Here is a 56,302-nt window from a genome sequence, read left to right as displayed (position 1 = left end):
CTAAAGAAAAGATAGTCAGGGATTTCGTGTATACCGATATGAATGTTATTGCATATCATATAAAAAAGGCGATTAAGGGTGAGGGGAGAATGAAGAAACGAAAAGAGCCTAGATTCAGAGTTGGGGAAACGGTAGTCGTCACAATCTATGGCACCGTCGGGAAAATCACCGACATAAAAAAGATTGACGGAGAGTTTTTATACGAGGTTAACGAAAGTGAAGGGTTATTCAAGGAAAAAGCATTAGAACTGCTTGATTCTTATGATGGATATATTTTTGAACAGGAACAGATCGATATTGAATACAAATTTTTGTTTGGAGACCTTGTCATCGTGAAGGGATACGAAGAGGATCTCTTTAAAGTGGTGGGTTTCAGAACAGAAATATGGCGATATAAAGATGATGCCTGGGAAGACGTGATCTATGAATTAATGAGGATCACAGACGGTGAATGGCTGGAGGCAGACGAAGATGAAATTACCCTGGTTGCCGATGAAGAGCAGGCAGAAGCTTTTATAAAGAAATATGGATTCGTCTTCCCGCAAAAAAAAGAAGGTAAATCAAAATCGCTCCATTCACCTGCTTACCCTAAGCCAACCTGGATTGATCAGCTCCTTGATCATTACAATGACTATAAAACACTGTACCTATTATTCAATGATAGTAAATACAAGAATAAAATGGATTATGTGTTAGAGCAGTTGAAGAATCATACAAACACACAGTCTATCGTTAAAGAGAAGGAATAAGCCACATAATATATAGAAAAACCGGAACGCTTATGACCAGGAATGATAATAGGATGACACGAAGGATCCATTGCATGCCTGAAACAATGATCCCTTCTCCATTCTCCAGGTCTCTTACCATTGATTTCGTTTTTTGGGTAAATATATGTAACATATTATCGCTCCTCTACCTTTGATGATAAAGTCTATGCTTGTCTTTAAAATGTTATGAAAACTTTTTTCTCCTGGAATAACCGGGATAGTATTGTCATAAATTGAGAATCAAAGGGGGCGATCACATGCGGGAGATAGAAGTCTTTATCGACACCGAGGAAATTGCTGAGTTCTTTATGAAAGAACTGATCCAAAGAGGGTATGCACCATCAGAAGATGAGCTTGAAGAAATAGCGGATATCACATTCGAGTATCTGATTGCCAAATGTATCATTGATGAGGAATGGGAAGATGAGGTTTAAACTCTTTTCACCCATCAATATGGATTTCGCTTAGTATGCCAACGACCATTCATATAACGGGGATTGACTCTGATGTGTCCCTCAAACCTTCTTTTATGAAGGAATGGGGGGCACATTATTTTGAGTCAATCCCTCTTTAGTTTCAGAAGAATAGTCGTCCTTGCTTTCCATTTCCGGGTCATAGAGAAATGAGGAGGGACCGTCATCGTCAAAAGCGGGGACATCACCTCGATCAGTTGTCCTCTAAACCAATCCGTCGACGATGGATCGTCATAACTGATATCTTCCCAGACAGCTCCTAGTTCGGGGCTGAATAAATGCTTTCTTTTCTTTCCCCTCGAGTATATATGCGGCCAATAATCTTCCCTGGATCCCGTATGTGGATGATTAAGGGAGAAAGCCAGTGCAGTGGGAAAAACAATCGGATGGAATAACACTCTATAAAGTTTCTTACCTAATTGAATTCTGCGATCCACTTTCTCAAAGTGAGAAACAGAAAGTCCGGCCAGGGTGTATGGGGGGTGCTTGCCATAAGGAAAGAGTATGGAAGTGAATTCCAGCCGGTCCTGTAGGAAAAACTTCCACTTTTCAATCCCCATATTAAGGTTGGGACTGGATAGAATCTTGTTTTGAATCAGGTGCTGCTCATTCATAATGAGTGCGGTAGTCAACACGGGATGATTCCGCGTTTTGAGATAATCTGCCCATATCTTCCACATGAATACCGAAACGTTGAACTTTTTCAGGAGGTGAAAGGGGTGACGGCCGGTTAATTTCCATTTTTCATAAAGTAATAGTTGAGGATAAGCATCGTTAAAGATCGCTGCATTACATCGTTCCAGAAACTCGAATAGAGATTGTTGTTCGTGGTCACTCATTACTTGTGAGAGTAGCTCGTTCTGGATATCTGTCATATGATAACCGGCATTTCTGGATACCATGTGGGCGAGAAAAGACCAGTGAAGTTCAGGGTGTTTTTTGAATAAATCAAGATAGCAAGAAGTTCTTGTCAGGTTATTGACGTTCCCTTTTTTCACTTTGAAGAAAATTTCCTTGAACAAAGCCTGATCTTCAGGAAAATAGACATCAGGGACCGGTTCCTGCTTCATTTCGTCGTAAAGCCTGAAAACCGCCGGCACATCAAGAAGGGGGGACATATCCTCACGTTTACCCGGTTTAAATAGGTTTGAAATGATTTGAAACGGTGAATAACCCAAGTAATCACACCTCTCAAAAAATGAAAAAATATTTCTTTGTGTGAAACTAATCCTTTTGAAAGGAATTTGCCCTTACAAGAAGTTATTTTCTAACCATGTCCAATATGTCCGGAATGAAAGGGATGCACTGGAAACTTTATCTCACCCACTCTTCCCTGAATTCATTATGGTTAACGAATAGAAGGGGCTGCCCCATCTTGTCATGAAAAAAATGAGTGGCCTAACCTTTGAGGAATTGATTTTTCAAGAAGGAAAAAAGTATACAGAGGAAGAATCCTTAAAGGTAAGTGTGCAGGTACTGACATTAGTGGACTTCATTCATCAAAAAGGGTATGTAAAACGGGATTTGAAATAAACGAGGAGGAATTCTTATATGTCATTTTTTAACAAAGTATTTGCTTCAATCGGTATTGGAGCAGCCACAGTGGATACCAAATTAGAGAAATCGAGCTACGTTGCAGGAGAGACCGTAAACGGGGTGGTGGAAATTACGGGAGGAAGTACGGAGCAGAGTATCGATGCCATCTATTTAACACTTTTCACTACATATATTCGTGAATCGGATGACAAGAAATATACAGATTACGCCCCGATTCAAAAGGTGCAAATATCCAATCCATTCACCGTTTTGGAAAATGAAAAAAAAGAATTTCCATTTACCTTCACACTGCCCTTCGAAACCCCGATTACATATGGGAACACCAGGGTGTGGGTAGCCACGGGGGTGGATATCAAAAATTCAGTAGATCCAAAAGACAAAGATTATATTGAAATCGTGCCGAATCACTTGACCAATGCCATCCTGACTTCTGTACAGGAGCTCGGCTTCAGAATTCGCACAGTGGAATGTGAAGAGGCGCCAAGACGCTACAGAGGAAGATATCCTTTCATTCAGGAGTTCGAGTTTGTACCGGTGAATGGACCATATCAACGTAAATTGGATGAACTTGAAGTAATGTTCCTGAATCAAACGGAAGACCATGTGGAATTGCTTCTTGAAGTGGACAGACGGGCGAGGGGACTGGGGGGATTTCTGGCGGAAGCTCTCGAAATGGATGAATCCATGGTAAGGGTGACCATAGGTTCGTCAGATGTTCCCCAATTAGCATCGAAACTTCAACAAGCCATCGACAAATTCGCGTAAATATTCCATTCGACAAAGATTCCTATGATTCTGTGAAGGATTCGACACGCTGTTTGTGTAATTGAATGAGTACAACATTATGACGGAGGGGTACTCATGCCTTTACTTGAAAAAATCATTCGTCCAAAGCTTTTGAGATCGACCTATGACGTGACCATCTTCCAAACCCCTAATTATGGGGAGGATAAAGGGTACGAGAAGGTTTACCGTATCTCGGTAGAAGCAAACAATCATGAAGAAGCCCTGTATCAGACATTCCGAACGTTTAATGTACCTGACTTACTTCCAAAGGATTATCAAGGCAGATATATCGCAACACGTGACATCGTCTTCATTGATGAAGGGCGGAGGGGACATCATTATTATCGTCTCCAGTCAAACGGCTGGAAGAGGGTGAACCGGATCGTCATTCATTAGATAAAGTTTCATTCGAAAAAAGGAAAGAATCTGCATAGGCTGGATTCTTTCCTCTTTTTATGACTCCTTACATGTTATGTCCAGGACCATTTTTTCTATTTAGACCTGTGTTCTCTTTCCCGTGTGCATCATGCTCGGCCTCTAATGCTTCTTTTGGGATGTGATTATTTTTCTTAGGGGCATTGATTCTATTTCGGTGTTTTTTTCCCATTTAAGTGTCCCCCTTTGTTATGATTTAAGTTTTTCGGTTCTTGAAGAATTTGGTTGTGTCCCCGACCGGGTAGAAGGGTTGGTTTCATTTGCATGTTGTACTGCCTGCTTTAGTTTTTTGCTCATTTGTTCTTTAGCCATGGTTAATCACTCCTTCTGCCTTTATTTTTACCTCTCAATCAGCATTCTATCCTGCCATTTCCTAGCGTTGCATATGTCCGGGAAAAGGATTACAATGGTCTTTCAACAGTCTTGATAGGAGGAATAGTTAAGTGAGTATACATATTAATGCGAAAGAAAACGAAATAGCAGAAACAGTTCTTTTACCTGGAGATCCGCTTAGGGCAAAATATATTGCAGAAACGTTCTTGGAAGATGTAACCTGCTACAACGAAGTCCGTAATATGTTTGGATACACGGGAACGTATAAAGGGAAAAGAATTTCGGTGCAGGGAACCGGAATGGGTGTCCCGTCAATTTCAATTTATATTAATGAATTGATGCAAAGTTATAACGTTCAGAACTTGATCCGTGTCGGTACATGTGGTGCCATTCAAAAAGACGTGAAAGTGCGTGACGTCATCCTGGCTATGACATCATCCACCGATTCACAAATGAATAAATTAACGTTCAATGGGATCGATTATTCTCCGACAGCGAACTTTGATCTTTTAAAACGTGCATATGATGCAGGGACAGAAAAAGGACTTAATCTGAAGGTCGGAAACGTATTCACTGCTGACATGTTTTACAATGACAATGCGGAGCATGAAAAGTGGGCTCAATATGGTATTCTTGCCATTGAAATGGAAACGTCCGCCCTTTACACGTTGGCAGCTAAATATGGTCGAAATGCACTTTCGGTCCTGACTGTGAGCGATCATATCCTGACAGGGGAAGAAACCTCTTCAGAAGAGCGCCAAACGACTTTTAATGAAATGATCGAAGTAGCTTTAGAAGCGGCCATTCAAGAATAAATTACAGCGGCAATAGGAAAAAACTGCTTACAATCCCGAATCGGGTTGATAGGCAGTTTTTCATTTTGTGAAGTTTATCCTGCTTACATATAGCTCTGGACATGGTAAGATGGAGAATGGAACCATTATAGAGAAACTAGGTGAAAGTATGAAAAAGATCATCTTCGTAACTGCTGCCTCCCTGGTTATGTTATCAGGTTGTTCGCAAGTAGAAGAGTGGTCAGACGAATTATTTGGCCAAAAACAGCAAGAGACACAGGAAAAGGAACCAAAGGTGCAGACACCTGACAACGGGCAGGATGAACAAGCATCGCCGGAACAGAAGCCGTCCGACGAAGAAGCGGTTCCAAAAGAGCTGCAATTAGAGTCCCAATACTTCAATGACGTAAAAGTCGTGGGTGGAAAACAGGTCATTCAAAATCCCTCCAATTTATTAGCATTGGTAAATAAGGAATATGCATTAGATGAATACAAACCTGCAGATCTAGTCCGTCCTAACGTTCCTTTCGTATTCGGGGATCAGGACCTTGAAAAAGCGCACCTCCGTAAAGAAGCGGCACAGCAGCTGGAAAAGATGTTCGCAGATGCTAAATCTGGAGGGGTATTCTTGACAGCCATTTCAGGTTACCGTTCATACGAGTACCAGAAAATGCTCCTTGATAGGGAAATAGCCCAATTCGGTGAAGAAAAGGCGGTCATGGCCGTTGCGCCTCCGGGACAAAGTGAGCACCAATCAGGATTGGCTATGGATATTTCCAGTCAAAGCAACCAATTTCAAGTAAATATAGAATTTGCTGATACGAAAGAAGGAAAATGGCTGGCAGAGAATGCATATAAGTACGGGTTCATTCTTCGCTACCCTGAAGATAAGGTATCCATTACCAAATATCAATATGAGCCTTGGCACTATAGATATGTTGGGAAGGAAGCCGCTAAAGTGATTCATGAAAACGATTGGACACTTGAAGAGTACTTTAATAATGTAAAGAAAATCTAATGATGATAAAGGGTCAGGGACTATGTTCCTGACCCCTTTTTAAATGGAGATTCAGGGAATAAGGGGAGATATTCCTTTCCGCCTTGTTCTCTTTTTTTATATTTTCACATACAACAGTAATAAGGGATGTCCAATTTGGGATTGGTGGGTGGATGATATGATGAGGGTGTTTAGTATTATCATCATTGGAAGTGTTTTCGTCGGGGTGGGCATCAATCTATTTTTCGTCCCCCACCATTTTCTTGATGGGGGCATGATTGGGATCGGATTGATTGCCCACTATTGGCTTGGTGTGAAACCAGGTCTTACCATCATTCTCCTGAGTATCCCCCTTTATCTGCTTGCATTTTTTAAAGATCGAATTCTTTTTTATAACAGTATTCATGGGCTATGGTTGTCCTCTTTGATGATTGATTACTTTTATCATTGGCATACCCTCTTACATCTTCCTCCGCTAATGAGTGCTTTTTTTGGTGGTGCTTTTGTCGGGATCGGAATAGGCCTCATGTTAAGGGGGAATTCTGCGACGGGTGGATCTGACTTATTGGCACAATTAATGGGAAAGACTTTTGGATGGAATGTCGGTAAGCTGATCTTTGCCTTTGATAGTGTCGTGCTAATGGCTGGCTTCCCCATAATTGGAACGGAAGCATTTTTATATTCTTTGTTAGCTGTAAGCACGGTTGGTTTTTTTACGACGATTTTGACACATCATAATGGGAAAGATGAATTTTCCTTTCGCTAACATGGAAAAGCTGATAGAATGAAGAAGTTATGAGCTTAAGATTGCTCAGCGGGATGTTTCATGATATTCTAAACGAAAATTCACACAAGATACATAGCAACGAAAGTGGTGGAAGCTTTGGAACAAGATAAGACAGAACAGGCACAACAAGAAACCCAGTCAAGTTTTATAAAAATGAAAAAATTCAAATTCGTCATGCTCCTATTTTTCCTCGTATTCTTAACGGCAGGAATTACAACATTTGCATTGGCGTTTGGGGATGAAAAGGCAGTCAATGTAGGGGTTACAGAACGATCGGAATTTGAGAAGCTGTATGAAGCTTATGATAAGTTAAACCAGAATTATTACAAGAACCTGGACCAGGACAAACTTGTAAACGGTGCGATCAATGGGATGATCGATAGCGTCGGGGATCCCTATTCCGATTATATGAACGAGGAAGAGGCGAAGAAGTTCCAGGAAAGCATTTCTTCTTCGTTTGAAGGAATCGGAGCAGAAATTCAGGAGAAAGATGGTTACATATCCATCGTCTCTCCAATTAAAGGTTCTCCTGCAGAAAAAGCCGGCCTGCAGCCGAACGATGTCATCACGAAGGTAGATGACAAAAGCATTCAGGGAATGTCTGTGACAGATGCCGTTCTTCTTATTCGTGGTGAAAAAGGCACGAAGGTAACCTTGACCATTCAGCGCCCGGGTCAGGATAAGCCAATGGAAGTCACCATCACAAGAGATGAGATTCCGATTGAAACGGTTTATGCGGAAATGAAAGATAATGGTGTAGCTGAAATCCAAATCACGAGTTTTTCAGAGAATACCTATAAAGAACTGACAGAGGCCTTAAATGAAATGAACGATAAAGGCATGAAGAAACTCGTTCTGGATCTTAGACAAAATCCAGGTGGGTTACTTGATCAAGCTGTCAAGATCTCGAATCTGTTTGTGCCTGAAGGTGAAGTCTTATTCCAGGTGAAAGACAGTAATGGTAAAGTGGAAAAGTATGTATCAGAATCAGGTCAGAAGGTTGAAGTTCCTACAGCTGTACTGGTTGATGAAGGTAGTGCAAGTGCTGCAGAAATCCTGTCAGCAGCTGTAAGTGAATCCAATGATATACCTTTGGTTGGAACAAAGACATTCGGTAAAGGGACCGTCCAAACGGCAGAAACCTTCAAAGATGGCTCAAACATGAAGTTTACGACGGCTAAATGGCTGACGCCAAAAGGAAATTGGATTCATGAAAAAGGCATCAAGCCAGATGTTGAAGTGAAAATGCCTGATTATGCCCAGCTTCCTTACATCAATCCAGACAAGGAACTAAAGGAAGAAGATTTATCAGATCAAGTGAAAACAGCAGAGCAAATGCTCGAAGCCCTGGATTTAAAACCCGGGAAAGTAGACGGCTATTATGATGCAGATACAACGGCAGCCGTTAAGGAATTCCAGGGGAAAAACGACCTGGAAGTGACAGGCACACTGAACGGGGAAACCATCTTAAAGCTTATGACCGACTTAAGAGAAAAGCTGAAAGAAAACGATCCTCAACTGAAAAAGGCCATTGAAGTGTTAAATAAAGAACAATAAATTCTAGGTCTCAGGTGATTTCACCTGGGATCTTTTTTATTTCGGTAAGCAGATTCCTTCATGGATGGTCGCTCGACGGAAGTATCCCACATGATCGAAACGATTTTTAAAGGGTGGTGTTCGAGGAATAGGATTTACATCCAGTCATCATGGACTTTCTTGGTTCACGTCACCATGAATGAAATTCAGAGGAATCAAGGTCAAGGAACGATTCAATCTTTCTCATTTTTCTTAGGATCAAATCGTGGAGGTAGTCCTTGTATTTTTGATCATCTGCCAGATCATATTCCATATGGAGAATTTTTAAATGTTCAAGGTGATCCTTTAATGTTTTTTCATCGCTGTCTGACCCACCTGACTGAACTTTTCGGAGAATGACATCCACTAATTTGTCGTGAGTAGCCTCAATCGTCTTGGTTCCTTGCCTGGCATAGATTGCCCCGTAGCGCAATTCCCCCCTTGTGACAATGGAAGTGTAAGGAACGTACCTTGGATCATAATCGATTATGAGGACTTGGAAACGCTTTTGGCTCATCAATGGATGGGTGCTTTCAGGAAAAATGAAGTCTTCAGTTCGATAACGCAAATATTTAGGCAGCAGATGTTGTAATTTATTGTCAACATCTGCTTTATCCAGAAATTCTTCATCGGTCAATCCTTTTAATTCGACTGATCCATCATCAAATTGCATCACCCCGATGATGATACATCCACCTCCTGTATTCGATATGGCCAGGATATGTTTTGCCATCTTGGTGAATTCGATCCAATCGGACTTGAAATCCACATAATCTGTTTCGCCGGTATTATGAAGTAACAGATCCTTCAATGTTTCATGAGAAGGATTCTTCAGAAAATCTCTTAACTTGAGCGGAACAATCTTCTCATAATACATGAATATCCCCACCTTTTAATGGTTCATCAAAAGTCCAGATGGGACGGTACACATCCACCATCTTCATATTACATTCTATGCGTAAAAAAAGTGGATAACGCTCTTTAAATGAATAATTCTTCCTTTCCTATTGTCATCAAGTCATGATGTCCGTTGTGTTCCTATTCACTTTCTAATAAAATGTGTATAGGGATGAATGGAAAGGAAGGTTACATGAAAAAAGATGTCTATATATTATCCGGATTTCTTGGCAGTGGAAAAACGACTTTACTTAAACAATTGCTGAAATCTTTAAAGGATCATGATAAAAAACCCGCGGTATTGATGAATGAATTAGGAAGTGTATCCATCGATAGTGATGCGGTGGAGGATGACACAGCATTACGTGAACTTCTTGATGGATGTATTTGCTGCACCATTTCAGAGAAATTGGAGTCACAGCTCCAGGAACTTCTAGTGAACGAAGACTTTGATGTTATGGTCATAGAAACAACGGGTGCTGCACATCCGGTTGAGGTGGTCGATTCCATTCTGTCTCCTCTGTTCGCCGATCGCTTTGAATTCAAGGGAATCGTCACAATAGTGGATGGCCTGCAATGGCGTAATAGAGGCGACTTCAGTCCGGCTGTCTTACATTTGATGAGAGAACAAATCCGTCATGCCCAGTACATAATTGCAAATAAAATGGACTTGCTTACTGAAATGGAACAGGGGACGTTTTCTTATGAACTACAGCAAATTAATCAAAATGCCAAGGTGTATTTAACAAACTATTCTCAGGTATCCATGGAAGATATTCTTTCTTTAAGTGCAAAACAAGAGGCAATATCATATGATAAGTCCACGATTGGGGACCATCTGACCCTGCAGGCAGTCGTCTATACCTTCAGTGGTAATGTAAATGGAGAAGACTTTGAAGAATGGGTGAAAACCCAGCCTGATACCATTTACAGAATGAAGGGGTATGTTCCATTGCAAGGAAGGAACTATCCTGCGTTGTTTCAGTATTCATACGGCATGCCGCTCTTTATGCCCGGAGATATGAAATACCCTACGAACTTCGTCATAATCGGAGAAAATTTACATAAAGAAGAAATAATACAGTCTTTACAGAAGATTGACCTGACGGAGTAATCTGGAGGCGGTGGGGGAGTCCTTAATTCGTTTTTCTCTAAAAGGGGATTCAATGTGATAATGGTCATAACAAATTTAAATCATTGACAATTTCAGATAAAATGTATATTATTAAATAGTTAACTTAGTGAAGTATTTATTGAGTGTAAGAAAGGTCGATTTTTAGTGGGAAAAGAATTGTTCGAGCTAGAAGGACTGTTTAGGTCCGTTTTTAGAATGATGAAATCAGATATTCGAACCATCTTTGGAGAATTCATTTCAAATGGGGAATTCCGGGTGCTTCAACTCATCAGGGAAAATGGTGCACTGAAATCCTCGGAAATTTCAAAGCGAATGGAAGTCTCCGCAAGTCACATTACGTCCATTACAGATACACTAGTTGAAAAAGGCTATATCACAAGACAACGATCCAATGAAGATCGCAGAGTCGTAGAATTGGCCATCACTCCTCAAGGAGTGGAAGTGCTGGCCCAGTGTGAAGAGAAGAAGTCGCACTATTTTCAGCAGTTATTCCAAACCTTTGAAAAAGAGGAGATCCATCACCTGATCGAACTGTTTGAGAAACTGTTGAGTTCATCCGTTCGTAAGTAATAACATTTTTCAAGATAATATCCTGTAAATGACACTGTTCTGCTTCTGAAACAGAAGTGTTCAGCCATATATTCAACAGGAATGAAAAAGGGTTGACCTTTAGATTGGTCATCCCTTCTATTATGCTCATTTACTTAAGTTGGTTAATTATTCATACTATAAATATTGAGGGAGACAGAGAATATGGAGCATTTAGAACATCGGAAAAAGGTATTGATTATGATTGCGATCATGTCAGCCATGTTATTCGCCGCATTGAATCAAACCATTGTGGGCACCGCATTGCCTAAAATCATTTCGGAAATCGGAGGTATGGATTATTATAGCTGGGTATTCACTATCTTCATGTTAACCAGCTCCGTAACCGCCATATTGGTCGGTAAATTATCTGATATGTATGGAAGGAAGCCTTTCATTCTACTTGGGATTGGAGTCTTCATGATTGGTTCGTTCTTAAACGGACTTTCCGCTTCCATTATACAGTTAATCATTTTCCGGGGGATTCAAGGCTTCGGTGCAGGGATGATCATGTCGACAGCCTTCACTGCTGTAGGGGACTTATTCTCTCCCCGTGAAAGAGGGAAATGGCAGGGGCTGATGAGCAGTGTGTTTGGTTTAGCCAGTGTATTCGGTCCGACACTTGGGGGTTGGATCGTAGATAATGCCGATTGGCACTGGGTATTCTGGGTATTCCTCCCAGTAGGATTCATCGCATTTGGGATGATTTATAAAATGTTTCCTTCCCAAGAACCAAAGAGAGGCCTGAAAGTGGATTATCTTGGATCCATCATGCTAACGTTAACAATCATTCCGTTATTACTCGCCTTTACGTGGGGTGGAAACGATTATGAGTGGGTTTCCCTTCAGATCATTGGGTTACTGACCCTCTCGGTTGTAGCATTGGTTCTATTCATCATTACAGAGAAGAGAGCAAGTAATCCTGTACTTCCACTACAATTGTTTAAGAATCAGATATTCACCCTTTCAAATATCATCGGATTCATTCTTGGAGCCGGGATGTTCGGGGCCATTATGTATATGCCTTTCTTCATTCAAGGCGTAATGGGGACATCCGCGACGAAATCTGGGCTTGTGATGATGCCCATGACATTGAGTATGGTACTTGCCAGTACAATAGGGGGACAAATCATTACGAAGACAGGGAAATATAAGTTTCTGGCACTGATCGGTTTGTTCGTCATGAGTACGGGTATGATTCTGTTATCCTTCATGGATACGAATACGACCAACGCCAGAGCCCTGATAAATATCATTATAGTAGGAACTGGACTAGGACTGAGTTTCCCTGTCTTTACGCTGACGGTTCAAAACGCAGTGCAGCATAAATTTCTTGGAGTTGCCACTGCTGCAACGCAATTGTTCAGACAAATCGGTGGAACAATAGGGGTGGCGATCATGGGAACGGTGATGAATTCTTCCATGACTTCAAAGATGACAGAGAAAATGTCATCAGTAAAAGACTCTCCATTACTAACAGATCCTGAAACGGCTGGTGTCATGAAGCAGCTTCAAGACCCACAGAACATCATGAACGGTGGGAAATTAAAAGAGCTTCAATCAGCATTGCCACAAGAATTCCAGGGGATCTATGCATCCATCCTGGAAGGTGTAAGAGAATCATTGAGTTTTGCCTTAACAAATGTCTTCTTTATTGGAGCCATGATTCTCCTTGTTGGATTTCTTTTAACCTTCTTTATGAAAGAGATCCCATTAAGGATGTCGAATAAAGATGCCACAGAGGAAGAAAAGGAAACGAAGCTTAAAGAAGCTTCCAATCAATAAGATCCATTAAATAAAAGAGGGTAACCATGTCTGCTGAAAGTAGCAGGCATGGTTACCCTCTTACTGATTATGACATTGTACTTTCTCCAAATTTTTTAAAGGTCATTTCATCCTCTACCAAGCCGCAAGCCGCACATTGAACCTTTAATTGGGGTCCGTTGTAAGCGAGATGAAATGGCTCGAGTTGATTTTGCTCATAATTTTGGACGACTTCTCCTGAAGCAGGATCAAGTTTCACACTCTGAGGTACTTGTTGTATAATATTAAACCGGGTTCGATTCGTTTTACAGCTGGGACAGCGATAGGGTGTAGTCATGGATATCACCTTTCTTCTTTTTTTTAGTATGGTTAAGGAATAAAGATTTTATGTAAAGGATGATTGAATATGTCAGTAGTATTCAACGATTTGCTGATATCATACAGACAAATATGGAAAAACCGCATGTTAACAAACGATGCCGTTTCATCGGAACAAGTCTTGAAAGAAGCCGTTAAACGTGAATTGGAAGATGCCAATAGTCATCCCAGGGTTCGTAAATCCATTGAAGTAAAATATTTCACTTCAACTAAAAGAATTATTGAATCCCACTTATCAAACGAAGATAAAGTCGGCCTAATCCAGCTACATATCGAAATGGCAGATCAATTAATGATAGAACGGAATCTTTAATATTGAACCCTTTTCAGGAAAAGTGCGAATGAGCAATTCATTTCATTATATACCTATATAGGTATATAATGAAATGAGATTAATGAAAAGGATGATAGCAGTATGCCTCTACTAACATTATTATTAGTCGGTCTACTCTCATATATGATGTATTATCGATATTTTCCCGTACGAATAAAACGATGGAATTCCCTTGATGTGACAGCAGAACAGGTAGTAGTCGATGTCAGGGATTATCAGGACTCTTCTAAAGGAGATTGCGAAGAGGTCGTAGCCCTGCCTTGTGGATACATCCGAAGATATGCAAGTGATATTCCTGAAGGGCCAGTCATTGTGATGGGAAGCAGTCTAGTCGAGTGTAATGTGGGTGTGAGACAATTAAAACGGCTCGGCTTCGATGTGAAGGGATATCTGCTCATCGAATCTGAAAAAAAATGCAATGAGTACCTTTATTTGGGATGAAATCCTTCCTGCTTTGAAATGTTACTGTAACATCCGTTACATTGAGTGAGCTGTTAAAAACCTGTCAAGAATCAGATACCGGTAATAATTAGTTGTTGCATCCAATTCGTTCAGCTATTGGAAATGTAAGTAAATCATTTAAAAATGCTTTTCCTCCTACTAAAATCAGTGGTTACTATCTTACTATAAAGAAATTGTCTTTCAAAATAGAACAATTGTTTACTAGTTGCCAAGTTCTCCCGTAAATGTAACAAAAACAGGGTGGTATGATGAATGTGCAGCAAAGAAAAACACATTCACTAAGGAGGAATTCATTTTTATGAATAAGAAAATGATGGTTTCAGCAGCAACGGCATTAACATTATTAGCAACTCCATTCGCAGCAGGTAAAGCTGACGCTGCAGCACCGTGTCCAGCACAAGATAAGGTCGCTCAAAAAGTGAACGCCTTTAAATATAATGGTAATCAAGAAGATCTTAACAAATTTGTTCAGGATGTTCTATCAAAATACCAAATCGACGGCAAAAATATAAATGTACAAGAATTATTAAATGGACAGGCTCCAAAAGCAGAGGCGGCGGCACCTGCTCCAGCTAAGGAAGCACCAAAAGCGGAAGCTCCTGCACCTGCAGAAGCACCAAAGTCAGAAGCGCCTGCTCCAGCTCCAGCTTCAAATGAACAAAAACAACAATCAGAGCAAGCAAGCGAACAATCTGGTCAATTGAGTCAGTTTGAACAAAAAGTAGTGGAATTGACTAACCAGGAACGTGCAAAACAAGGACTGCCAGCTCTTAAAGTAGATGCAGAATTAAGCAAGGTAGCACGTGAGAAGTCTCGTGACATGCAAGCGAACAACTACTTCTCTCACACAAGCCCTACGTATGGTTCACCATTCGACATGATGAAGCAGTTTGGCATCCAGTACAGCTCTGCAGGTGAAAACATCGCTATGGGTCAACAGACACCTGAAGAAGTAGTACAGGCATGGATGAATAGTGAAGGTCACCGTAAAAATATCATGAGCTCAAACTACACTCACATCGGTGTGGGATATGTAGAGAATGGTAACTACTGGACTCAACAGTTCATCGGTAAGTAATTTCACGAACAAAAGCAGTCTCTCTTTGGAGAGGCTGTTTTTTTTATTCTCCCATAATTAAACGAAATGAATACACGGTTTCTTATATCATGTTAAACGTATTATGTAAGAGCTTAGATTTGCAATTCCCGATAATCATTCATACTATTGAGATATAACGAGTACGTGGAGTGAGCTTGATGAAAGAAGATAAAGTTGTCCTCATAACGGGCGGATCAAAGGGAATCGGAAGAAAGACGGTGGAGGCATTCTCTAAACAAGGATACACGGTCATCCTTAACTATAGAAGCGATGATTCTTTTGTGGAGAAGTTGGTTACTGAATTAATCCAAACCTACTCCAATTCCATCTTTCCGATCAAGGGGGATATTTCCGTACCGGAAGAATGTGAACGTATGGCTTCAGAAATCTGGAGTAAGGTGAAGAGCGTCGACATCCTGATTCACAATGCCGGACCCTTTGTAAAAGAAAGAAAATCATTCGTCGATTATTCCCCTGAAGAATGGAATTATATTGTGAATGGGAATTTAAATAGTGTATTTTACTTATCACGGTTATTGATTCCAAAAATGCGTGAAAAACAATGGGGAAGGATCATCACATTTGGATATGATAGGGTTGAATCAGCACCGGGCTGGATTTACCGTTCTGCATTCGCTGCAGCTAAAGCCGGTCTCGCTTCCTTCACAAAAACGATTTCAATCGAAGAAGCAGAGAACGGCATAACGGCAAATATGGTCTGCCCGGGTGATATAGTAGATGATTGGAAGGAAAAAGAAATCAGTCTTGCGAAAGAGCAACATGATCCACATACACCCATTGGACGACCTGGAACTGGAGAAGATTTGGCGAGGATCATTACATTCCTATGTCAGGAAGAATCTGATTTCATTACCGGTTCCATCATTCCCGTTACGGGTGGTAAGGATGTCCTTGGAAAGGTGTTTCATCAATAAAGAGCAACGGCATAGGAGCAGTCCGTTGCTCTTTCGGTCACAATTTTCTTATTCATTATTTAATGACTATACTGTTTTCTGTTCTTCTTTTGTATAAATAAAAGCCTGCCAGACAACGTTATGGCGCCTGCCGTTAAGCCTGATGTAAGCCCAAGCCAGTAGCCGTACGGTCCGAAATGGGTGTAGTTAGCAAGGAAATATCCCAATGGAAGGCCGATTACCCAATAAGATACAAGAGCCATGATAAAGGTGATATTGACATCCTTATATCCTCTAAGTGCACCTTGGACAGGGGCTTGTATCGCATCTGAAAGCTGGAAGAATACGGCATATAATAAGAAGTGAGCCGTTAATTCTAATACATACGCATCATCCGAGTAAAGATAGGCGATTTCAGAACGGAAGACGAGTAGTATGACTCCATATATGACAGCCAACAACAATGCAAAGCTGACGCCCATCCAGCTGTAAACCTTTGCATCCCGAAGCCTCTTTGCACCGACCTCAAATCCTACAACGATGGTCAATGCCATGGAAATACTCAGCGGGATCATATAGAGGAAGGATGCAAAATTGATTGCTGCCTGATGAGCCGCAATTACAACCGTATCGTAATGACTCATCAACAAGGTAACAGCTGAAAAAATGCTTACTTCGAAGAAAATGGATAAACCAATCGGTACACCGATCACAAAAATTTCCTTCCATTTAGAAAGGTCAGGCTTATGGAAGCTCCTGAAGATATTATATTGACTAAATGGCCCTTTCGTATGGACGACCCAGAAGGCAATGAGTGTAATCAGCCAATAGGTGATGGCAGACGCAACACCTGCCCCCACTCCTCCAAGGGCGGGAAACCCCAATTTACCGAAAATAAGAAGATAATTGAACACTACATTAATCGGCAAGGACGTGAGAGTGATGAACATGGTCACCCTCGTCATCCCCATGGCGTCGATGAATGATCTTAATACATTATAGATAAATAAGGGAATCATTCCGAACGAGAGGGCAATGAGATACTCCTTCGCTACAATACGGACTTCCGGTTCTATATTCATCCCGTTTAATATGGGGTTGAGGGCGAGTCCCCCAGTCCCCATGACGAGGAGGGATAAAGCGATGGCGGCATAAACACCTTGAAGTACAGTATGGGGAACTTCTTTCTTGTTGCCGCGTCCGTTCAATTGGGCGACGATTGGCGTCACGGCCAAAAGGATCCCGCTTAATCCTGTAAAGACCGGTACCCAAAGGGAAGAGCCGATGGCGACACCTGCAAGATCAATGGGAGAATACTTCCCTGACATGATCGTGTCGAAGAAGTTCATGGCAAACATCCCAAGCTGCGTGACTAGGATGGGAATGAGTATGATGGATAGTTGTTTGATCTTATCTTTCATTGTATGAGTTTCTCTCATTGGACGTACTCCTCCTGAATGCCTTCAGATATAGCATGGTGATTTCACTATCATACTGTACCATATTTTCATGGGGATATAGAGTGAAATATGCTAACGGACGAGGACTCAGTATGAATCAGACGAAATGACCATGTTGGAGGGGAAGAATGACAAAACAATGGCAGGAATTTCTTCTGTCAAATTTTCGTAGTTCTATCCCGCCTGTATTTTTGGTAAAGTGTATAATGGTTAGAGAGAAGGAAATAAGATTATGAGTTAGGAGTTTATACATATGAAGAAACGTATATTATTTACGGGCGGAGGATCAGCGGGCCACGTCACGGTTAATACAGCACTGATTCCACACTTTGAAAAAGAAGGATGGGACATAACGTATATAGGTTCTGAAGATGGAATTGAAAAGGAAATCATTACTGAACAATTTCCACATATCCCGTACAAAAGCATTTCCAGCGGGAAGCTTAGAAGATATTTTTCCTGGAAAAACTTTTCAGATCCCTTTCGAGTGATGAAAGGGGTAGTTGACGCTCTATCCGTCATCAGGAAGACGAAACCGGACATCATCTTTTCCAAAGGGGGATTTGTTTCCGTCCCGGTCGTCATGGCTGCTAAGATAGCCAAAGTTCCTGTGGCAATCCATGAATCCGATGTCACTCCGGGACTCGCCAATAAACTTGCCGTCCCATTCGCTACAAAAATATTTACGACTTTCCCGGAAACGGTCCAATCCCTTCCGAGTGATAAATCATTATGCGCAGGAGCCATCATCCGTGAAGAATTATTTACGGGTGATGCCCGTGAAGGGAAGCGGTTAACTGGTTATTATGAGGATACGCCTGTTTTGATGATCATGGGAGGAAGTCTTGGAGCGAGAAAGATTAACGAAGCGGTAAGAGGGAATCTGGAGGAGCTGCTTTCTACCTTTCAAATCATTCATATTTGTGGAAAAGGAAATGTGGATGAAAGCCTAGTACAAAAAGGATATCGTCAATACGAATTCATCAAGGGTGAACTGCCTCATTACCTTGCGATGACGGATTTCGTGATATCCCGTGCCGGTTCGAATTCCATCTTTGAATTTCTAGCCTTAAAGAAACCGATGTTATTGATTCCCCTATCAAGGGAAGCAAGCCGTGGAGATCAAATCCTGAATGCCAACAGCTTCGTTAAACACGGCTATGCGTTAAAGCTGGAAGAAGAAGAGCTGAGCGAAAAGAGCTTTTTGGCGGGTGTCAACGAGCTTAAGGAAAATCGTGACACAATGATTCGCAATATGGAAAAAGGTGAAAAAGCCTACACCATCCAGGACATGTACGAGGTACTTTCCTCCATGTCCCGATAAAAAGTCATTGGACTCCCCTTCAAGCATATAGTATACAAATGGGTGAAGGGGAGAAGTGGAATGGCGTATCAGTACTCAAAAGGATGGTATCTACAAGAACTTAAAAAGATGGGAATCAACCATCATCCTATAGAAAAAAGGAAATTGGAAAATTATAAAACATTTGTGGTTAGAAACCTGTATTTCGAGAAAATGGCTAAACAGAAATAAGAATAGGAGTTTGAGTGTATCGTTGCTGATCTTAGAATTGAAGATCATGCATCAACACATTCAGCTCCTTTTTAATTCGTGGAAAGCGAGCACATCGAGCGGAAATGAACCACCACTTGCTTCTTCAAAAAGATAAATTCCAACGATTAGGCATTGAAAAAAAGAATATTCATTGGAATTTCATTTATTTTTCATGGTTGAAGGTTATAGTAAACGTATAATTCTTAATGATAATAGGAGAAAGTAAATGGAATCCAAATCGAAAGTAAGCCACCCATCATTTTTATCGAAATTCATCCCAAGTCCAAAGGAACGGAAAAATATCATCTTCTATTTGGTACTAAGCAGCTGTTTATCTGCTGCAGGAATTCTCCTCATAACGGCTAACCAGGAAGTGCTCATGGGGATGGATGAGGAATCCTACAAGGAATTTCTCAAACAATTCGGGTCCATAGCAAGAATTATTTATTTTGTCGTCCTCAGTATCTTTCCGATCTTCCTGTTATTGAAATGGAATGGCCTGAAAGAAGTAAAGTGGAAGGATATTGAAATAAAACGCTTTGTCCAATTTGCAGGAAAGCTGTTGAGGAAATGGCACGTTCCCTTAGCACTATTGGCAACGGCAGGTGTAGTGTTACACGGAATTCTGGCAATCATCAGAGATTTCCATTGGGACTTCACAAATATAACGGGGATACTCTCGAGTATCACGCTCTTCCTCCTAGTAGGCATGGGATTTAAGCGCTTCAAAAGGAAGGACCGGGCATGGCATCTAAAGCTAGCCATCACTTTTACCATATTTTTTATGATCCATGCCTCCTTTTAATCCGTTCTTAACAAAAAGGTTATCACAAAGGGTAAATACCTTTGTGATAACCTTTTTCTGTCTTTACGCTTCAAGCGCCTGCTCTTCTTCCGGGGATTGCTGAAGCTGATATAAATAGAGGGTGTAAAGATCTTTAGGGATTTCATACAAATCATACACTTCTTCTTGAGCATTTAATTGATCATAAAGAGATTTCCTTGATTCATTAGCCTTTACGACATAAGGCAGTTTTTCTGCGGCCTTTTGTGAACGGGTATTCACCTTTCTGATTCTCATAAAGATGGTTTCCATGCCCAGTTCAAAAAATAACTCGGAAAAGAATGCATCCTTTGCAGGCTGGTTATAGCCTTTGCCATGGAAGGGTTTACCGAGCCATGTTCCAAGGAATCCTGCATTTTCCTGGATATCAAATAAATTGATCGTGCCGATAGGGTTGCCCCACTCGTCCAAAATCGTCCGTGAAATAAGGTCTCCCCGTTCTTCTGCTTCAATGGTTTGTTTCGTCAGGAAAAGAAGTTCCTCATAGGAATACGCCTTTTGACGCACAAAAGGGAAGACATCCGGGTGCACCATCAGGTCATAAAGTTCATGACACTCATGTAATTCACGTTTCTTGATCATAGTAGACCCTCCTTGAGGGCAGTCTGCTCGCGTACGATCCCACCCTCGAAATTTTTAAATGGTAACTAAAAAATTTCGGGGTGGGAATCGAACCCACTAAGACCAGTCAAGAAACTGGTGGCGCACCTTTTGCCTTCCCTTCATTACAGTCGCTCACTATATGAATAGATCGCATCTTTGTAATCGGAAATATATTATCCATCTGTATCATATACGAAATATCTCAAAAAGGAAATAGGTAAAATGCTGATTTTTGAAGAAAATTTTTAACAAATTTCTACACGTTTTGATAAGCGATTTTCCCATTGACGAATGTCAACAAGGGCTTTGCCATAAAGTGGAATGGATGGTGGCTCCAAAGGACTAAATCGGCATCCTTATTCACTTCAATACTTCCGATCCGGTCAAATACACCAAGGTTTCTGGCAGGAGCAATGGTGATTCCTTCCAATGCCTTTTGTTCCTCCAAACCTTCACGTACAGCAATCGCCGCACACATGTTCAGATACTGGATGGGTGTGTAGGGGTGATCGGTCGTAACCGACACTTCGACACCGGCTTCCGTCAACTTCTGGTAGGTGATCCAGCTCTTGTTTTTTAACTCTACCTTCGAGCGTCTTGTAAACGTCGGACCGACAGAAACTTTTAAATTCTTTCCTTTAAGTTCATCTGATATGAGGTGACCTTCAGTGCAATGTTCAATACGGAGGTCGAGGTTGAATTCCTCAGCGAAACGAACTGCGGATAAAATATCGTCTGCCCTGTGAGCGTGAATCCGAACTGGGATTTCCCGTTTTAAAGCAGAAACTAAGGGAGCGACTCTCAGTTCCTCAGGCTGGTCACAATATTTAGCAGAGAAAAAGGCTTCCCTGAGCATTCCCATGATCCCCATGCGTGTTATGGAATCATTGTTTCCATTGCTGTGGATTCGTTTCGGATTTTCGCCTAAAGCGATTTTCAATCCGGAAGTTTCTTTGATAAGCATGGACTTGATGTTTGAACCATGGGTTTTGATCACCGCTGTGGTACCGCCGATGACATTCGCGCTTCCTGGCATGACATTCACGGTGGTGACGCCATATTTAAGGGCGTCTTTAAAGCCCGGGTCCAATGGGTATACACCGTCGAAGGCCCTGATATGAGGGGTCATCGGCTCGATGGTTTCATTGGCGTCATTACCTGCCCAGCCTGTACCTTCGTCGTAGAGACCTAAATGAGTGTGGCAGTCAATGAATCCGGGAAAAAGAAATTTCCCCTGGCAATCGTATACGGAAGCGTGGTGGATTCTTTCCACGTCATGGGGGAATATTTGTTTGATTTTTCCGTCTTTTATGAGTAAAGCTCCATTATGAATAGGCTCGGATGTAATGGGATAAATGGTTGCATTTTTTAAAAGTATGGAATTCATCGTTTTTCCTTTCGTGACGATTGTTTCCTTCTTATTTTAAACAATTTTCAGTGAAAAAAGAAGTTAATCCATTCTTTTATTTCTCCTATTTGAATAAATCAGATAAAAAAGGGTTGAGAGAACAGCTATTAAACTGAGGGGTTTAATATAGCGGGTTCCGATGACCTCGATATGTTCCCAATGTGTACCAAGTTCCATCCCGATGATCATAAACAACAATGTCCAGGGGAGCATGGCTGCAAATGTGTACAGAGTGAAAGTAGAGAATGGCATGCGGCTAATGCCAGCGGGTATACTGATCGCATGGCGGACGATCGGAATGAAACGTGCCGTGAATATGACTATCGTCCCGTGCTTCTCAAACCATTTCTCAGAAGCATAAATATGCTTTGAATGAATAAACAGAAATTTCCCGTATTTTTCAAAAAACGGTCTGCCTCCATAATATCCAAGCCAGTAAAGAAATAACTGAGCTACGGTCCCACCGACGACACCGCTGATGAAGGCACCTATAAACGTAAGTTTTCCGGCGTTTACCATAAAACCTGCATAGCTTAGGACAAGCTCGCTCGGGATGACTTCAATCATGAGTGCGAGGGAGATTCCCGCATATCCTAAATCGGTTAAGAATGTAAGGATGTGTAAAATCCATTCATGGTTCATATTTATCCTCCTACATGAATCCTGAATATTGAAGAATGAGAATCAAGAGCCCCAAAGCCCAAACGTAATAGGAGAATATTTTAAGGGAGTGCTTTTTCAAGAAATTCACCATGGTCATAATAGCGAAATAGCCGAATACTGCCGCGCTGACTGTTCCGATGGCTAAACTTGAGAAGGGGATCGCTTCAGCCTCGCCACCGATCATTTCTTTTCCTTGAAGCACTATCCCTCCAAGAATGGCAGGCGTAGAAAGGAGAAAGGAGAAATAGGCTGCTGTTTCTCTGTCCAATTTCCTGAATAATCCTGCTGCTATCGTTAAACCGGATCTTGAAAGGGCGGGGAATATGGCAGCTGCTTGGAAGCTGCCGATCACCAAAGCATCCCTGTATGAGAGATCATCCAACTTTTTATATCCGTTCTTCACCCCGTCAGCAACATACATAATACATCCTGTCACAAGAAACTCCCAACCGATGGTAGACCCTGTCTTTGATATCTTGTCAAAATAGTCTTCAAACATAAATCCTATAATCACAGCAGGGATGGTTCCGATGATGAGAATCCAGGATAATTTACTGAATGGGTGCCTCAGCATGTATAAAAGTTCCTTCTGATAAACGACAAAGACGGCAATCAAAGTACCGATATGAAGCATCGTATCCAGGAAGAGTCCGGCTTCTTCAAGTCCAAATGCAAGCCTCCCTAGATAAAGATGCCCTGTGCTTGAAATCGGAAGAAACTCTGTTAACCCTTGTATAACGCCCAGTATAAAGGCCTCAATTTTATTCACATTCTCCACTGCCTTTCTTCAAGAACTCTAAGGACAAACTCCTCTTTTAAACGTATATTCCGATCCGTCACATTTCATGAAGGTTGTCATGAAGAAACCTAAAAAGTACCCATAAACAAAATCTAAAAAATGGGTGAAACTTTATGAATGCAAAGACGTAAATATAGAGGAGGATACAATCAGAGTGTCTGCTAAAAGTGTTGTACAAGGAGGAATTGGCATGCCGACAAAAGATGAAAGAATGATGGCAGCTCTTATCTATATATCAAGCTTCTTCACCGTATTCGTCGGTCCATTGATCATCTGGCTCATTAAAAAGGATGAATCGGAGTTTGTGGATTTCCATGGAAAGGAATACTTGAACTTTCTCATCTCATACGCCGTATACGGATTTGTAAGCAGCATTCTCATGGTGGTACTTATCGGATTTGTCTTAGCTCCCATCGTAGGGGTGCTGGCACTGATCTTCACGATCCTGGGTGCGATAAAGGCATACGAAGGTGACTATTACAAAATTCCGACAGTCTTTCGATTATTGAAATAAGAAAAGGTTGAACTCATGTGCCTCATGGGTTCTTTTTCTTTCTTAAAAACAGAATAAGGAATAAGAAAGTTGACAAAAATTTCATTCACTTTATAATTTTATAAAACGATCATCTCTACAAAGGAGAATGTATCCCTATGACGAGGATTGACAATAAAGTAAGACTGCTTAAGCTTATGAGTATTTTAAAACAAGAAACGGACGAAGATCACGAGCTGAATCTGGATGATATCATTCTTCGCTTTAAAGAGACATACGGACCCGATTTGAAACTTAACAAGAATTCCTTAAAAGATGATCTGGATCATCTCATCAGACACGGTTTCGACGTGACCATCAATCAGGAAAAAGATGGACTTCCTAAATATTACAGCCACCAATACCGGTTGTTCGAGTTATACGAACTAAGGATGCTCATGGATGCAGTTGTCTCTGCCAAATTCATTTCGAAGCAGGAAACGAGGCAGCTGACCGGGAAGATAAAGCAGCTGACAAGCCATCAACAAGGGAAGAAGTTACATAATGAAATCCAAATCGATTCTTCCATTAAAAGTGAGAGTCCTTTTATTCGCCGCACCATCCATGATATCCATGAAGCGATTGCAGAACGGAGGATGATTACATTTCAATACGGGCGGTATGATGTCAATAAACGGTTTAACCTCAGTCATGAGGGCCGGCTGTATAAGGTGAAACCGTACGCTCTTGCATGGGCGAATGATTTTTATTACCTTATTGCTTACTATTTTGAAGCGGACGAAATACGTCACTATCGGGTCGATCGACTGCGTAATGTTGAGATGCTCGCGGAAACCTATCCATATGAAGGCTTCGATGTATCCAAATACGTCCAGTCAACCTTTCAAATGTTTGCCGGAGATGAGGAGTGGATCAAGATTAAGTTACATAACAACCTCATCAATGTGGTGATCGATAAGTTCGGGAAAAATGTCAATATTCAAAGGCACGGTGAGGACCATTTTATTTTGTCGACCAAAGCCCGGGTAAGTACCGGTCTCGTAAACTGGATCTTCACCTTTGGAAGTCAGGCTGAAGTGATCTCTCCTTCTACCCTTGTGGAAACCGTCAAAGCAGAAGTCAATAAACTGTATACTTTATATCAAGAGAAATGACGGCATCGAGCCCCGTAATAAGAAGGGTCTCGGTGCTTTTTTTCTTAAAAAAAAGCCAGCTCGTTCTTTATGAGGGACGGACCTATTGTATGATTAGAAAAGGATTTAAGTGATTTATGTCGAATGGGGGTAGAAGGAGGTGCTGATAGAAAATGATCCATCGTGCAGGCATCATCCTCATTGAAAATGGCAGTCTGGCGGTCATAAAAAGAATTAGGAATGGCTGTGTATATTATGTGATTCCAGGGGGAGGCATGAAGGGAGGGGAGACCGAAATGGAAACGGCGGTCCGGGAAGCGAAGGAAGAACTGGGAATCAACGTCTCGGGACTGAAAATCGCGTTGACCTTCAGGCAGAATAATACACATTCTTATTATTTTGTGGGAAAATATAATGGCTTATTTGGCTCAGGAAAAGGTGAAGAATACGATTATACCAGGAATAGAGGGGAATATATTCCCTGCTGGATTCCGATAGAGGAACTGTCCGGGAAAAAATTGTACCCTCTAGAAGTGAAGCAATTTCTATTACAGCAAATGGCAGGTGGTCAAGAAGATGATGATTAACGAGACAGGACTCGTCCTCGAAGGTGGCGGAATGAGAGGGATCTACACGGCGGGGGCGCTTGAATTTTTCTTGGAGAACGGAATTGAATTCCCTTATGTCATCGGGGTTTCTGCAGGTGCATGCAATGCCGCTTCTTATTTATCCAAACAAAATGGCCGTAACAAAAAGGTGAATGTTGATTTCATCCGCGACCCTAAATATTTATCATGGCGGAACTACTGGAAAACAGGCGAATTATTCGGGATGGATTATGTCTTTGATGAAATACCGAATAAATTGGTCCCCTTCGATTACAAAGCTTTTCACTCCAATCGCACGGAATTTGTAGTCGGGACAACCGATTGTCATACAGGAAAACCAGTCTATTTCTCAAGGAAGGATTATGGAGAAGATCTTCTCACAATCATACGCGCATCAAGTTCTCTTCCATTTGTTGCTCCGATTGTTGAATTCGCTTCCCGACACCTCCTTGACGGGGGCATAAGCGATCCGGTTCCCATTGAAAAAGCCGAGCAGGACGGATTCAAAAAAAATGTGGTCATCCTGACCCGGAATAGAGGATATTACAAAAAGCCTTCAAAATTTTCTTTCCTGGTTAAAAGGAAATATCCTCAATATCCAGAGCTGCACAAAACATTGATGAACCGATATATGCGCTACAATCAAACAATTAAGGAAATTGAGACAAAAGAAAAAAATGGAGAGGTTTTGATCATCCAGCCCGAGCTTCCACTTAAAGTAAGCCGGATTGAAAAAAACCCCCAAAAACTGGACGAACTTTACTGGCAGGGCTATCATGACGCAGAATCGAAATGGAAGCGGTTATTCGAATGGAACCAATCAGGGAAGCTGGTCCACTCATAAGAACGTAAGGGGTGAATAGAACCACCATTTGTGAAAAGAGTTCTGTTCATTCTCCTCGCTTTCCTGACATTAGGTCTTTTTACAGATTTTAAACATACATATGATAGAGATTCCTTGAAAGGACGAGCATTCTATGAACCTCTATCAAATATACAAAAATGAACAATATACGTTGCTTTTCAGAAGTGTCATGTATTTTCTCATTGGTGTAGGGATGCTTGTAGTGACACAGCAATTATATTACTTTCCCCTGTTGATCTTCATCCCTGCGTTTTCAAATCTGTATCTCAGTTATAGTCTGAAAAAGGAACTTAAGAAGGCAAACCGTCTGTATTATGAAAATATGCCTGTCTCTCTGCATTCACTTGTGGGGGTTCATACGAAGGAAGGCTCCTATTATTTAAAAACCAACGGATGGTCACACTATTTTATTCAACGTACATCCATGATCAACAATCCCAAGCATTACTTGTTTCATAGAAAGCATAAACCGCCACTGTCATTTTCGAAGTGGAGCAGGATCATAAAGATCGATCATCCTGAGAGAAGAATGATGTTTCAATTAAAATATCAAAGTGCGACCGCCATAGAGTGGCAGAATGAAGGTGGGGACACAATCCTCATCTATAAAGGAAACAAGAGATGGATCTTAAACTATCAAGAGAAAAATTACCTATCCTTACAAAAGGGATACCTCCCTCAAAGCGTTCAACGGCTATTCGATTCCCATCATAGTTACGTTTCATTTTATGAAACATACAATGATGATATGGACTGGCTGCTGATCTTTCTATGGTACGTAGACAGTGATTATTTCCTCACATCGTAGCTCATTCTTTTTAAGGATTTGGATACAATATTGAAGGGAAGTATGGAACACATATGAAAGAAACTTGCTTCTGATCCATAGAGGCATTTTTTTATAGGGTGAGTTCCTCACCTATAATCTAAAAATTAGGACAAAAATCTTATTTTAGTTCGTCTTACATGATTTTATTTGTGAAACTATGATAGAATAATGATAATCGAATAGGTTTCCTTCGGGGCAGGGTGAAATTCCCTACCGGCGGTGATGAGCGTATGCTCTTAGTCCGTGACCCGGCTAATACATATTAGACGGTGGATTTGGTGAAACTCCAAAGCCGACAGTGAAAGTCTGGATGGGAGAAGGAACGGCAGCATTTAGTTGATGAATAAGGGAAGAGTCCGGCCAGTGTTCGTGGATGATTTTTCCTTTTTGAAACATCAAATCAAATGCTTTATTTAGTCATGCCAACTTCCCCCAAGTAGACCGTTACTTGGGGTTTCTTTATTTCTGAATAGTATTTTTAAAAGAAGGGAGGTACATCAATTGAATCATACCCATTATATGAAGCTTGCCATTTCAATGGCAAAGGCAACCCTTGGCCAAACCTCGCCAAACCCTGTGGTAGGGGCTGTGGTTGTCAAAAATGGAGAGATTGTCGGGACAGGTGCCCATCTGAAAGCAGGGGAAGGTCATGCAGAAGTGAATGCCATTAAAATGGCAGGAGACAAAGCGAAAGGAAGCGATATTTACGTTACTCTTGAGCCTTGTTCCCACTATGGGAAAACACCTCCCTGCTCTCAAATGTTGATCTCAAGCGGGATAAAGAGAGTCCATATCGCCACCAGGGACCCCAATCCTTTAGTGGCTGGACGGGGAATTCAACAATTAAGAAATGCAGGCATTGAAGTGGTTGTGGGTGAGCTTGAAGAAGAGGCCCTTGAACTAAATAAACATTTTTTTCACTTCATTCAAAATGGTACCCCATATGTCACGCTAAAAACAGCGGTTACATTAGATGGAAAAACCGCATCTGCTTCGGGAGACAGTAAGTGGATTACATCCGAAGCCTCAAGAATCGATGTCCACTATGATCGTCACAGGCATGACGCGATATTAGTAGGAGTCAATACCGTCATTCAAGATAACCCACACCTTACCACCCGTTTGCCCCAAGGTGGAAAAAACCCCATTCGAATAATATTAGATACCTATTTGCGTACACCGATCCATTCTCATGTAGTAGAGGATCTTGAAAGTAGAACCATCATCTTTACAGGCAGTTCGGTCATAGATGAAAAGAAGAAGCCCTATATCGATCGAGGATGTGAAATCATGTCCCTTACCGACGATAAGGTAGGCATTCACTCCGTTCTGAAAGAGCTTGGTTCCCGGAAAATCGTTTCACTATATGTAGAAGGTGGTTCTACTATACATTCCGCCTTCTTAGAGGAAAGAGCCTTTCAGGAAATGATTATGTATATGTCTCCAAAGCTTGTGGGTGGAAGTACTGCCTTCACGAGTTTTGGAGGAAAAGGATTTCCAACCATTGCAGAAGGGTTGGAAATGGAGATCGCTGGCCTCGATCGTGTAGGACAGGATATCAAAATTATCGCACGGCCAAAACGGGAACCTTTGTGAAAGGGGGAGAAGGATGTTTACTGGAATCATTGAAGAAATTGGATCGATGGAACACATGAAAAAATCTTCTTCTTCCATGGAACTGACGATTGCTGCGAGCCGCATTCTCGAAGATATCCATATCGGGGACAGCATCAGTGTGAACGGGGTTTGTTTAACCGTCACGTCATACAGCTCCAGCAAGTTTCAGGTTGATGTCATGCCAGAAACGTTTGAAGGGACCACCTTACGGACTTTAACCCGTGGCTCGAAAGTGAACCTGGAAAGAGCCATGGCGGCAAACGGTCGTTTCGGCGGTCACTTCGTCAACGGTCATGTAGACGGGGTCGGGACCATCTTGCGAGTAGAGAAGGTGGAAAACGCCTGGTATATGGACATTTCCATTCCTGAACATCAGAGCCATCTGTTCATCATGAAGGGATCGGTCGCAATTGACGGCACCTCCCTTACAGTGTTTGGTGTAAAAAATAATACCATTACGATTTCGCTTATCCCTCAGACCAGAGGAGACACGGTGCTTGGTGGAAAGAAAGCAGGGGACCTTGTCAATATCGAATGTGATGTAATGGCGAAATATTTTCATCGTTTCTATGAAGCAAACGAACAGTCTAAGAGTACTTCAAGCAGCATCAGCTATGATTTTTTATCTCAAAATGGTTTCGCTGACTAAGAGGAGGGGTTGCCCCATGTTTAATAAAATCGAAGAAGCTCTGGAAGATTTACAAGCAGGTAAAGTCGTCATCGTTGTGGATGACGAAAATCGTGAAAATGAGGGAGATTTTATTGCCCTGGCAGATAAAGCGACACCTGAAGTCATTAATTTTATGGCTAAAGAAGGGAGAGGCTTGATTTGTGCCCCCATTACAGAAGGAATAGCACACAAATTGAAGCTTACGCCGATGACGATGTCAAATACAGACCCCCATGGCACGGCCTTCACCATCTCAGTGGATCATAAATCGGCAACGACAGGGATTAGTGCATTTGAAAGATCGACCACCATACAGCAATTATTGAACGAAGATTCAGTGCCGGAGGACTTTAAACGGCCCGGACATGTATTTCCCCTTGTCGCCAAAGATGGCGGGGTTCTAAAACGTGCTGGCCATACAGAAGCAGCCATCGATCTGGCTGTTCTTGCAGGTGCACAACCATCCGGGGTAATCTGTGAAATCATGAATGAAGACGGAACGATGGCCAGGGTGCCTGAATTAATGAAGCTCGCTGAAAAATGGAATTTGAAGATCATTTCCATTGAAGATTTAATCAGGTATAGAAGAAAGAAAGAAATGCTTGTGACGAGGGAAGTGGAAATTGAGCTTCCTACTGAATTCGGCACCTTCAAGGCGGTTGCTTACACAGAAAACCTTACAGGAAAAGAGCATATCGCCCTTGTAAAAGGGGAATGGTCAGAGCAGGAGGATGTCCTCGTGCGGGTACATTCCGAATGCCTGACAGGTGACGTTTTCGGTTCCAATCGCTGTGATTGCGGCCCTCAGCTCGCCACAGCCCTTACCCAGATTGAAGAAGAAGGAAAGGGTGTCCTCCTTTATATGAGGCAAGAAGGCCGTGGGATTGGATTAATAAACAAACTGAAGGCCTATAAGCTCCAGGAAGAAGGCTATGACACCGTGGAAGCCAATCAAAAACTGGGCTTTGGTGACGATTTAAGAGAATATGGAATCGGAGCGCAGATCCTGAGAGATTTAGGTATAACCAAGATGCGTCTATTGACCAATAATCCGAGAAAGATTGCCGGGATTAATGGATATGGTCTAGAAATCGCAGGTCGGGTACCGATCCAGATGCCTGCGAAATTCGAAAATGAGAAGTATTTAAAAACAAAGCACACTAAGCTGGGACATTTACTTAAATTTTAGGAGGAATACACAATGAAAACCATTTATGAAGGAAATTTAGTAGGATCAGGATTAAGAGTGGCCATCGTCGTTTCACGTTTTAATGAATTCATCACATCCAAGCTGCTGGGCGGAGCGGAAGATGCCTTGAAGAGACACGGTGTTGAAGAAGGGAATGTCTCCGTCACATGGGTGCCAGGAGCATTTGAAATTCCAATGATCGCCAAAAAACTGGCGCGTTCAGGGAAATATGATGCCGTTGTTACGTTGGGGACGGTCATCCGCGGAGCAACCGCTCATTTTGAATACGTAAGCGGAGAGGTTGCTAAAGGAGTGGCCAATCTTAGCCTGCAGGAAGACGTGCCCGTCATCTTTGGGGTCTTGACGACTGATACAATCGAACAGGCAATCGAAAGAGCCGGCACAAAAGCCGGGAACAAAGGATGGGATGCAGCGGTATCGGCCATCGAAATGGCAAATTTGATCCGTGAAATAGATAAATAAGGATTTGACGAGTCTCCTGCACTGGAGACTCGTTTTTTTTTTTTTTGAGGGGACAGCCCCCACAAAATACATATTGGCAAACGTCAGACCTTTTGCTAGAATAGTATTTTGTGGCTCCCCTTATTACAGGAGGAGCGGGTAGGGAGAGGGCAGTTTTATAGGAAGATCATAATATGAAAGCACGTGGAGGTATTTTTCAGTTAAAGGATCACGGTACTTCGATGAAACAGGAGATGATGGCAGGCGCGATCGGTTACTTTACGATTGTCTATATCATCGCTGTGAATGCTTTAATTCTTTCTGAAGCTGGAATTCCATTTGAAGGGGCAGTCATGGCAACGATACTTGCTTCCTTCGTTGGGTGCTTGGTGATGGCCTTTTGGGCAAATGCGCCAATACTTCTGGTTCCAGGCATGGGAATTAATGCAATGTTTACATTCACACTGGTAAAATCGTCAGGCCTTTCATGGCAGGAAGCATTAGCTGTCATAGTGATTTCAGGAATACTCTTTATGATCATTGCATTTACAAAGCTTTCTAAAGTATTATCGGAAGCCATTCCCAAAACATTAAAAGAAGCCATTACTGTAGGGTTAGGGATGTTTTTAATGTTTATCGGTCTTGAAAAAGGCGGTCTCATTCAGAGAGGTGACAGTGCCATCATCATGATCGGTGATTTTGGGGAGTTAAAGGTGTTGGCCACGGTGCTGACGTTCCTGGTGACGATTTTTCTTTTCATCCGCAATGTAAAAGGTCAATTTTTATGGAGTATCGCATTTGGTACCGTGCTGGGATTCATTTTCGGGATTGAGCCTTCCATTCAATCGAGCTCATTCCATTTAAGTGAATACAGCCAGGTTTTCGGTCAAATATCATTTAGTGCCATTATGGAAATTCCGTTTTGGATAGCGGTTTTTTCTGTAACGATGGTGCTGGTATTTGAAAACATCGGTCTCGTTCACGGTCATACGGATATGATTGATCAACCGCATAAATATTCTAAAGCCTTTCAAGCTAATGCTTTTTCCGCATTCACATCAGGGTTTTTCGGAACGAGTCCGACAGTCTCGACGGTGGAAAGTGCAGCAGCCATGACGGCAGGCGGCCGGACTGGGTTGACAAGCTTGACTACGGGCGTATTATTTTTGGGGTCTGTGTTGTTCATTCCGTATTTAAAGTGGATTCCGGATCATGCCATCGCCCCGATTCTTATCATCATCGGTGGCTTGATGATTCAAAATATACGACATATGGATCTTCGTGATCTGACAGAGGCATTCCCCGCCATTTTCATCATCGCGATGATTCCGTTTACGTATAGTATCGCGGACGGAATCGCCATCGGCTTTATTCTGTATCCAGTATTAAAATTGGCTACAGGGAAGGCACGGGAAGTTTCAATTCCTCTATATATCATCGCTGCGCTGTTTTTGATGAATTTCTTTGTTCATTCGATTCATTAAGGCGAATTTTTGCAGAGAGGCCCATTACATTTGGTGATGGGCCTCTCTGCTTTATTACCACTTAATCGGACAATCAGGGTCTTCACTTGCTTATTTACAACTAATGTCAAATCTCGTGGACTTTCCACATATTTCTTGTTACTATTAAAGAAAAATATGAATCTTTTTAACTATTTTTCCAAATGTTGAACAGGAACGCAGGAGTGATTTTGATGGAAGTATTTGTAGCCAGGCAGCCAATTTTTAATCGTAATCAAGAAACGGTGGCGTATGAACTTCTATATCGAAACAATGAAATCAATATGTTTCCTTCGATTGACGGGGATCAGGCAACCGCAGATGTCATCATTAACAGCTATTTAAATATCGGGCTGGAGAGCCTTTCAGCAGGGAAGCCTTGTTTTATTAATTTCACAGAGAATCTTCTGAGACTGAGAGTCCCGACTTATTTTAATCCGAGGGAGATCGTTGTGGAGATTCTCGAGAGTGTGGTTCCTGGTCCTGATGTTCTGGTCGTTTGTCAGGAATTAAAAGACTTGGGGTATAAGATTGCCTTGGACGATTTTATATTCAATGAATTGAATCCCTATTTCAGGGAATTGATGAAACTGGCGGATTATGTGAAGGTGGATTTCATGAATACAACTGATACGGAGCGGGGAAGCATTGAGATTCTTTCTAATTTACTCGGGTACAGGCTACTTGCTGAAAAAGTTGAAACCGGGGATCAGTACGAAGAAGCGTTGGGGAAAGGGTATCACTTCTTTCAGGGCTATTTCTTCAGTAAGCCGAAAATCATCGCCAGTCAGGATGTCCCGACTTATTTTCATTCGTATTATACCATCATTCAAAGCCTGGAAATGTCGGAACCAAACATTGAAAGGATCAGTCAATTGATCGAACAGGATCTTTCCCTGTCATATAAATTATTGAAATTGATCAACTCTCCAGCTTACCGCCCGAAACATAAGATTCATTCCATCCGTCATGCCATTGTTCTGTTAGGCCTTGTGGAAATCAAACGATGGATCTACATTTTGGCAGTCAGGGAACAGGTGGAGAAGAAGAGACAATTGGACAATGAAGTGATTAGATTATGTTTGACGAGGGCGAAGATGTGTGAATTGCTGGCAGAAAAACACAATCGGATATCCATTAAATCAAGTTACTTCCTCACGGGTATGTTTTCCTTGATGGATACTATTCTTTCCATGCCGATCGATCGCATCTTGATGGATTTACCTTTGAATGACGCCATTTGCAATGCATTAACGGGGTCCCGTAATGACCTTAAGAAGATATTGGAACTCGTCATCTCCATTGAACAGGCGAACTGGATAGAGATCGAAATGAAAATGACCGAATTGAAGTTAAACAAAAGGGAAGTGATGGAGAGTTATCATCATTCCTGCAAATGGACGGAAGAGCTCCTGAATCATGAAGTAACCGAGCTGACATAATGCTACCATACAGGTTTATAATCCCCTGGAGAAAGATATTTTCTTTGGGGTTTGATATACCGTTTCAATTCCATGAGGAGCAGCCGCTGTAAGTGCTTTGAATAAATCTGGCGGCCCACATCTGCAGGGGAAGGGTAGATTCCGATCGTATTGAAACGCACCCGAAAGAGACCTTCATGTACGAGGTCTTTTTTGTCGTTGAAGATCCGGGCGAACACAGTGACATCCCTTGACTCATATTCATCATCTGCTTCTTCCACCTTATGGACTTGAAAACGAAAACGGTATTCTTCCTTCATCATCATCACCATATCCATTGTCTCGAAATGATCCATATAATTCAACTGTGAACATGTCTTATTTTTGAAAATGAGGGGAAGAAGATTGCGTATTGAGCTTGTTTGTGGCAAGCTAAGACTATTATGAATAGTTTACTAGTAAATTACCGTGGAGGGATTCACGATGGACTTGAATCTAATAAAATGTCATGGCTCTGGAAATGACTTTTTACTAATTGATGAAATGACCAATGGATATGATTTTACGGAAGAAGCAAGACAGAATCTTGCCCTTGCCCTATGTGATCGTAAGTCGTCCTTCGGGGCAGACGGGATCTTATTTGTATTATCAAGCGAGAATTGCGATGCCAGAATGCGGGTCTTCAACGCAGATGGTTCAGAGGCATCAATGTGTGGAAACGGCCTGCGATGTGTCGGCCGCTATGTATGTGAGCTGCTGGAGAAAGAGAACATCGTTGTCCAAACGATGAAAGCGGATCTTCGAGTGTCTTCACAGGAATCCATTTTTGAAAACATCCCGACATATAATGTTGAAATTTCCCCTGTCCTTTTTCAACTGGATCAGCTGCCAATGAACATCGATCGTGAGACGATGGTAAATGAAAGCATTCCTGAAATTTCAGATCATTTAACATTCTCTGCCCTGGCAGTGCCAAACCCTCATTTGATCAGTGTCGTCGGCACAGAGCATATCCTCTCGAACGAGCAGAAATCCATTGCTGAAACAGTGAATGGTCCCAATAATCTGTTTCCCGATGGAGTCAATGTAAGTTTTGTTCATCCACTGGAACAGGGATCCATCTATGTCCGTACGTATGAACGAGGCGTCGGCTTCACAAATGCGTGTGGGACAGCCATGTCTGCTTCCAGTCTTGTAACATGCTTACTTCAGCAAAATGAATTCGGTCAGGAAATCGAAGTATATAATAACGGGGGGAAAGTCCGTGTCGTCGTGAACGAATTGGGTGAAGGACGCTACAACATGGAGTTGATTGGAAATGCAACGTATCTATATCAATCGCAATTAGAATTGTCACTTTCTAATCCCGAGCAGTATCATGAAGTGTCAAGACAGGAATTTACTGAAGAGGGCATGTATGAGCACTTACAGAAACATGCCAAGTCAATCGTCGAAAGCAAAGTGTTCATGAGCGCATAGATAACCAAAGAATAGCCAAAGATGGTGCCCCTATGATTTCGGGGCACCATCTTTATTAGTTTTGACCTGTTTTTTCAAAAAATCAATCACTTTGTCAAATGGCTGAAATTTTTTCACTTGATCAAATTTAGTAAAAGGACATCCTTTTACCTGAAATCTTCTTAAGACTTCTTCAATGGTAAACTGTTCAGGATCGAGATTTTCATTCACTTCATCCCACCAAAGTGGAGTGGCGACCAAAGCCTCTTCATTCCCTCTCAATGAATAGGGGGCGATGATGGTTTTGCCTTCTCCGTGTTGAATATAATCCACGTACAGTCTCCCTTTCCGGTTCTTCTTTAAACGCTCGGTCGTGAAATCCCCCGGGTCGTTGCTTACCAGGTAGTGAGCGATGAATTCTGTAAATAAGCCTGTGTCTTTCCATGTGTATCCGGGAGGAAGGGGGATATACACTTGAAGCCCTTTATTTCCCGATGTTTTGACAAAGCTCTGCAGATTCAACCCGTCAAATAATTCTTTCATGATTGTGGCCGCTTTAACGGCCAGTGAAAAGTGATCCCGGCTTGGTGGATCTAAGTCAAAGACTACCTCATTGACATATTCATCCCCTGCTTTTTGAAAGGGGACATGAAATTCAAGAGCCAACTGATTTCCAAGCCATATCAACGTTTTAAGATTATTGCAGAGGGTGTAATGAATTTGATCCTCTTTGTATGTTTCGACAAAAGCAGGAGAGTAATCAGGAGTGTTTTTTTGGTAAAAGGATTCTCCGAAAACCCCGTGGGGAAATCGAATGCAGGTCAAGGGCCTATTCTTAAAGAATGGCAATATCACCACGGACATCTTACGGAGGAATCGGATATAATCAAGTTTCATCATGGAAACCTCCCGAAACAAAATCTTTTCAGGGTGAGTGATATCAACCTTTTTAGGAAGAGAGGCTTCGTCCATCATAAATTGGTCAAGTGTGCATGCTTCCGGGGGAGTGGAAAAAAGGAATTGTTTAAAATGGGGCTCCCGAAGCTTTCCTTCCTGCCAATGCAGATAGACGATTTCTACGGTGATGGCCGGATCTATGTAGTAAAGAGAATGGTTCTTTCCCGTACTGTTTTGCTTAATTGTCGCTTTCACCGACCTTTTTTCCTCAGCTGAAAGACCGAAATGAAATAAGCCGATTGGCATTACTTGTCCGTTATCGTATACGCCGATGTGGAAATAATCATTCGCATCATCCAGGGCGGTGATAAAGCATTGGCAATGTTTCCAGTTCTTACATTTGATCCAGTTAGTACTTCGTTTTCCCTCGTCCCATTTACTCTGATCCCTCTTCGCGACAACCCCTTCCCCTTCATCAATTTCAACAAGTTCCCACACTTGCTCAAGGTTTTTGTAATAAGGAACCATTTGCAGAGTTGAAGGGTGAGAAGGAGCGGGTTCCACTGGTAAATGAAGGCGGGTGAACACCTCTTTCAGTTTTTCTTTTCTCCTGAGATAGGGTTCCTGGATATATGACTTTTTCTCAAGCTGAAGTAAATCAAATACCAGGAATGTAACAGGTCTACTGGCAGCGGCGTGTAAGATTTTTCGATCATTCCGCATCCTCCCCCTAACCTGAAGCTCCTGGAACTCGGTACTGAAGGAAGAGCGTAATAATGCAACCTCTCCATCCAATATGAGAGGGAGGCTGAATGGACGTTTATCCAGTAATTGTTGAATTTGCTTCTTTATCTCAGGGAAGTGGCTTAGCAGTTCTTTCCCATTCCGGCTTTGAAGGGTGATATGATCATAGGATTGGACGGATAAAATGCCGCGGAAGCCATCATATTTCACCTCATAAAGCCAGTCATTCCCGGAAGGAAGTTCATGACGTAATGTAGGGAGCATCGGTTTCATTTATTTCACCTTTTTTTAGTAATAGTGTGTCCGGTTGGGACATGGATTATTTCCAGATGTTTAAAGGGATGAAGAAAGTTGGGGAACTAAATGATATGGATAAGGGATTAGTTTATGTAAAGGAGGGTATTGAAAGATATGCATACTATTTGGAAAGGGTCCATCAGTTTTGGACTGGTGAATATCCCCATTAAACTTCATTCTGCTACGGAAGATCGGGATATCAAGCTCCGATCACTTCATAAAGAATGTCATACACCCATTAAATATGAGAAAGTATGTCCCGCTTGTGAAAAGGAATTGGATCAAGCCGATATTGTGAAGGGTTATGAAGTGGCGAAAGGCAAATTTGTCGTCCTTGAAGATGAGGAATTGAAAGAGCTGAAGGAAGCAAGCGGAGATAAGGCAGTAGAGATTGTCGATTTTATCAAGATGGAGGAAATCGATCCGATTTTCTTTGATCGAAGTTATTTCGTTTCACCGAACGACGGTGGAAAAAAAGCCTATTCCCTTTTGAGAAAAGCGCTTCAGGAGTCAGGGAAAGTAGGGATTGCCAAAATCACGATGAGGTCGAAGGAACAGCTTTCCATCGTTCGTGTATACGAGCAGACACTCGTCATGGAAACCATTCACTATCCCGATGAGGTAAGAGGAACTGGCGATGTCCCGAATGTGCCTGAAGGAGACGAAATCACCGAAAAGGAATTGAAGACCGCTACCATGCTCATCGATCAACTGACGACTGAATTCGAGCCGGAAAACTATAAGGATCAGTATCGTGAACGATTAAGTCAATTGATCGAATCGAAACAAACTGGGGAAAAAATGGTCACATCCAAAGAAAAAGAACCGAAAGAAAATGTAACGGATCTAATGGCGGCCCTCCAGGCATCCATCGATTCGTCCAAGCCTAAAAAGGCAAAAAAACCAACTAAAAAGAAAACGACTTCTAAGAAAAAAGCTCAGTAGAAGGCGTAAGTCAGGAGAGAGGGAGAAGTCTTGAAGGAGAAGCATATTGAACAAGGCGTCTTTGTCGCTGTATCCCTGCTGTGTTTAATTGTTTTCACCTGGGGATTTGTATCAATCGTGGAAGAATGGAAAGAAAATGAGATCGCACAATTTGATAATGGTGTATTCGAAATCGTCAGAGGGACGATTTCACCTAACTTGACGGAGATCATGACGTTCATCACTTTCTTAGGGGGAATAAAAGGTATCACCATTTTCTCCGGGTGTGCAGTAGTCATCCTTCTGTTTATGAAGAAATATCCACTTGCCCTGTTTGTATCGATTACTATTATGACAGGGGCTGGGTTCAATGGGCTTCTAAAATGGATATTTAAACGGGAACGCCCCGATATTGAAGCATTGATCCAACAGGGTGGTTACAGTTTTCCAAGTGGGCATTCTATGAGCTCATTCATATTCTATGGTTCACTGGCATTCATCCTGTTCCGTGCCCTGGATCGTAAACGGTTTAAATGGGCGAGTGTGATACTGGTCGCGATGCTTGTCCTGCTGATTGGAATGAGCAGGATATACCTTGGAGTCCATTATCCAAGTGACATCCTTGGCGGTTTTACAGCAGGCGGTGCCTGGCTGACCCTTTGCATCACGATCTATATGTACTTCTATAAACGCAAGCATTGGAGAGAAGATGAAGATATGCCTACAAAAAACGCTCAGGAGACCTGAGCGTTTTTTGTATTAAAACAGATTAAAGATATATGGACCTATTGAAGTAACGTATAGAAGTATATAAATTCCCATGAAATAAAATACTCCTCCGAATGTACCCCAGTCCGGATCTCTACCAACTTTCCAAAGCAGTGCAGTAAGGATGCTGATTATCACTAATAAGACATATTCGCTTCCTGTAAATGTGAGATAGCCGGGCGCAGCAAAATAGAAATAATCTCCCATCGCTTTACTGATGAATGTCAGTGGCATTAGGATGAATAGAATGATCGAGGCATATTCCACCCAGTTGATTTCTTCTTTTTCAAACATATTCGGTTTGAACATGTAAAGAAGGATCAAGACAAACAGGGAGGGAAGTATCCAATAAAACGAAACCAAAATAGTGACCAGGCTGCTGAAAAGCATGAGGACTGAGTTATTCAAAGCTTCTTTTACGCTTCGTTTTGACCAAGTTGTACTTTTTGCGATGGCCTGTTCATTCTGAGAAGCCCCAAATAATTCATAGTAGTCACCCCCATAGTCGAGCCAGACAATACTTTCGTCCGATATCTGAATGGGCGAATACGTAAAATGCTTGCTTGTACTGACAGGTGTTGCCACTAGCTGATTGGAATCAATAAAAGGTGCTACGTACAGACTGATGGTATTTTGCCCCCCTACCTGATGACTCTCGGACGTGAAGAGGATGGACTTCTTTCCATCGATGTCTGCGAACTGTACGGACCTCGGACTTTCCAATTTAAATCCTGATTGTTCATTCGTGAATTCAATACGGGTGGGCTTTAGTATCGACGTTCCTAAATCGTCAATGGATGTTTCCAATTTCAATATCTTATAGGACAAGGTACCTTGAGCGCGCATTTCTTCATTGTACAAAAGAGTCAATTGATTGTTTTCGCTTGAAAAAGACAGCCCGTTAATATGCTGATTCGTAGCTGTATTGACTATGGCAAATGGCTTCTTCACCAATTGTAACCCTTCATCCATATAGTAAAGATGGGAATGGGTATCATCCTGCCTTACTTGTAATACGGTGCTTCCGTCGTTTCCAGCATAGGCTTCAAGGATTTCACCAGGTAACCGGTAAATTTCTTTGCTTGATAAATCATTTGGAGATAGAGAATAAAGGACCTCTTGTTTCCAGTAATAGATGGTATTTGATGAAGTGCCCATTCCAGTTACTTCATCATCGATGGTTTTAACACCGTTAGAACCGGATGAAATGACCTGTCCATCCTTCACCTGTATAACCTTATCTCCGTTCGTCCAAAAAGGTTGGCCTCTGGTAACGCTTGTTTTAAGCGTACCTTCTTTCGTTGGGTTCAGTGATTCATCGAAAGTAAACTGATCGACCTTTCCGTTGCTTGCTAAGAATAGTCCCTCCTGGTTATAAAAGACAAGCGGACGTTCGTCAGAGGAATAGCCCAATGGAATCGATCTGCTCCAATCGGGATCCGGCTGTTGTTTGACGTTCAGAAGTTGATGGAAGAAAAGTGCACCAATCAATAAAAGAATTATCGCGATTGGTATTCCAAATGTTTTTAATTTTGCTCTCACAGTCATTCCCCCTCATTCTATCTCTTTTAATTGTGAGTACATTTTAGAATTTTACCACAATTCGTTTTATACTTCACCAGAATTTCCCTTTGTCCAGTTAAACTTTTGTGTTGACTTTTTATTTTGGAGAGATTAAAATGATATTGAAAATCATTCTCAATGAAACAAAAGAGTTCCCCCTCTTTCAAATAAAGAGAATGGTTCATGATTACCCCCCTTTTATTAGATTGTAAAGACAGGCCTGAGGCGGATGCTTCAGGCCTGTCTTTTTCTTGCATTTCCTATCATCATGTCGTAAATTGTTAAAGGATGTTTATTTAGGGGGAGGGATAAAAGGAAGTGAATCATAAAGATGATAGACGGTTTCGAATCGCGAATCACGAAGCATTAATTGGAGTTGCTCTCGTTCTTATAAATTTTTTATGGTGGTATGGATTTGCATTTGGACTCGGGGGGCAGCCTGTATCAGATTATGATTGGGTCTTAGGGATGCCGGCATGGTTCTTCTATAGTTGTATCCTGGGATTTCTACTTATGGTGTTTTTAGTGATCGTTGTCGTAAAATACCTACTGACTGATATTCCTTTTGGCGACGAGGAGGATGATCTTGAATAGCATGGCATTGATTCCCTTATTTGTATTTTTGGCTGTGATCTTTATAGTGGGGATTTATACGGCTAGAACCGTAAGCAAATCAGATTCCTTTGTACAGGAATATTTCCTCGGGAGCCGGCAACTTGGAGGATTTATCCTCGCCATGACGATGATCGCTACATACGGCAGTGCGAGCAGCTTCATCGGTGGTCCCGGTGCTGCGTATACATATGGGTTATCATGGGTGCTTCTTGCCATGAGCCAGGTTGTGACTGGATATTTTGTTCTACTTATACTTGGGAAAAAGTTTGCCATCATGTCAAGGAAATATAAAGCTGTTACATTGATCGATTATTTACAGGGGCGATACGGAAGCAATAAGATAACGGTCCTATCGGCCATCAGTATCATCTTGTTTTTATTTTCTGCGATGATTGCCCAGTGGGTAGGAGGGGCACGTCTAATTGAATCATTGACGGGATTGAGCTACGAAGCGGCTCTGTTCCTTTTTGCTATATCTGTACTGGTGTATGTGATAATCGGCGGTTTTCGCGCCGTTGCCATCACCGATGCGATCCAGGGAGTTGTCATGCTTGGAGGTACCTTGATCCTTCTGGTTGCCACCATAATGGCAGGTGGCGGCATGGAAAAGATCATGATGGAATTGCAGGCTGAAAACCCCAATTTACTAAGTCCTCACGGTCCGAATGGTGAACTGAGCGCAAAGTATATTTCGTCTTTCTGGATCTTAGTGGGAGTGGGGGTCGTTGGACTTCCCCAAGTAGCCGTAAGGGCAATGAGCTATAAAAATTCCCGTTCCCTACACAGGGCTTTAATTATCGGGACGATCGTCGTAGGTTCGATCATGCTTGGCATGCATCTCATCGGCGTTTTGGCAAGAGTGGTCCTCCCTGGAATCGAAGTGGCAGACAAAGTCATGCCGCTCCTTGCTTTGGAGGTGCTCCCCCCGTGGCTTGCGGGAATTGTTCTGGCAGCTCCTATGGCTGCCATCATGTCGACGGTGGATTCGCTGCTGTTGATTGTATCATCAGCCATCGTTAAAGATGTTTATATGAATTTCATCAATAAGGATGCCAAAGAGAAACAGATCAAGACAATCAGCTTCTGGGTGACGAGTATAACAGGTATACTGGTGTTCCTGCTGGCATTAAGCCCGCCTGAATTGATTATCTGGCTTAATTTATTTTCGTTCGGAGGACTTGAAGCAGTCTTTATCTGGCCAATCGTACTCGGATTGTACTGGAAAAAGGGGAATAGTGCTGGTGCGCTTGCTTCCATGGTTTCGGGACTGGTGACGTATATTTTATTTCATAGCTTTGCACCGAACTATATGGACATGAATACGGTCATCTTTCCGATTATCATCTCCTTCTTCGTGTATGTATTGGTTTCCTTGGCTACTCAATCTAAACACAGGATGGATGGGTTTAATTAACCCATCCATTTTTGTGTTTTCTGGTGCAAAAGAGTACATTGATTAGTAATAAATGACGGATTGGGTGAAGGGGTATGGATAATTCTGTAATCGTGATCGGAGGAGGTATCGGAGGGCTTACTGCTGCTGCCCTCCTTGGAAGTGCCGGTTATCATGTACAGGTGCTTGAGGCTTCAAGGGAATGGGGGGGCTGCGCAGGAAAGTTCCAGCGGGGAAAAGCTTTATTTCCAGTAGGTGCGACTCTCGGGATGGGTTTCGAAAATGGGGGTATTCATCAGCGCATCTTCCAATACCTCGGCATTGAATTGCCTTCGAATCAACTCCTTGACCGGGTAATGGACATTCATCTTCCTGGCGTCAACTTAACCTTTCACCGGAATCGGGAAACACATGTGAAAGGGTTAATACAATCATTTCCTGATATTGCAGATGAAATAGGCTGTTATTTCAAGGATTTGTACAGCATGGCAAAGAAAATACGGACCCTCGTAGATTCCCTGCCCATCCTTCCTCCCAAAACGGTAAGAGAGTGGAAGGAGCTCATTATGAGCCTGAATTTGAGTTCAATGACCCTTCTACCTGCCTTTCAGAAGACCATGTTGGATCTGTTGAAAAAATACGACCTACATGTCCATCCATCCTTCAAGCACTTTATTGATGGACAGTTGATCGACAGTATGCAGGTGGAGAGCGACCAATGTTCATTGCTATTTGGGTGCCTGGCACTGGATATGTATCATGAAGGGGCCTTCTACCTTGAAGGCGGTTTATATCGCATAGCCGAATGTCTGGTCGATGCATCAGAATCGGTTGGGGTCAAAGCGACATTAGGGAGGAAAGTAGTAGGCATCACTCGTGATGAACGTAATCAGGAGTGGATCGTCTCTGATCATAGAGGGAAGGATTATCGTGCCAATCATATCGTATGTAACGTCCCGGTCCAGTCTCTTAAGGATCTGTTCCCTCCCCAATATGCTCCAAAGTTTAAAAACTATATAAAAGGAAAAGAAAGAGCCTCATTGTGGGGGACCATGACCCTTTATATGTTACTGAAAGAGGAATCACTCCCGGAAGGTCTTCCTTTGTTTTCGCAGATCTGTACAAGCCCTGATGGTAATATGACAGAAGGGGATCATCTGTTCTTATCATTATCCCATCCGGATGACCGAAAGCGTGCACCGGAGGGATTCCGTACTGTGACGGTATCAACTCATACAAGATTAGAGAATTGGGATTCAAAAGAAAAATATGATTGCTACAAGAGGACTCTTAAAAAGAAGATGCTGGATTCAATAGAGTTGGTCATACCCTCTATTAGAAGTAATCTTATACAATTCTATCCTGGTGCGCCTAAGGCTTGGGAACGATATACGGGTCGGCCCGGGGGGATCGTTGGGGGATTCCCCCAAACCAATGACCATGCTCTCTTCAATAGCCTTTCGCACAGGACTCCGCTCGAGAATATCTGGGTATGTGGAGATTCTGTCTTCCCTGGTGCAGGGACCATCGGCGTGTCTGTCAGTGGTTACCATGTCTTTCACTCTATCACAGGGAAAAAGCTTCCAACATAAAGCAGGAATCCGGCTCTGATATATAGAATGTTGTGATGGGGTGATAATATGTATAAGCTGACACAGTATGAGGACCCAATAGCCTTTCATGATAGGGTTCATTCTCTCCTTATGAAGGATGAGGCTGCAAATAATCTGCCTTTGGGGTTATTGAATACCATGAAAACCAGTGACAAATATATAGATCCGCTTCTGCTCTTAGTGGAAAATGAGGATGACAAGGTTGTGGGATCATTCATCATGACTCCTCCACATTACCTTGTGGTTACACTGAAAGTAGGGAAGGATGAGGTCCAGGCAATAGCTGAACAGCTCAATTCGTTTTGTGATGTCTCCGGGATAACGATTCCCGGCTTTGTTGCTGAGAAAGACACAGCACTTCAAATGACTCATGCATGGTGTCACGTTACGGGGAAGGGCTTCACCATCCGTATGAACCAACGTGTGTATCAATTGAATAAAGTGAACGATATTCAGTTAAGCGAAGGGGAGATGGTTCCCGTCCGTGGAGGTCAAGAGGTGCTGTTGGCCAAGTGGATCAGTGAATTTGTCGCAGATACAGAAGTCATATCCATGTCGGATGACGAAGCGCTTAAAAGGGCGAAAGATATGATTGAAAATGAACCATATGTGTTTTTTTGGGAAGTGGCGGGACGTACTGTTTCCATGGCAAGGGGGGCAAGAAGAACGGAAAATGGGATTACCGTAAATTTTGTCTATACCCCACCTGAATTCAGGAAGAAGGGATATGCCTCTTCTGTTGTTGCGGAACTGAGCCGTCTGTTACTGCATGAACACTCCTTTTGTTCCCTCTATACAGACCTGGATAATCCCACATCAAACAAAATCTATACAGAAATCGGTTATAAACCCGTCTGTGATTCCATGATGATAAGCATTGTCTGAACCAATTGGCACAGAATGAAATATAATATTAATAAACGGTTGACATCGTGAGGAAAAGCGATTAGTATAATAAACAATTAATTAAATGAGCGAATGGCTTTGACGAAGAGGAGTACCTATGATCGACACTTCAGAGAGCTGGTGGTTGGTGTGAACCAGTGTGATCGGTCTTAGGGAATGGACTTCCGAGCTTCCAAACCGAAACCTTAGGGAGGTAGGCTTTGGCGAATGTCTTATCGTTACAAAAGACGCGTATTAGAGCATTCTGCTCCGATATGATTGAGTGGACTGTAAAAGCAGTCAACAAAGGTGGCACCACGGGTATCCCGTCCTTTCTTTTTATAAGAAGTGGATTGGGATGCCTTTTTTTATAATTTCATAATGATAAATCGTTGAATAAGAGGAGTACATTCAAGTGATGCATAACAGGGAGTTAAGGATAGTGAGACCTTAGCATGATAGCTTGTCTGGAATGGACTTATGAGAGATGATCTGAATGAAGTAGGGTCGTACGGATTTCCACCGTTAAAAGGATAGAGTATCGGGTGATAAACCCCGTACTTGAATCAAGAGGGGATATAGGTATATCCCAATAGAGGTGGCACCGCGGTCAGCATCGTCCTCTATGAACAGTTTTTCTGTTCATAGGGGACTTTTTTTATGGATTTTTTAAAAGGTGAAAGCGAATTGGAGGATATTAATGATGAAGCATCAAGACTTGAACTATGCCGTGAAAGAATTGAATGGTGATATGTACACACCGATATCACTCTTTCAATCCTTGAAGGGAAAAAAGAAATTTTTATTGGAAAGTTCACTGAAACACGAACAATCCGGTCGCTATTCTTTTGTGGGAAGCGATCCGTTTTTGGAATGTAAGGCTTATGGAAATACCGTACAAATTATAAAAGCGTCTGCTGATCAAGTAGAGGAGCGGATAGGGGACCCCATTGAAATGATCCAATCCCTTATTCCCCACCATCATTTAGAAGAAGCACCCTTTCCGTTCACAGGGGGTGGGATTGGATATCTAGGATATGATGTGATCAGACATTACGAGGAAATCGGAATCATCCCCAATGACGAATTGGAGATGCCGGACATTCATCTCATGTTCTACGAAAAGGTCATCGTCTTTGATCATCTTGAGCATAAAGTATACATCGTTGTCATGAATAAATGGACAGAAGAAACGGAAGGGAATCTTCAGGAAAAAGTGAAAGAAGTCGAAGCCGAGCTGACAAACGTGTATTTGGACACACACAAAGAAAAACTGGATCGTCTGTCCTTTCATGGTCAAACGTCGAAAGATGAATTCATGGAGAGAGTGGAAAGAGCAAAGCAGTCGATACAGGAAGGAGAAATCTTTCAAGTGGTGCTTTCCCAAAGACTGCAGGCATCGTTTTCCGGAGATCCTTTTACATTTTATAGAGGCTTGAGGCAGTCAAACCCGTCACCCTATATGTTCTTCATCGATTTCGAAGAATACGTCGTATTGGGGGCATCACCAGAAAGCATGCTGAAGGTACAGGGCAGTCAAATCACAACGAATCCAATAGCCGGTACAAGACGCAGAGGGAATACAGCTGAAGAAGATGTAAAGCTTGAAAGGGAGCTGCTATCGGATGAAAAGGAAATAGCTGAACATCGAATGCTCGTGGATTTAGGCAGGAATGATCTGGGGAGGATTTGTGAGATTGGATCCATCCAATTAATCAAGTACTTAACCATTGAGAGGTACAAATATGTGATGCACATCGTTTCAGAAGTGAAGGGGAAATTGAAGGATGATGTGACCCCACTTGAAGCGTTAACGTGCTGTTTGCCTGCAGGAACAGTGAGCGGGGCACCGAAGATCAGGGCGATGCAGATCATCAATGAACTTGAAACGACGAAACGTGGAGTATACTCAGGTGCTGTCGGATATATAGGGGTGAACGGAAATCTGGACTTTGCCCTGGCGATTCGCACAATGGTCGTGAAAGATGGCATTGCCAATGTTCAAGCAGGGGCAGGAATCGTGTATGATTCAGATCCTGAATGTGAATATGAAGAAACGCTGAATAAAGCGAAATCTTTATTGGAGGTAACGGGATGATTCTACTCATTGATAACTATGATTCGTTTACGTATAACCTGTATCAATATATTGAAGAACTTGGCGAAAGGGTAATGGTCAGACGGAATGATGCAATTTCATTGGAAGAAATAAAAAAATTGAATCCTTCAGGGATCATTCTTTCCCCTGGACCCGGAAAGCCTGATAATGCGGGTATTTGCACCTCCATTATACAGAATCTTCACGCTAGTGTGCCGATTCTCGGTGTGTGTCTCGGTCATCAGGCAATCGGGGCAGCATTTGGGGCAACCATTGAAGTAGCCGAGAAGGTCATGCATGGAAAGACATCTCTTATTAAGCATAGCGGCGAAGGGGTATTCGAATATTTGCCTCAACCGTTGGAAGTGATGAGATATCATTCGCTGGTCATCAAAAAAGGGACTCTGCCAGAACCACTGGAGACGGTGGCGATGTCAATGGATGATGGAGAGATCATGGCCATCAAGCATATGAGATATCCTTTGTTCGGGGTTCAATTCCATCCTGAATCGATCGGCACGAAAACCGGAAAGAAAATCATTCAAAACTTTTTAGAAGAGATGAGAAAGGGGAATAAGCGTGAAAAGCTATCTACAAAAGCTGTCTGATGGTCATTCATTAGAAAGAGATGAGATGAGGGGAGCTGTTCAGGAATTATTCAAGGAAGAAACGACCGAGAGTCAAATAGCATGTTTCTTGACCCTGTTGAAAGTGAAGGGGGAAACGGTGGGGGAAATGACAGGCCTGGTTGAAGTGCTTCGAGAGAAGGCAATGCCCGTAACCAGCACTGTGGAAAATGTATTGGATAACTGCGGGACAGGTGGGGATGGATCCCAGAGCTTCAATATCAGTACAACGAGCGCATTCGTATTGGCAGGAGCAGGCGTCAAGGTTGCAAAGCACGGTAATAGGAGCATATCAAGCAAGACCGGCAGTGCAGATGTATTAGAACACCTGGGCGTCTCACTGGACTTCGGGGCCCATGAAGTGGAAAATCTCCTGAATGAAACCAATATCGCCTTCCTCTATGCACCCCATATCCATTCAGGGCTTAAGAAAATCATGAAGGTCCGGAAAGAATTGAAAATCCCGACCATCTTTAATCTGATTGGTCCATTAACGAATCCTGTTCAACTAGAAACACAGCTGGTCGGGGTGTACAGAAGAGATAAGCTAGAAATGATGGCAAATGTTTTACATGATTTGGGAAGAAAGCGGGCAATCGTTCTGAATGGGGCGGACTATATGGACGAAGCGTCACTTGCAGGTGAAAATCATCTTGTCCTTTTGGAGGATGGTGAAATCAGCTCATTTACATTATCAGGGGACGAGGTGGGGCTCCCATCTTATACCCTTGAAGAAATAAAAGGAGGAGATGCAAGGGACAATGCCCGTATCTTACAGGAGGTCTTACACGGAAAAGAAGGCGCCTATACTGATACGGTCCTATTCAACGCAGGAATCGCTTTAGTTGCCCATGGGAAAGCTTCTACCTTCGCAGAAGGTGTAAAACTGGCTAGGGAAAGCATAGGAAGCGGACGTGCAAATGAAGCGCTCTCATCCCTTGTACACTATAGCCGACAACGAAGAAAGCAGGTGATTTGAATGACAACCATTTTAGAAACCATCATTGAAAAGAAGAAAGAAGAAGTGAAGGAGCTAAAACAATCCGGATATACTGCCTTTCAATATCAAGGCACCTCGAATCATTCATTATATGAAACTCTTAAATCCGCTTCGTCCCTACAGGTGATAGCAGAGATCAAACGGGCATCTCCATCTAAAGGAGATATTCGGACCGAAGTGGATCCGGTGACACAAGCCGTTATCTATGCAGAAGCTGGAGCATGCGCCATTTCTGTTCTGACGGATACACCATTTTTCAAAGGGAGAATGGAGGATCTTGCAAATGTTCGAAGAGCCGTCTCGATCCCGATTCTGTGTAAAGACTTTATCATCGATGAAATCCAGATCGATCGTGCCAGGGATGCAGGGGCGAATGTGATTCTGTTAATTGTGGCTGCCTTGGATACCTTCAGACTGGGAGAATTATTTTCTTATGCCTCAAATCTAGGACTGGAGGTTCTTGTAGAAGTTCACAATGAGGAAGAAATGGTGGTAGCTCTAGAACTCGGGGCTACTATAATCGGAGTGAATAATCGAAACCTGAAAACCTTTGAAGTGGATCTTCTCATCACTGAATCTCTGGCATCGATGGTGAAGGGAAGGGAAGTCGTACTCATAAGTGAAAGTGGGATCAGGGATGAGTTGGATTCAACGAGAGTGAAAGATGCAGGTGCACAAGGGGTCCTCGTCGGGGAAACGTTAATGAGGAGTAAAGATCCCGCAGCTACCCTCTTTTCTCTCAAGGTTGAAAAAGGTGAGATGAAATGACGAAAGTCAAAGTATGCGGCATCAGAAGACAGGTAGAAGCCGAGTGGGCACTGGAAGCGGGAGCTGATGCCATAGGGTTCGTGTTTGCCGATAGTAAAAGGAAAGTCGATGTTGAGAAAGCCGCCGAGATCAGCAAATCCATTTCTTCAGATTTATTGAAAATCGGTGTATTTGTAAATGAGTCAAAAGAAAGAATGGAAGAAATCTTTCATCTCGTGAAGCTCGATTATGTGCAGCTGCACGGGGATGAATCAGTGGAATTCTGTGAAACTCTAAACCTCCCTTTTATCAAGGCGATTTCGGTGAAGGAAAGAAAAGATATAGACGGGATTGACGACTTTCCTGGTGAGATGATTTTGTTAGATAGCGGAAAGGGCCCACATCGTGGAGGGAATGGCACCACCTTCAATTGGGATTATACACATTCGATCAACATTTCCCACCATCTGATTCTTGCAGGAGGATTAAATCCGGACAATGTCAGGGAAGCCATCATCAAGGTCCGTCCCTATATGGTCGATGTCTCGAGTGGGGTTGAGACGGATGGGGCGAAGGACCGGTTAAAGATAGAATCATTTGTCAGGGAAGCAAAGTCGGTGCTTGTATAAAAAGAAAACAGTGAATGGAGGAAGAAGAATGTTATATGCACAACCAGATCATAAAGGACTATTCGGACAATTCGGTGGGAGGTTCGTTCCTGAATCGTTGATGAAAGCCGTTCAGGAGCTGGAAGCGGCTTACGATGAAGCAATAGAGGACGAAGACTTTCAAACGAAGCTGGAAAGCTACTTAAAGGACTATGTAGGGAGAGAGAACCCTCTATACTTTGCTGAAAATCTCAGCAGGCAGGTAGGAGGCGCCAAAATTTATCTGAAGCGGGAAGATCTTAATCACACCGGTGCACATAAAATTAACAATACCATCGGTCAGGCCCTGCTTGCTGAACGGATGGGAAAAAGAAAAGTCGTAGCAGAAACGGGAGCGGGTCAACATGGGGTTGCAACTGCCACCGTATGTGCTTTATTAAACCTTGATTGTGTCATTTTCATGGGTGCGGAAGATATCCGCAGGCAGAAGCTGAATGTATTCAGGATGGAGTTGCTAGGAGCAAAGGTAATCAGCGTCACCCAGGGAAGCGCCACATTGAAGGATGCCGTGAATGAAGCGCTGCGTTACTGGGTTGCCAATGTTGAAGACACTCACTATATAATGGGGTCCGTTTTAGGTCCACACCCATTTCCGAAGATGGTCCGTGACTTCCAAAGTATCATTGGGAAAGAAACGAAGAAACAATTCTTTGAAAAAGAAAAATGTCTCCCAAATGCCATCGTCGCATGTGTCGGAGGAGGAAGTAATGCCATTGGAATGTTCCACCCGTTTATTGAGGACCAAGAGGTGGAGTTATATGGCGTAGAGGCAGCCGGAAGCGGAATTGAAACAGAGAAGCACGCTGCCACCTTAACGAAAGGATCTGTCGGAATCCTTCATGGAAGCATGATGTATCTCCTTCAGAATGAAGCAGGGCAGATACAGGAAGCTCATTCCATTTCAGCAGGACTTGACTACCCTGGTGTGGGGCCAGAGCACAGCTACTTAAAAGAGATTGACAGAGTCCGTTATGCATCCATTTCTGACGGTGAAGCGCTGGAAGCATTTAAACAGTTATCACAGACTGAAGGAATCATTCCTGCACTCGAAAGTTCCCATGCCGTTTCCTATGCGGTTCACATTGCAAAAGACATGACAAAGGATCAATCGATCGTCATTTGTCTATCAGGCAGAGGCGATAAAGATGTTGAACAAGTAAAAGATTTATTGGGAGGTAGTCAGCATGGGTAAAATATTTCTGGAAAGCGCCCTTCAAGCCGAATTAATGCGGGGAAATAAGCTGTTCATCCCCTATGTAATGGCGGGTGACGGTGGCATTGAAACATTGATATCAACTTTAAAGAAGCTTGAAGAAGGTGGTGCGACTGCCATCGAAATCGGTATTCCGTTCTCTGATCCCGTTGCCGATGGGCCGACGATTCAAGAAGCGGGTAAAAGGGCACTAGAGAAAGGAACCACACTTCGAAAGGTGTTCGATGAATTGAAGGAAAGAAGAGAAGAAATTGGGATCCCCCTGATATTTATGACCTATATCAATCCGATTTATAAATATGGCGTAGAACACTTCTTTGAAGATTGTAAAATGGCTGGTGTGGATGGAGTGATTATTCCTGATCTGCCACTGGAGCATTACGATATGGTTAAGCTGCCTTCTAAGGATAAAGAAATAGCCATTATCCAATTGGCAACCCTCACCAGTCCTTTGGAAAGAGTAAAGGAATTGGCCTCTGTGACAGAAGGGTTCCTCTATGCTGTTACGATTAATGGAATTACAGGATCAAGAGAAGGGTTTGCCGAGAATATATCCCGTCATTTAAACAAGCTTAAAAGCAACAGTCCGGTTCCAGTTCTGGCAGGATTCGGAATATCGAGCCCCGACCACGTACGCAGCATGAGTGAAAGTTGTGATGGGGTAGTGGTTGGAAGTAAAATCATAGATCTTATTCAGCAAGACTCATTTGATGAAATCAGGGAGTTAATCGAAGCATCCAAGGCAGGAGCTTTTCACTCGTGAATTCGTCCATTTTGTAAAAAAATGCAGGAGTTGATGAATAGAATCTAAATGAATGTTAAATAAAGGTAAATCGCCTTCTCATACTCTGAAAAATCAGTATGATAGAGATGTAGTTGAACAACGCATCATAACAGGAGGCTATGAAAATGAAAAACATGAAAAAGTGGTTATTAATGATCATGACAGCACTATCAGTAGTAACATTTGCAGCCGGATGCAGCAGCGATTCAGAGGATGATACAGGAACAGAAGAGAACATGGATGAAGGAAGTAATACAGACGAGAGCAACACCGAGGAGTAAAAAGATCTTCAGCCGATCCTAATAGGGTCGGCTGTTTACTTGGCATGATCAATTATTTTACACCTTTTATGGAGACAGTCAGTGCAGGACTTACATCTTTATAGGAAAGAGTAATATTTTTAAAGCCGGTTTCCTGTAGAGCCTTTGAAATTTCTTCGCCATAGCGTCGAGCTTTGCTGTCCCGCTCTTCATCCCCCCTGGGCTGCACGGTAATGAGCAGGGTGCCTTCGGTTTTAAGCATCGTGTATAAATGGCTAAGTGCCTGCTTATGATTATTCCATAACGGGTAATTATTAACGGAAAAGATTCGATCGTACTGAACATCGTTTAGCTCGAATTGACTGATGTCCTGAACAAACAGGCGAACCCTCCCTTTCTCTATAGCTTGCTGATTCTTACTTTGTGCCGCGTCTTTCATTGTTTCGGAAAGATCGACCCCGTCCACAAAAGTATCAGGGAATCGATCAGTAATTCGCTTTATACAATATCCCGGCCCAAATCCCACTTCAAGAATTCGATGGTCCTTTTCGATGGCCAGTTGTTTGATGGACCAATTGTTGATCTTCCGATTATCAAACTCCATCACTTTCCCCACAACCCAGCCAAGGATTCCTTTTGGGCGCTTAAATTGTTTCTGTAGCGTAAACAAAAGGGCATCACCTCTTTTCCTGTATTTTCACATTGATGTTCTATCTTTCACTTTTCCACGAAACCTGTGAAGTAAAACCTTTACTGGAATGTTGCATTTTTTTGAAAAAGTGGCATAATATAATCAAATCTAATTTGCGTTGATGAGAAGAGTACATAGTGAAGGCACCTTATCAGAGAGCTTCGGAAGCTGAAAAGAAGCAGGGAGATTACCTATGGAAAATGGTCTCGGAGCATTCTATTCGAACCTTCCTGGTGTAGGATAGAACGGGGATGGGCGTCCGTTATCACTGCCACGGTATAAGGGCTTATCCTGCCCCGTACTTGTTGAGGTAGTTTGTGTGAGCAAGCTATAAATTAAGGTGGTACCACGAGCTTAACCCCTCGTCCTTAGATGTCTTATGATGTCTATGGGACGAGGGGTTTTTATTTATTTCGAGGAGGAAAACACTATGACTGTTTTTATTGGAGGGGCTTGGCCATATGCCAACGGTTCCTTGCATTTGGGGCATATTGCAGCTTTGCTGCCGGGGGATATCATTGCACGTTATTACCGGTTGAAAGGGGAGAGGGTCCTCTATGTGTCAGGAAGCGATTGCAATGGGACACCGATCGGGATCCGGGCGGGGCAGGAAGGAATCAGTGTAGAAGAGATAGCGAATCGCTATCATGAGGAATTTGCCCATTCCTTTCAATCCCTTGGATTCAGCTATGATGAATACACGAGAACCGATCATCCACATCATCATGAAGAGGTGCAAAGGATCTTTACCAGGCTTTATGAAAAAGGATGGTTATATGAAAAGGAAGTGGAGCAAGTGTACTGTGTGAATGATCATCGATTCCTGCCTGATCGATTTGTGGTAGGAACCTGTCCCGTTTGTGCTTCGAAGGCAAGGGGGGATCAATGTGATAACTGCTCGACTGTGCTGGATCCGTCGGAATTATTGGATAAAATCTGTACACTCTGCGGGCATGAACCGGTTCTTAGAAAGACTCGTCACTTGTACTTTGCTCTTTCCAAGCTTCAACGGCCGCTGGAAGAGTTTCTGAACGAACAGAAAGGAAAGTGGAGGGATAATGCGATCCAGCTTACCAGCAGGTATCTGAAAGAGGGACTTCAGGATCGGCCGGTCACAAGGGATTTAGAAAATGGGGTGGAAGTACCGGTCGAAGGTTTCCTTGACAAGAAAATCTACGTTTGGATAGAAGCGGTGAGTGGTTATCTGACTGGATCAAAGAAATGGGCAACAGACCGCCGGGAGGACTGGACAGATTACTGGCAAGCGGATACAAGGTCTTATTATGTACATGGAAAAGATAATATTCCGTTTCACGCGATCATTTGGCCGGCGGTTCTGATGGGGATTGGAGAAACAAATTTACCCGATTACATCGTGTCAAATGAGTACCTGACCTTAGAGAAAAGGAAAATCTCAACCAGTGGTAATTGGGCTGTCTGGGTGAAGGACCTCATCACTGACTACCATCCCGATACGATTCGCTATTTTCTCACCATCAATGCTCCTGAAAAAAGGGATGCGGATTTTTCTTGGAGAGAATTCATTTACAGCCATAATAGTGAACTGCTGGGGGGCTTAGGGAATCTCGTCCAGCGCACGGTGAAATTCTACGAAAAGGAATTTGGAGAGAATCTTGTTTTATCCACGGTAGATGCTCTTGTCGAACGGAAAGTGGAAGAGGTATACACGTCAGTTGGTCATTGGATTGAAGCAGGCAGCACTCGTCAGGGTCTTGAAGAGATATTCGATTTCATTCGATGGTCGAATAAACGTTTTGATGAACAGAAGCCATGGGTATTGGTGAAGGAAGATCGAGAAGAAGGCAGGAAGGTATTGGAAGAGTTCATGTATATCATATGCAATCTGCGAAATATCGTTGAGCCATTCTTACCTTTCACTGCAGCCAGATTAACGGATCAGCTGGGTCTTTCCGTCCAAACAGCGTGGGAGAAGATATCCCTGCCTTTGAAACTTAGTATGACAAGCACTTCCCCACTTTTTAACCGCATCGAACTTGAAACCATTGAGATAGAGCGGGATAAATTGAATTTAAAATCACAAGGAGGATGAAATGAAGATCGTCATTGTATCCGACACCCATTTGCCAAGGAAAGGGAGGGAACTGCCTGATTCTCTTCAAAAAGATTTAATGGATAGTGACCTCATCATTCATGGTGGGGATTTTCAGACCCTTGATGTGTATGAGGAATTTAAGAAGTACGGGGAACTGATTGCTGTTATTGGAAATGTTGATAGTGTTGAACTTCAATCCATGCTTCCAAAAAGAAGGATCATCGAGAAGAAAGGCTTGAAGATCGGCATAGTTCACGGAGACGGAAATGGTAAAACAACTGAAAAAAGAGCTCTTGAAGCCTTTGAAGATGAAGATGTGGATGTAATCATTTTCGGCCACTCCCATATCCCCTTTTCCCGCTTTATGAAAGGCACCCTATTATTCAATCCAGGATCTCCCACAGACAAACGAAGGCTGCCATACTATTCCTATGGCATATTGACAATCGAAAAAACGTGGAAGATCGAACACATTTTTTATCAATAAAAGGAGGTTGGGACAAAAGCATTTAGTTAAAAGAAAATCCGAACGATCATTCGAAATTCATTTTTGTAAATCGAAATCGTTCGGATTTTTCATTTGGATGTAGTAAGTAGTGGTTGATTACAGCGAGAGGTGCTCGCTTTCCGCGGGGCTGGCGGTGAGCCTCCTCGGCTTGCACCCCTATTGTTGGACACCCCAACCAACAATAGGAGGTACCAGCACATATGGCCAAGTTTACTCAAGAATCTAAACTGAACGCTGCTAAACGTTATCTTAATGAACTCGTTAGTTATCGAGATCT

62 protein-coding genes, 1 riboswitch and 3 other annotated features are annotated in these 56,302 nt (G+C 42.5%); of the genes, 47 read left to right on the top strand and 15 right to left on the bottom strand.

The window, feature by feature from the left end; genetic code table 11:
- Positions 1-89 precede the first annotated feature (89 nt).
- Positions 90-749 carry a hypothetical protein gene (locus tag NQ095_RS00310; RefSeq protein WP_258261539.1) on the top strand — a complete coding sequence of 220 codons (660 nt, stop codon included), beginning with the start codon at positions 90-92 and terminating at the stop codon, positions 747-749.
- On the opposite strand, the gene NQ095_RS00305 is transcribed toward NQ095_RS00310, so the two are convergent.
- Positions 733-903 carry a hypothetical protein gene (locus NQ095_RS00305; protein ID WP_258261538.1) on the bottom strand — a complete coding sequence of 57 codons (171 nt, stop codon included), beginning with the start codon at positions 901-903 and terminating at the stop codon, positions 733-735. The two genes, NQ095_RS00310 and NQ095_RS00305, sit on opposite strands and share 17 nt — an antisense overlap.
- Before the next feature lie 124 nt (positions 904-1,027).
- Here NQ095_RS00305 and NQ095_RS00300 point away from each other — a divergent pair, with 124 nt between their 5' ends.
- Entirely contained in the window at positions 1,028-1,204 is a 177-nt protein-coding gene (locus NQ095_RS00300; RefSeq protein ID WP_079531952.1) for a YozD family protein, read from the top strand.
- Between the two features lie 125 nt (positions 1,205-1,329).
- On the opposite strand, the gene NQ095_RS00295 is transcribed toward NQ095_RS00300, so the two are convergent.
- Entirely contained in the window at positions 1,330-2,421 is a 1,092-nt protein-coding gene (locus NQ095_RS00295; protein ID WP_258261537.1) for a DUF2515 family protein, read from the bottom strand.
- A 202-nt stretch (positions 2,422-2,623) separates the two neighbouring features.
- Between NQ095_RS00295 and NQ095_RS00290 the strand changes: the two genes are divergently transcribed.
- The 3 genes from NQ095_RS00290 to NQ095_RS00280 all read left to right on the top strand — a co-directional run bounded on the left by NQ095_RS00290 (position 2,624) and on the right by NQ095_RS00280 (position 3,982).
- On the top strand, positions 2,624-2,776 hold the full coding sequence (locus tag NQ095_RS00290; RefSeq protein ID WP_258261536.1) for a protein kinase family protein: 153 nt from the start codon (positions 2,624-2,626) through the stop codon (positions 2,774-2,776).
- An 18-nt stretch (positions 2,777-2,794) separates the two neighbouring features.
- Positions 2,795-3,565, top strand: coding sequence for a sporulation protein (locus tag NQ095_RS00285; protein ID WP_258261535.1), 771 nt, complete (start codon positions 2,795-2,797; stop codon positions 3,563-3,565).
- 96 nt (positions 3,566-3,661) lie between these two features.
- Positions 3,662-3,982 carry a YodL domain-containing protein gene (locus tag NQ095_RS00280; protein ID WP_258261534.1) on the top strand — a complete coding sequence of 107 codons (321 nt, stop codon included), beginning with the start codon at positions 3,662-3,664 and terminating at the stop codon, positions 3,980-3,982.
- A 67-nt stretch (positions 3,983-4,049) separates the two neighbouring features.
- Here the strand turns inward: NQ095_RS00280 and NQ095_RS00275 are convergent, their stop codons facing one another.
- Both NQ095_RS00275 and NQ095_RS00270 read right to left on the bottom strand, forming a co-directional pair.
- A complete protein-coding gene (locus NQ095_RS00275) occupies positions 4,050-4,193 on the bottom strand; it encodes a hypothetical protein (RefSeq protein WP_258261533.1) in 144 nt (47 codons plus the stop codon).
- Between the two features lie 17 nt (positions 4,194-4,210).
- Positions 4,211-4,333, bottom strand: a complete 123-nt coding sequence (locus NQ095_RS00270; RefSeq protein WP_258261532.1) for a hypothetical protein — start codon at positions 4,331-4,333, stop codon at positions 4,211-4,213.
- Between the two features lie 131 nt (positions 4,334-4,464).
- Between NQ095_RS00270 and deoD the strand changes: the two genes are divergently transcribed.
- The 4 genes from deoD to NQ095_RS00250 all read left to right on the top strand — a co-directional run bounded on the left by deoD (position 4,465) and on the right by NQ095_RS00250 (position 8,489).
- Entirely contained in the window at positions 4,465-5,169 is a 705-nt protein-coding gene (gene deoD, locus NQ095_RS00265; RefSeq protein ID WP_258261531.1) for a purine-nucleoside phosphorylase, read from the top strand.
- Between the two features lie 148 nt (positions 5,170-5,317).
- Positions 5,318-6,166, top strand: coding sequence for a M15 family metallopeptidase (locus NQ095_RS00260; protein ID WP_258261530.1), 849 nt, complete (start codon positions 5,318-5,320; stop codon positions 6,164-6,166).
- A gap of 157 nt (positions 6,167-6,323) precedes the next feature.
- A complete protein-coding gene (locus tag NQ095_RS00255; RefSeq protein ID WP_258261529.1) occupies positions 6,324-6,911 on the top strand; it encodes a YitT family protein in 588 nt (195 codons plus the stop codon).
- A 117-nt stretch (positions 6,912-7,028) separates the two neighbouring features.
- Positions 7,029-8,489 (top strand): lmo1851 family serine protease, encoded by a 1,461-nt coding sequence (locus NQ095_RS00250; protein WP_258261528.1) that lies wholly within the window; start codon positions 7,029-7,031, stop codon positions 8,487-8,489.
- Between the two features lie 169 nt (positions 8,490-8,658).
- Here the strand turns inward: NQ095_RS00250 and NQ095_RS00245 are convergent, their stop codons facing one another.
- Positions 8,659-9,384, bottom strand: a complete 726-nt coding sequence (locus NQ095_RS00245; protein WP_258261527.1) for an AlbA family DNA-binding domain-containing protein — start codon at positions 9,382-9,384, stop codon at positions 8,659-8,661.
- A gap of 213 nt (positions 9,385-9,597) precedes the next feature.
- Between NQ095_RS00245 and NQ095_RS00240 the strand changes: the two genes are divergently transcribed.
- The 3 genes from NQ095_RS00240 (at position 9,598) to NQ095_RS00230 (ending at position 12,912) form a co-directional block, all read left to right on the top strand.
- Entirely contained in the window at positions 9,598-10,518 is a 921-nt protein-coding gene (locus NQ095_RS00240; protein ID WP_258261526.1) for a CobW family GTP-binding protein, read from the top strand.
- A 216-nt stretch (positions 10,519-10,734) separates the two neighbouring features.
- Positions 10,735-11,109 carry a MarR family winged helix-turn-helix transcriptional regulator gene (locus NQ095_RS00235; RefSeq protein WP_258261525.1) on the top strand — a complete coding sequence of 125 codons (375 nt, stop codon included), beginning with the start codon at positions 10,735-10,737 and terminating at the stop codon, positions 11,107-11,109.
- Positions 11,110-11,292: 183 nt separating this feature from the next.
- Positions 11,293-12,912, top strand: coding sequence for an MDR family MFS transporter (locus NQ095_RS00230; protein ID WP_258261524.1), 1,620 nt, complete (start codon positions 11,293-11,295; stop codon positions 12,910-12,912).
- Between the two features lie 67 nt (positions 12,913-12,979).
- Here the strand turns inward: NQ095_RS00230 and NQ095_RS00225 are convergent, their stop codons facing one another.
- A complete protein-coding gene (locus NQ095_RS00225; protein WP_224519717.1) occupies positions 12,980-13,228 on the bottom strand; it encodes a DNA alkylation repair protein in 249 nt (82 codons plus the stop codon).
- A 69-nt stretch (positions 13,229-13,297) separates the two neighbouring features.
- Between NQ095_RS00225 and NQ095_RS00220 the strand changes: the two genes are divergently transcribed.
- The 4 genes from NQ095_RS00220 to NQ095_RS00205 all read left to right on the top strand — a co-directional run bounded on the left by NQ095_RS00220 (position 13,298) and on the right by NQ095_RS00205 (position 16,099).
- On the top strand, positions 13,298-13,582 hold the full coding sequence (locus NQ095_RS00220) for a hypothetical protein (RefSeq protein WP_258261523.1): 285 nt from the start codon (positions 13,298-13,300) through the stop codon (positions 13,580-13,582).
- 102 nt (positions 13,583-13,684) lie between these two features.
- Complete coding sequence (locus NQ095_RS00215) at positions 13,685-14,044, top strand: hypothetical protein (protein WP_258261522.1); 360 nt, start codon at positions 13,685-13,687, stop codon at positions 14,042-14,044.
- 319 nt (positions 14,045-14,363) lie between these two features.
- Complete coding sequence (locus tag NQ095_RS00210; protein ID WP_258261833.1) at positions 14,364-15,143, top strand: CAP domain-containing protein; 780 nt, start codon at positions 14,364-14,366, stop codon at positions 15,141-15,143.
- 179 nt (positions 15,144-15,322) lie between these two features.
- The gene (locus NQ095_RS00205; RefSeq protein WP_258261521.1) at positions 15,323-16,099 is read left to right on the top strand and encodes an SDR family oxidoreductase; all 777 of its coding nucleotides are present in this window, start codon (positions 15,323-15,325) and stop codon (positions 16,097-16,099) included.
- Between the two features lie 59 nt (positions 16,100-16,158).
- Here NQ095_RS00205 and NQ095_RS00200 read toward each other — a convergent pair whose 3' ends face one another.
- Positions 16,159-17,517, bottom strand: coding sequence for an MATE family efflux transporter (locus NQ095_RS00200; RefSeq protein ID WP_258261520.1), 1,359 nt, complete (start codon positions 17,515-17,517; stop codon positions 16,159-16,161).
- 274 nt (positions 17,518-17,791) lie between these two features.
- On the opposite strand from NQ095_RS00200, the gene NQ095_RS00195 reads away from it, so the two are divergent.
- The 3 genes from NQ095_RS00195 to NQ095_RS00185 all read left to right on the top strand — a co-directional run bounded on the left by NQ095_RS00195 (position 17,792) and on the right by NQ095_RS00185 (position 19,898).
- Complete coding sequence (locus NQ095_RS00195; RefSeq protein WP_258261519.1) at positions 17,792-18,862, top strand: undecaprenyldiphospho-muramoylpentapeptide beta-N-acetylglucosaminyltransferase; 1,071 nt, start codon at positions 17,792-17,794, stop codon at positions 18,860-18,862.
- 60 nt (positions 18,863-18,922) lie between these two features.
- Complete coding sequence (locus NQ095_RS00190; RefSeq protein WP_258261518.1) at positions 18,923-19,072, top strand: YflJ family protein; 150 nt, start codon at positions 18,923-18,925, stop codon at positions 19,070-19,072.
- Positions 19,073-19,319: 247 nt separating this feature from the next.
- Entirely contained in the window at positions 19,320-19,898 is a 579-nt protein-coding gene (locus NQ095_RS00185) for a hypothetical protein (RefSeq protein WP_258261517.1), read from the top strand.
- 63 nt (positions 19,899-19,961) lie between these two features.
- Here NQ095_RS00185 and NQ095_RS00180 read toward each other — a convergent pair whose 3' ends face one another.
- The 4 genes from NQ095_RS00180 to NQ095_RS00165 all read right to left on the bottom strand — a co-directional run bounded on the left by NQ095_RS00180 (position 19,962) and on the right by NQ095_RS00165 (position 23,380).
- Entirely contained in the window at positions 19,962-20,519 is a 558-nt protein-coding gene (locus tag NQ095_RS00180; protein WP_258261516.1) for a GNAT family N-acetyltransferase, read from the bottom strand.
- A gap of 277 nt (positions 20,520-20,796) precedes the next feature.
- Positions 20,797-21,927, bottom strand: a complete 1,131-nt coding sequence (locus NQ095_RS00175) for an amidohydrolase (RefSeq protein WP_258261515.1) — start codon at positions 21,925-21,927, stop codon at positions 20,797-20,799.
- A 63-nt stretch (positions 21,928-21,990) separates the two neighbouring features.
- Positions 21,991-22,590 (bottom strand): undecaprenyl phosphate transporter UptA, encoded by a 600-nt coding sequence (gene uptA / locus NQ095_RS00170; RefSeq protein ID WP_258261514.1) that lies wholly within the window; start codon positions 22,588-22,590, stop codon positions 21,991-21,993.
- Positions 22,591-22,600: 10 nt separating this feature from the next.
- Complete coding sequence (locus tag NQ095_RS00165; protein ID WP_258261513.1) at positions 22,601-23,380, bottom strand: undecaprenyl-diphosphate phosphatase; 780 nt, start codon at positions 23,378-23,380, stop codon at positions 22,601-22,603.
- A 220-nt stretch (positions 23,381-23,600) separates the two neighbouring features.
- Between NQ095_RS00165 and NQ095_RS00160 the strand changes: the two genes are divergently transcribed.
- The 11 genes from NQ095_RS00160 to NQ095_RS00110 all read left to right on the top strand — a co-directional run bounded on the left by NQ095_RS00160 (position 23,601) and on the right by NQ095_RS00110 (position 34,220).
- The gene (locus NQ095_RS00160) at positions 23,601-23,924 is read left to right on the top strand and encodes a DUF4870 domain-containing protein (protein ID WP_258261512.1); all 324 of its coding nucleotides are present in this window, start codon (positions 23,601-23,603) and stop codon (positions 23,922-23,924) included.
- A gap of 137 nt (positions 23,925-24,061) precedes the next feature.
- Complete coding sequence (locus NQ095_RS00155) at positions 24,062-25,057, top strand: helix-turn-helix transcriptional regulator (protein WP_258261511.1); 996 nt, start codon at positions 24,062-24,064, stop codon at positions 25,055-25,057.
- A 152-nt stretch (positions 25,058-25,209) separates the two neighbouring features.
- A complete protein-coding gene (locus tag NQ095_RS00150; RefSeq protein ID WP_258261510.1) occupies positions 25,210-25,623 on the top strand; it encodes an NUDIX domain-containing protein in 414 nt (137 codons plus the stop codon).
- Complete coding sequence (locus NQ095_RS00145; protein ID WP_258261832.1) at positions 25,616-26,488, top strand: patatin-like phospholipase family protein; 873 nt, start codon at positions 25,616-25,618, stop codon at positions 26,486-26,488. Before NQ095_RS00150 ends, NQ095_RS00145 begins: the two co-directional genes overlap by 8 nt.
- Before the next feature lie 133 nt (positions 26,489-26,621).
- Positions 26,622-27,317, top strand: a complete 696-nt coding sequence (locus tag NQ095_RS00140) for a hypothetical protein (protein ID WP_258261509.1) — start codon at positions 26,622-26,624, stop codon at positions 27,315-27,317.
- A 203-nt stretch (positions 27,318-27,520) separates the two neighbouring features.
- A riboswitch (FMN riboswitch) is annotated at positions 27,521-27,664 on the top strand.
- A 175-nt stretch (positions 27,665-27,839) separates the two neighbouring features.
- Positions 27,840-28,934 carry a bifunctional diaminohydroxyphosphoribosylaminopyrimidine deaminase/5-amino-6-(5-phosphoribosylamino)uracil reductase RibD gene (gene ribD, locus NQ095_RS00135; protein WP_258261508.1) on the top strand — a complete coding sequence of 365 codons (1,095 nt, stop codon included), beginning with the start codon at positions 27,840-27,842 and terminating at the stop codon, positions 28,932-28,934.
- 13 nt (positions 28,935-28,947) lie between these two features.
- Entirely contained in the window at positions 28,948-29,604 is a 657-nt protein-coding gene (ribE, locus tag NQ095_RS00130) for a riboflavin synthase (RefSeq protein ID WP_258261507.1), read from the top strand.
- A gap of 16 nt (positions 29,605-29,620) precedes the next feature.
- Entirely contained in the window at positions 29,621-30,814 is a 1,194-nt protein-coding gene (locus tag NQ095_RS00125; RefSeq protein ID WP_258261506.1) for a bifunctional 3,4-dihydroxy-2-butanone-4-phosphate synthase/GTP cyclohydrolase II, read from the top strand.
- Positions 30,815-30,826: 12 nt separating this feature from the next.
- On the top strand, positions 30,827-31,297 hold the full coding sequence (gene ribH / locus NQ095_RS00120) for a 6,7-dimethyl-8-ribityllumazine synthase (RefSeq protein WP_258261505.1): 471 nt from the start codon (positions 30,827-30,829) through the stop codon (positions 31,295-31,297).
- A gap of 173 nt (positions 31,298-31,470) precedes the next feature.
- Positions 31,471-32,760: an NCS2 family permease gene (locus NQ095_RS00115; RefSeq protein ID WP_258261504.1), complete on the top strand. Its 1,290-nt coding sequence runs from the start codon at positions 31,471-31,473 to the stop codon at positions 32,758-32,760.
- A 212-nt stretch (positions 32,761-32,972) separates the two neighbouring features.
- Complete coding sequence (locus NQ095_RS00110; protein WP_258261503.1) at positions 32,973-34,220, top strand: EAL and HDOD domain-containing protein; 1,248 nt, start codon at positions 32,973-32,975, stop codon at positions 34,218-34,220.
- Between the two features lie 2 nt (positions 34,221-34,222).
- Here NQ095_RS00110 and NQ095_RS00105 read toward each other — a convergent pair whose 3' ends face one another.
- Complete coding sequence (locus NQ095_RS00105; protein ID WP_258261502.1) at positions 34,223-34,564, bottom strand: hypothetical protein; 342 nt, start codon at positions 34,562-34,564, stop codon at positions 34,223-34,225.
- A gap of 118 nt (positions 34,565-34,682) precedes the next feature.
- Here NQ095_RS00105 and dapF point away from each other — a divergent pair, with 118 nt between their 5' ends.
- On the top strand, positions 34,683-35,678 hold the full coding sequence (gene dapF / locus NQ095_RS00100; protein WP_258261501.1) for a diaminopimelate epimerase: 996 nt from the start codon (positions 34,683-34,685) through the stop codon (positions 35,676-35,678).
- 30 nt (positions 35,679-35,708) lie between these two features.
- Here the strand turns inward: dapF and NQ095_RS00095 are convergent, their stop codons facing one another.
- Positions 35,709-37,571, bottom strand: coding sequence for a DNA ligase D (locus tag NQ095_RS00095; RefSeq protein WP_258261500.1), 1,863 nt, complete (start codon positions 37,569-37,571; stop codon positions 35,709-35,711).
- A gap of 138 nt (positions 37,572-37,709) precedes the next feature.
- Here NQ095_RS00095 and ku point away from each other — a divergent pair, with 138 nt between their 5' ends.
- Together ku and NQ095_RS00085 are read left to right on the top strand one after the other, a co-directional pair.
- On the top strand, positions 37,710-38,540 hold the full coding sequence (gene ku, locus NQ095_RS00090; RefSeq protein ID WP_258261499.1) for a non-homologous end joining protein Ku: 831 nt from the start codon (positions 37,710-37,712) through the stop codon (positions 38,538-38,540).
- 30 nt (positions 38,541-38,570) lie between these two features.
- The gene (locus tag NQ095_RS00085) at positions 38,571-39,266 is read left to right on the top strand and encodes a phosphatase PAP2 family protein (protein ID WP_258261498.1); all 696 of its coding nucleotides are present in this window, start codon (positions 38,571-38,573) and stop codon (positions 39,264-39,266) included.
- Between the two features lie 12 nt (positions 39,267-39,278).
- Here NQ095_RS00085 and NQ095_RS00080 read toward each other — a convergent pair whose 3' ends face one another.
- Complete coding sequence (locus tag NQ095_RS00080) at positions 39,279-40,829, bottom strand: hypothetical protein (protein WP_258261497.1); 1,551 nt, start codon at positions 40,827-40,829, stop codon at positions 39,279-39,281.
- Between the two features lie 339 nt (positions 40,830-41,168).
- On the opposite strand from NQ095_RS00080, the gene NQ095_RS00075 reads away from it, so the two are divergent.
- The 12 genes from NQ095_RS00075 to NQ095_RS00020 all read left to right on the top strand — a co-directional run bounded on the left by NQ095_RS00075 (position 41,169) and on the right by NQ095_RS00020 (position 52,773).
- On the top strand, positions 41,169-41,444 hold the full coding sequence (locus NQ095_RS00075) for a YhdT family protein (protein WP_258261496.1): 276 nt from the start codon (positions 41,169-41,171) through the stop codon (positions 41,442-41,444).
- On the top strand, positions 41,437-42,879 hold the full coding sequence (gene panF / locus NQ095_RS00070; RefSeq protein WP_258261495.1) for a sodium/pantothenate symporter: 1,443 nt from the start codon (positions 41,437-41,439) through the stop codon (positions 42,877-42,879). Before NQ095_RS00075 ends, panF begins: the two co-directional genes overlap by 8 nt.
- Positions 42,880-42,953: 74 nt before the next feature.
- Positions 42,954-44,450 (top strand): NAD(P)/FAD-dependent oxidoreductase, encoded by a 1,497-nt coding sequence (locus tag NQ095_RS00065; protein ID WP_258261494.1) that lies wholly within the window; start codon positions 42,954-42,956, stop codon positions 44,448-44,450.
- 48 nt (positions 44,451-44,498) lie between these two features.
- Entirely contained in the window at positions 44,499-45,356 is an 858-nt protein-coding gene (locus NQ095_RS00060; protein ID WP_258261493.1) for a GNAT family N-acetyltransferase, read from the top strand.
- 90 nt (positions 45,357-45,446) lie between these two features.
- Positions 45,447-45,693: a binding site (T-box leader), on the top strand.
- Positions 45,694-45,739: 46 nt separating this feature from the next.
- Positions 45,740-45,983, top strand: a binding site (T-box leader).
- Positions 45,984-46,056: 73 nt separating this feature from the next.
- Entirely contained in the window at positions 46,057-47,454 is a 1,398-nt protein-coding gene (gene trpE / locus NQ095_RS00055; protein ID WP_258261492.1) for an anthranilate synthase component I, read from the top strand.
- Positions 47,451-48,062 carry an anthranilate synthase component II gene (locus NQ095_RS00050; RefSeq protein ID WP_258261491.1) on the top strand — a complete coding sequence of 204 codons (612 nt, stop codon included), beginning with the start codon at positions 47,451-47,453 and terminating at the stop codon, positions 48,060-48,062. The genes trpE and NQ095_RS00050 overlap by 4 nt, the downstream gene beginning before the upstream one ends.
- Complete coding sequence (trpD, locus tag NQ095_RS00045; protein ID WP_258261490.1) at positions 48,034-49,059, top strand: anthranilate phosphoribosyltransferase; 1,026 nt, start codon at positions 48,034-48,036, stop codon at positions 49,057-49,059. The genes NQ095_RS00050 and trpD overlap by 29 nt, the downstream gene beginning before the upstream one ends.
- A complete protein-coding gene (gene trpC, locus NQ095_RS00040) occupies positions 49,060-49,848 on the top strand; it encodes an indole-3-glycerol phosphate synthase TrpC (RefSeq protein WP_258261489.1) in 789 nt (262 codons plus the stop codon).
- On the top strand, positions 49,845-50,456 hold the full coding sequence (locus NQ095_RS00035) for a phosphoribosylanthranilate isomerase (RefSeq protein ID WP_258261488.1): 612 nt from the start codon (positions 49,845-49,847) through the stop codon (positions 50,454-50,456). Before trpC ends, NQ095_RS00035 begins: the two co-directional genes overlap by 4 nt.
- 28 nt (positions 50,457-50,484) lie before the next feature.
- A complete protein-coding gene (trpB, locus tag NQ095_RS00030; RefSeq protein ID WP_258261487.1) occupies positions 50,485-51,687 on the top strand; it encodes a tryptophan synthase subunit beta in 1,203 nt (400 codons plus the stop codon).
- Entirely contained in the window at positions 51,680-52,471 is a 792-nt protein-coding gene (gene trpA / locus NQ095_RS00025; protein ID WP_258261486.1) for a tryptophan synthase subunit alpha, read from the top strand. Before trpB ends, trpA begins: the two co-directional genes overlap by 8 nt.
- A 146-nt stretch (positions 52,472-52,617) precedes the next feature.
- Positions 52,618-52,773 carry a hypothetical protein gene (locus tag NQ095_RS00020; RefSeq protein WP_258261485.1) on the top strand — a complete coding sequence of 52 codons (156 nt, stop codon included), beginning with the start codon at positions 52,618-52,620 and terminating at the stop codon, positions 52,771-52,773.
- A gap of 52 nt (positions 52,774-52,825) precedes the next feature.
- Here NQ095_RS00020 and NQ095_RS00015 read toward each other — a convergent pair whose 3' ends face one another.
- Entirely contained in the window at positions 52,826-53,422 is a 597-nt protein-coding gene (locus NQ095_RS00015) for a class I SAM-dependent DNA methyltransferase (RefSeq protein WP_258261484.1), read from the bottom strand.
- 130 nt (positions 53,423-53,552) lie between these two features.
- Positions 53,553-53,816: a binding site (T-box leader), on the top strand.
- A 57-nt stretch (positions 53,817-53,873) separates the two neighbouring features.
- Here NQ095_RS00015 and metG point away from each other — a divergent pair.
- A complete protein-coding gene (metG, locus tag NQ095_RS00010) occupies positions 53,874-55,514 on the top strand; it encodes a methionine--tRNA ligase (RefSeq protein ID WP_258261483.1) in 1,641 nt (546 codons plus the stop codon).
- A gap of 1 nt (position 55,515) precedes the next feature.
- Positions 55,516-56,004 (top strand): metallophosphoesterase family protein, encoded by a 489-nt coding sequence (locus NQ095_RS00005; RefSeq protein WP_258261482.1) that lies wholly within the window; start codon positions 55,516-55,518, stop codon positions 56,002-56,004.
- Positions 56,005-56,302: the final 298 nt, after the last annotated feature.

The organism is Rossellomorea sp. SC111 (genome assembly GCF_024733565.1).
Lineage (GTDB): Bacteria > Bacillota > Bacilli > Bacillales > Bacillaceae_B > Rossellomorea.
Note: the sequence above shows the minus strand (reverse complement) of the source record. Positions and strands in the feature narration are given on the sequence as shown.

Coding starts and splice junctions, on each gene's coding strand:
- NQ095_RS00035 (WP_258261488.1), top strand. CDS start 49,845: ATGACGAAAGTCAAAGTATGCGGCATCAGAAGACAGGTAGAAGCCGAG.
- NQ095_RS00190 (WP_258261518.1), top strand. CDS start 18,923: ATGGCGTATCAGTACTCAAAAGGATGGTATCTACAAGAACTTAAAAAG.
- ribE (WP_258261507.1), top strand. CDS start 28,948: ATGTTTACTGGAATCATTGAAGAAATTGGATCGATGGAACACATGAAA.
- NQ095_RS00275 (WP_258261533.1), bottom strand. CDS start 4,193: ATGGGAAAAAAACACCGAAATAGAATCAATGCCCCTAAGAAAAATAAT.
- trpE (WP_258261492.1), top strand. CDS start 46,057: ATGATGAAGCATCAAGACTTGAACTATGCCGTGAAAGAATTGAATGGT.
- NQ095_RS00300 (WP_079531952.1), top strand. CDS start 1,028: ATGCGGGAGATAGAAGTCTTTATCGACACCGAGGAAATTGCTGAGTTC.
- trpC (WP_258261489.1), top strand. CDS start 49,060: ATGACAACCATTTTAGAAACCATCATTGAAAAGAAGAAAGAAGAAGTG.
- NQ095_RS00185 (WP_258261517.1), top strand. CDS start 19,320: ATGGAATCCAAATCGAAAGTAAGCCACCCATCATTTTTATCGAAATTC.
- NQ095_RS00140 (WP_258261509.1), top strand. CDS start 26,622: ATGAACCTCTATCAAATATACAAAAATGAACAATATACGTTGCTTTTC.
- NQ095_RS00050 (WP_258261491.1), top strand. CDS start 47,451: ATGATTCTACTCATTGATAACTATGATTCGTTTACGTATAACCTGTAT.
- NQ095_RS00180 (WP_258261516.1), bottom strand. CDS start 20,519: ATGATCAAGAAACGTGAATTACATGAGTGTCATGAACTTTATGACCTG.
- NQ095_RS00280 (WP_258261534.1), top strand. CDS start 3,662: ATGCCTTTACTTGAAAAAATCATTCGTCCAAAGCTTTTGAGATCGACC.
- NQ095_RS00240 (WP_258261526.1), top strand. CDS start 9,598: ATGAAAAAAGATGTCTATATATTATCCGGATTTCTTGGCAGTGGAAAA.
- NQ095_RS00115 (WP_258261504.1), top strand. CDS start 31,471: ATGAAAGCACGTGGAGGTATTTTTCAGTTAAAGGATCACGGTACTTCG.
- trpA (WP_258261486.1), top strand. CDS start 51,680: ATGGGTAAAATATTTCTGGAAAGCGCCCTTCAAGCCGAATTAATGCGG.
- NQ095_RS00255 (WP_258261529.1), top strand. CDS start 6,324: ATGATGAGGGTGTTTAGTATTATCATCATTGGAAGTGTTTTCGTCGGG.
- uptA (WP_258261514.1), bottom strand. CDS start 22,590: ATGAACCATGAATGGATTTTACACATCCTTACATTCTTAACCGATTTA.
- ku (WP_258261499.1), top strand. CDS start 37,710: ATGCATACTATTTGGAAAGGGTCCATCAGTTTTGGACTGGTGAATATC.
- NQ095_RS00065 (WP_258261494.1), top strand. CDS start 42,954: ATGGATAATTCTGTAATCGTGATCGGAGGAGGTATCGGAGGGCTTACT.
- NQ095_RS00290 (WP_258261536.1), top strand. CDS start 2,624: ATGAAAAAAATGAGTGGCCTAACCTTTGAGGAATTGATTTTTCAAGAA.
- NQ095_RS00225 (WP_224519717.1), bottom strand. CDS start 13,228: ATGACTACACCCTATCGCTGTCCCAGCTGTAAAACGAATCGAACCCGG.
- NQ095_RS00200 (WP_258261520.1), bottom strand. CDS start 17,517: ATGAGAGAAACTCATACAATGAAAGATAAGATCAAACAACTATCCATC.
- NQ095_RS00210 (WP_258261833.1), top strand. CDS start 14,364: ATGAATAAGAAAATGATGGTTTCAGCAGCAACGGCATTAACATTATTA.
- NQ095_RS00245 (WP_258261527.1), bottom strand. CDS start 9,384: ATGTATTATGAGAAGATTGTTCCGCTCAAGTTAAGAGATTTTCTGAAG.
- NQ095_RS00125 (WP_258261506.1), top strand. CDS start 29,621: ATGTTTAATAAAATCGAAGAAGCTCTGGAAGATTTACAAGCAGGTAAA.
- NQ095_RS00020 (WP_258261485.1), top strand. CDS start 52,618: ATGAAAAACATGAAAAAGTGGTTATTAATGATCATGACAGCACTATCA.
- NQ095_RS00230 (WP_258261524.1), top strand. CDS start 11,293: ATGGAGCATTTAGAACATCGGAAAAAGGTATTGATTATGATTGCGATC.
- NQ095_RS00235 (WP_258261525.1), top strand. CDS start 10,735: ATGATGAAATCAGATATTCGAACCATCTTTGGAGAATTCATTTCAAAT.
- NQ095_RS00260 (WP_258261530.1), top strand. CDS start 5,318: ATGAAAAAGATCATCTTCGTAACTGCTGCCTCCCTGGTTATGTTATCA.
- NQ095_RS00220 (WP_258261523.1), top strand. CDS start 13,298: ATGTCAGTAGTATTCAACGATTTGCTGATATCATACAGACAAATATGG.
- NQ095_RS00150 (WP_258261510.1), top strand. CDS start 25,210: ATGATCCATCGTGCAGGCATCATCCTCATTGAAAATGGCAGTCTGGCG.
- NQ095_RS00155 (WP_258261511.1), top strand. CDS start 24,062: ATGACGAGGATTGACAATAAAGTAAGACTGCTTAAGCTTATGAGTATT.
- NQ095_RS00195 (WP_258261519.1), top strand. CDS start 17,792: ATGAAGAAACGTATATTATTTACGGGCGGAGGATCAGCGGGCCACGTC.
- NQ095_RS00060 (WP_258261493.1), top strand. CDS start 44,499: ATGTATAAGCTGACACAGTATGAGGACCCAATAGCCTTTCATGATAGG.
- trpB (WP_258261487.1), top strand. CDS start 50,485: ATGTTATATGCACAACCAGATCATAAAGGACTATTCGGACAATTCGGT.
- dapF (WP_258261501.1), top strand. CDS start 34,683: ATGGACTTGAATCTAATAAAATGTCATGGCTCTGGAAATGACTTTTTA.
- NQ095_RS00005 (WP_258261482.1), top strand. CDS start 55,516: ATGAAGATCGTCATTGTATCCGACACCCATTTGCCAAGGAAAGGGAGG.
- NQ095_RS00285 (WP_258261535.1), top strand. CDS start 2,795: ATGTCATTTTTTAACAAAGTATTTGCTTCAATCGGTATTGGAGCAGCC.
- NQ095_RS00310 (WP_258261539.1), top strand. CDS start 90: ATGAAGAAACGAAAAGAGCCTAGATTCAGAGTTGGGGAAACGGTAGTC.
- NQ095_RS00175 (WP_258261515.1), bottom strand. CDS start 21,927: ATGAATTCCATACTTTTAAAAAATGCAACCATTTATCCCATTACATCC.
- NQ095_RS00205 (WP_258261521.1), top strand. CDS start 15,323: ATGAAAGAAGATAAAGTTGTCCTCATAACGGGCGGATCAAAGGGAATC.
- NQ095_RS00270 (WP_258261532.1), bottom strand. CDS start 4,333: ATGGCTAAAGAACAAATGAGCAAAAAACTAAAGCAGGCAGTACAACAT.
- NQ095_RS00095 (WP_258261500.1), bottom strand. CDS start 37,571: ATGAAACCGATGCTCCCTACATTACGTCATGAACTTCCTTCCGGGAAT.
- NQ095_RS00110 (WP_258261503.1), top strand. CDS start 32,973: ATGGAAGTATTTGTAGCCAGGCAGCCAATTTTTAATCGTAATCAAGAA.
- NQ095_RS00305 (WP_258261538.1), bottom strand. CDS start 903: ATGTTACATATATTTACCCAAAAAACGAAATCAATGGTAAGAGACCTG.
- ribH (WP_258261505.1), top strand. CDS start 30,827: ATGAAAACCATTTATGAAGGAAATTTAGTAGGATCAGGATTAAGAGTG.
- NQ095_RS00145 (WP_258261832.1), top strand. CDS start 25,616: ATGATTAACGAGACAGGACTCGTCCTCGAAGGTGGCGGAATGAGAGGG.
- NQ095_RS00215 (WP_258261522.1), top strand. CDS start 13,685: ATGCCTCTACTAACATTATTATTAGTCGGTCTACTCTCATATATGATG.
- metG (WP_258261483.1), top strand. CDS start 53,874: ATGACTGTTTTTATTGGAGGGGCTTGGCCATATGCCAACGGTTCCTTG.
- NQ095_RS00160 (WP_258261512.1), top strand. CDS start 23,601: ATGCCGACAAAAGATGAAAGAATGATGGCAGCTCTTATCTATATATCA.